The following is a 56,403-nucleotide window of genomic DNA, read 5'->3' on the forward strand; positions in this document are numbered from 1 at the left end:
CCACACCCAATCCTCGGGCGCACATTTGCGCCTGAACGGTACGGCTGCTGCTGGTGAACACGGTTCTGGCGCGGGGAAACATCTGCTGTAGCCAAAGCACGTCGGGGTAGTGAGCTTGCGCTGTGTTCATGAGGATCAACCCCAGGCCTTCTCCCTCTTCAGAGGGGGAGAAGGGCGAGTGCGCGGCGACGTACAGTCCGTAGCTGAGTGTCGTCAGTCGACGTTGAACGATGTCCGGTTCGGTGAACGGCACGATGCGAAAGGCGATATCCGCATCGCGGCGAGTCAGATCGAACAGGCGATGTCCGGGGATCACCTCCGGAACGATCAACGGGTACCGTCGTGACATTTCGTCGAGTACAGGGGCGAGCACATAGCAGGCGAACCAGTCTGCCGATGAAATTCGCAACAGTCCTTCAGGTTGATCGCTGTCGCCCGCCAGGTGCCGCTCAATGGAAAGAGCGCTTCGCTCCATTTCCTCGGCCAGCCCCAGAATTTTCTCACCGCTGTCCGTCAACACCAGACCTTGCCCGGTGCGGCGGAAAAAAACCTGCCCGCTGTGCTGCTCAAGGACGTGAAGCCGCCGTCCTACGGTGGGATGGCTAACGCCCAGTTGCTTCGCGGCAGCGCCCAGCGAGCCGGTGCGGACAATCGCCAGAAAGACGCGCAAGTCGTTCCAGTCCATGGGCTCACCCCCAACAAAAATGAACGGCGAAGATGCAGCAATGGCCGTCCCGTTGCAACCCCATGGCGGAACAGCGCGGACGGAAGATGCCGCATATGCCCATTGCTGGGAGCGAACACTTCTAGTCGGCTTTTGCCCCTGACTGAAGGCGCTGCATAACGGGTGGCAGCCTTACAAAAATGTACGAGGAATGTGCATCCCTGGCAGTGCCGCCGTCGCTCGTTGACTTCGACAATAGACCTCAACGACGGCAACAAACCCTGAGGCTTGCCGTTTGATCTGTCAGGCAGCGCACCTGAGTGAATATGAAGCCAGCCTGCGCTAGTCGTATCTTTCTGGAGTTGCCCAATGACATCCGAACTGGATCGCGGCCCTGCAGCCGAGTCGCGCCGATGGTTTGCTTTCGCTGTTCTTCTCGTCGGCGCCTTTCTTCCGCCGCTGGATTTTTTCATCGTCAATGTGGCGTTGCCGTCCATTCGCAGCGGCCTGGCGATTACATCGGCGCAGGTCGAATGGGTCATTTCAGGCTATGCCGCCAGTTACGCCGTCTTCCTGATCACGGGCGGTCGGCTGGGTGACCTGTTTGGCCGCCGCCGGGTGTTCTTCGCGGGCATGGCCGGCTTCGGCGTTGCCTCCTTGATGTGTGGCCTGGCCAACTCGCCGACGGTGTTGATCGGCGGACGAGTGTTGCAAGGTTTGAGCGCTGCGGCGATGGCACCGCAGGGACTGGCGTCCATCCACAGCCTGTTCCCGGAGCATGAACGTTCGCGTGCGTTAGCGGTGTATGGCGCAACGATCGGCTTCGCGGCGGTTGTCGCCCAGGCACTGGGGGGCTGGCTGATATCGATGAATGTCTGGGACCTGCAGTGGCGTGCAGTTTTCTTGATCAATCTGCCCATCATCACCGCTGTGTTTATGGGCGGAATACGGCTGCTTCCCGATACCCGGAGCCAAGTTCCGGTGCCGCTGGATCGCATTGGCGTACTGCTGTGTGCGCTGACGGTCGGGTTGCTGGTGGTACCGTTGATTGAAGGCCGGGAAGCCGGTTGGCCATGGTGGCTGTGTCTGTTGCTGCTCGGCTCGCCGATAGCCGCTGCTGTCTTTTGGCGCTACGAGATCGCGCTGGAGCGTCGGGGCGGCACGCCCTTGGTCAGTCCGCAACTCAGTCGAGCACGCGGCTTGGTGGCCGGACTGACGGGCGTACTGTTCTTCTACGTGGTATCGGCATTCTTCCTGACGTTTTCGATTTATCTACAGGACGCGCTGGGTGCAACGCCATTGGCCTCGGGGATGATGTTCATCCCGTTCGGCGTGGGCTTTCTGATCGGTCCTTTGACAACGCCCTTTGCCATCCGCTTGTTCGGCCGTTTTGTACCCGCCATGGGCATGATGCTCGAGGTACTGGGGTGTCTGGTCCTGAGCACGGCGGTCGCAGCGGCGCCGACAGGGCAGAGCCCTCAATTGGCGTTGGTGATCCTGGCGGTGGGCTTGCTCGGGTTTGGCCAGGGCTGGGCGCTGCCGACCCTTATTCGAACCGTGATAGATCGTGCGCCACCCGGCGGATCGGGAATGATCTCCGGCGTAGTCAATTCGGCCTTGCAGATCAGCGCCGCGCTTGGGGTGGCGGTGCTCGGTGGGGTGTTTTACGCACTGGCCGCTCCTGCGCAAAGTCCTTCCTCCCTTGCCACCGGATTCATTGCCACCCTGCTGGGCATCGCTGCTTGCCTGGTCGTTTCAGCGCTGCTGTCCGTTTATGCCTCGATGCCTCGTTCAACAAAAGCGGCTGCTCCTTTCGGCGTTTCGATCAGCCCCGAACCGTGACTGACGCCAGCGCCGCGCAGTTGCCAACTGCTCATCTCACCATAAATGCTTCACTTAGGAGTCAACACATGACGGGTAAATTTATCAATCAAGTAGCGGTCGTCACGGGCGGCTCGACTGGAATCGGCTTTGCGATTGCCCAGGCGCTGTTAGCCGAGGGGGCCAAACGCGTCTATATCACTGGACGCTCGGCGGCGACGTTGGACGCCGCGGTTAGCGCACTGGGCGAGAATGCCGTGGCAGTGGTGTCCGATGTCGCTCGGCAGACCGATCTGGATTCGCTCAAGGCATTGATCGAAGGCCGGGACGGTCAACTCGATGTGGTGTTTGCCAATGCCGGTATCTGCGAAAAAAATCCCGTGGGCGAAACGACTGAAGCCGCTTACTACACGATGTTCGATATTAACGTTAAGGGCGTATTTTTCACTGTGCAGACGCTGTTGCCGTTGATGAAGGATGGCTCGTCAATCGTGCTGACCGCTTCCATTTGCTCCAGCAACGGGATGGAAGGCCTGAGTCTTTACAATGCGTCGAAGGCTGCGGTGCGTTCATTTGCACGTACTTGGGCCAATGAACTCAAAGGCCGAAAAATACGCGCGAACGTGCTCAGCCCTGGCTTTACCCGGACGCCATTGATGGACAACGGACTGAAGATGGATGAGAGCCAGATCGAAGCCCTCAGAAATCACGTAGGGCAAATCGTGCCGCTGGGCTACATGGCCCAGCCGGAACAAATAGCGTCGTCCGCACTGTTCCTTGCCTGCGCTGACGCCAGTTATGTCAACGGCGTAGAACTGATGGTCGACGGTGGCCTCTCACAAATCTAAGCGATGTCCGGTTGTGTCACTCAGGCAGTGGGGAATAAAAGCGCAAAACGGATGGTCCCGGGCTTGGGCTGTTCGACACTCGCATGACCGCCATGCAATTGCATGATCGCCATGACGATGGCGAGGCCGAGGCCGTAGGAGTCGGAGCTTTGGTGGCGGGACGCATCGCCGCGGTAAAAACGGTCGAACAGTTTGCGCAGGGTTTCGTCGCTTAGCACGGGGCCCTGATTCTCCACTTCAATTCGGCATCCGCCGTCGACTGCAACGACGCGCAGCAGAATTTCACTGCCTTCGTCGGCGTAGCGAATCGCGTTGGCGACCAGATTGCTCAGTGCTCGGCGCAGCAGCAAAGGATCGGCGTGCACGGTGCCATCGCCCATAATCTTGATGGACATCTGCCGCTCTTCGGCCAGGCCTTCGAAATAACCCGCGATGCGCTGTGATTCGTCATGTAGCGACAGTGGTTGGCACTCGACCAGCGATTGCGCTTCGTCGGCGCGAGCGAGGAACAGGATGCTTTCGACGATCCGGGAAATACGCTCCAGTTCTTCAAGGTTCGAGGCGATAAGCGTCTGGTAGTCGTCCTCGCTACGGGGCTGGCGCAGGGCGACCTGGCAGTGCCCCATCAACGAACCCACCGGCGTGCGTATTTCGTGAGCCAGGTCGGCGGAGAACTGCGTCAGTCGCTGATAACCCTTGGCAAGGCGGTCGAGCATCGCGTTGTAGGCGTCACTCAGTTGTTGCAGTTCAACCGGTGTGTCGGCACTGTCCATCCGGCTGTCGAGTCGCTCAGGCGTTATGTTTGCGGCATGGGCGGCCATTTTGCGCAGCGGGCGCAGACCGCGTCGCAGCAGCACATAACCGAGCACCGCCGTGAGCAGAAAGGCCAGGGTCACGGCCAGGTAAATGCGTTCGCGAAACGCCGCGAGCATGGCCATTTCCTTGCCCATGATGTGCGCGGCAGTCAGGCGAACGTCGCGCCCGCCCGAGGTGGTTTGTACGGAAGCGGCGCGCAGCGGTACTCCAGAGTCGGTCACGCCGCTGCGCAGGTCGTTGACGCTCAGCTTCGCCTCTTGGCCGATCACAGGCAGATCGGGCAGCGTGACGTTCAGCGGATTGACCAGGATCACCGGCTGCTGGCCGGGCTCCTCGATGATAAAAATATCGTCTTCGCTGTCGAGCATGTTCTTGAAAATCTGCGGGCTGTCACGCAGCTTCTCGATGGCCAGTTCGTAATGCAGCAGTTTACGGAAGTGATCCAGACGGCCCATGACCGCGTGATCGCTGTAGATCAGTACCGAGGCTTTCATCGACTGGTACAGATAAAACCCGGCCCCGGCCACGGCGAGCATGGCCACCAGCGAGAACGCCAGGGTCGAGCGCAGGGTCAGGGATGGTTGGCGTCGGGTCCGCATGGCCTCACCTCGCACACATAGCCGATACCGCGAATGGTATGGATCAGTTTGATCGGGTAGGGCTGGTCGACCTTGCTGCGCAGGCGTTTGACGGCCACGTCCACGACGTTGGTATCGCTGTCGAAATTCATGTCCCAGACTTCCGAAGCAATTTGCGCCCGGGACAGGACATCGCCTTCACGACGCAGAAACAGATGCAGCAGGGCGAACTCCTTGTTGGTCAACACAATCACTTGTTGCTGGCGCGTGACGCGGCGACGCACCAGGTCCAGCTCCAGGTCGGCGATGTGGAAATGATCGGCTTCGCGCACCACGCCACGGCGCAGGATGGTGCGAATGCGCAACAGCAACTCGGTGAAGGAAAACGGTTTGACCAGATAGTCGTCGGCGCCCAGTTCCAAGCCGCGAATGCGGTCATGCAACTGGTCGCGAGCGGTGAGAAACAGCACCGGCACATCTTGCTTGGCGCGCAATAGCTCGATGATTTGAAATCCGTCGATGCCGGGCAACATCACATCCAGCACGATCAGGTCGTAGGACGTTTGCAGTGCCATGTGCAAGCCATCGGCGCCGTGCTGGGTCCAGTCGACGTTATAGCCGGACTCGCCAAGTCCCTTTTTCAGGTACTCGCCGGTTTTGGTGTCGTCTTCGATCAGCAGAATATGCATCGTCAGGGGGCGCTCGGATCTCTTTTATAACGGGATTCAATCACGGTATCGGTCTCTCAGGATTGCAGTGTAACCAGCTGAGAAGGTTGAGTCGGTTACATTTCTGTCATTCGTAAAGGCGTCGTTGCGAATGACAGAAATGTCATTCGGCGGTCATCGTGAGGTCCCGATCCGGGGGCGAGGATAGCGGCACTTAAACCCGTGAGGAATTGTCGCAATGAAGCTCAAGACTGCTCTGTCCACCACCTTCGGTTTGCTGATGCTCAGTGCCGCTGTCATGGCCACTGCGGCCGATATGCCGGTGATCAAGCCGCTGCGGGGCACCGTCGAAAGTGTCAGCAACAACACGCTGACCTTCACCACCCGCTCCGGCGCCCAGCAGACCATAGGCCTGACTGACAAGACCGGTATCAACCGGGTATCAAAGACGGATATCGATTCGATCAAAGCCGACAGCTTCGTTGGCTCTGCCGCCATTCCACAGGCCGACGGTTCGCTGAAGGCACTGGAAGTCACCGTATTCGAGTCCAGCCTCAAGGGCAGCGGCGAAGGTCACTATGGCTGGCAAAATGCGGATGGCAGCACAGGCACCATGACCAACGGCACCGTGGGCAAATTGTCCAAAGCCAATGGCCGTACGCTGACCGTCAATTACAAGGGAGGCGAGAAGCAACTCGTCGTGCCGGAAGATGTACCCATCGCCTACGTGGAACCAGGCAAAGCCAGTGAGTTGGTCAAAGGCGCGAAAATTGTCGTGTTCCCGGCCGAGGGCGGCACAACCGCACGCGGTATTGCCGTCGGTAAGGATGGATTCCAGCCACCGATGTAATCACCTGAACAGGTTGGAGCGACGCCGTCCGGCATCGCTCCAGCGCACGGATGGTTTCTGAGTGGGAAAAACATGAGTAAAGAATCAATCCATCCCTGGTCCGTCCGCCTCACCCATTGGCTCAACGCCATCGGCATGACCTGCATGTTCATGAGCGGTTGGGCGATTTACAACGCCTCTCCGTTGTTCGCCTTCAAGTTTCCGGTGGCGTTGACGGTGGGCGGATGGCTTGGCGGCTCACTGGCCTGGCACTTTGCGTTTATGTGGCTGCTGTTCATCAACGGCCTTGTCTATGTGTTGTACGGGTTGATCAGCCGCCATTTCAAACGTGATTGGTTGCCGATCAGCCTCCCAGCGCTAAAACATGATTTGACCGATGCACTGCGTTTTCGACTGGTGCACGAGCAGGGCGTTTACAACGCGGTTCAGCGCCTGATGTATTGGATGGTGCTGGCGGCAGGGGTACTGGTCGTCGTCTCGGGGCTGGCGATCTGGAAGCCCATCCAACTGCAAGAGCTGGTCGCGCTCCTGGGCGGCTACGACATTGCCCGGTACGTGCATTTCGCGGCGATGGCGGTGATTGGCGCGTTCGTGATTGTGCATCTGACCTTGGTGATGCTGGTGCCGAACACCTTGCTGCCCATGATCACGGGTGGCGTACGGCCCATTGAAAGCGGAAAAACCGACCATGATTGAGCCCAAAAAGCGCGCGATTCAGCGCATCGAGCTTGAGCCCGCACAGCGGCTTCAGCTGGAAAATATCCAGCGCCGGAACTTTCTCCGAGGGGGCTTGACCGTCGGTGCGATGGCGATGCTGAGCGGTTGTAACCTGCAGGACGGCGATCAGGTCGATAAGGTGCTGTGGGCGATGTCGCGATGGAACGACCGGGTTCAGGCCTGGCTGTTCAGCGGTCAGAAACTGGCGCCGACCTTCACCAAGGCGCAAATGACCACGCCATTTCCCTTCAATGCATTCTACGGTCAGGACGATATACCGGAGGTGGACCTGTCCGATTATTCGCTGGCCGTCTCCGGACGGGTACGGGACAAGGCGCCGTGGACGCTCGAAGGCTTGCGCAAACTGCCGCAGCGCACTGACATTACGCGTCTGATCTGTGTTGAAGGCTGGAGCGCCATCGGACAGTGGGGTGGCGTGCCGCTGAAAACCTTCCTGGAACACATTGGGGCCGACACCACGGCTAACTTTGTCGGTTTCAAGTGTGCTGACCGTTATTACTCCAGCCTGGACATGGCGACGGCATTGCATCCGCAAACGCTTCTGGCACTGGATTACGGCGAAGTCGCCTTGCCGCCGGAGTATGGCTATCCACTACGGGTTCGAGTACCGACCAAGCTAGGCTTCAAAAACCCCAAGCATATCGTTGAGATTTTCGTCAGTCATGATAATCCGGGCGGGTATTGGGAAGATCAGGGCTATAACTGGTTTAGCGGGATCTGATAAAGCAAACGTGTGAACACTGGAAAAGGTTACGGTCGATACCATCTGTCATGCCGGCAGACCAAGCGATTCCCGATACTGCGCTTCATCGACCTCGCTCAGCGCCCCATAGCCGTCGTAATGGTAGAACCGATGCTTGTCACGGGCATAACGGTCACTCAGAAATTCGAGGGTGGCCAGGTCGATCCGCTTGGCGCTCAACAGGCGTCGATGACAGAACAACTTGCGCGTGCCCAGTTGCAGGAAGTCGGGATGGGGCACGCGCACTTCATCAGGAACGAACGCCACGTCCAGCGGCTTACCTTGCGAGAAGATCAGCGCAGGACTGACGGCATAGGTGCCGAGCATGCGGGTATCCGACGGATGTAGCCGTTTCTTCGCCTCGCCGTAGTAATACACCGTGTCCTGGTCCTTGGCCCAGCCGTGCCCACAGGACTCGAAAGAGGCCGCTTGTGCCTTACGAATCGGTTCCGGAGGATGGTAAAAAATCCGGTGGCAGAAAACGGATTTGCCGTCTGTCAGGTACGGTGAGCCAAGTGAGCGGAATTGCTCCGCGGGTTCTTGGGAAAACCGTTCGGGCACTTCCGTTTGCGCGTTATGAAACGGGATCAGATACAAGCCCTGGGCATCGCCGCACAGATGCGTGTCCAGCAATTGGAAACTCGCAGCGTCCAGCCCGTTGATCACGCGTCCATGGAAATACACCTGGTCGCCGAGCTCAAAACCGAGACCGATGGCCTGTAGCGGCAGCGTTTCCATGTGCGTTTGCACGGCTTCAGGCCGTGCCTGCAAGCGGTGCCACCAATAACCCTCCAACTGCGGATGGGCTTCGAAGTAAGGCGCCCACGCCGCTTGCATGGCCGCATCGATGATGCCGCCAGAGCCCAGCGGGCCGTGCTTGTCACCTGCCAGCACGGGCGAGTAATCCTGGTCATTACGGCTGAGCCGGGTCACGACGAAGCTTTCCACGTCGACATCAAGGCGTTTCTGGCGCCTGTAGACGTGTTGGTGATCACGGTAATAATCGAACCCCAAGTGACGAAAACTCGGGCCATGGGCATCGCGCAGGCGGGTCCCGGCTGCGTAGACGTACTGGTCGTCCACGGCAAAATACTCATCCTCGTATTCGCTGGCGCTGACCACGCGACCGCATTCATCGAACGCCGGCTGCCAGCACTGGAGCAGGTGGAAATCGCCCACGTAGCGAATGGTTTTTCCGGTCAGGTAATAGGCGCGTTGCTTGTCCTTGGCGTAGCGTTCGTTAAGCACGGTGAAGGTCGCCAGGTCGGCATTGTCGATGCGGTAGAAGTACTCGTATGAAACGCTCGAGCCTTGCTGCGCTTGCACGATGATCGACTGCCCATCGGTACCCCAGCGTTGGGCGAGCATCTGGAAGTCGTCCGGGTTGGCGACCGGCAGCGGCGTGCCGTCCTTCTGGTGCAGGGGCTTGAAGCCTCTATAGACTTGATCGTCGATCACTCGATAGGACGGGTGGTTGCAATACCGCACCCGCGCCGTGGCGCTGGCGATAATGTGCCCCTGCAAAAAGAGATGCGCACCGTCGCAGAACAGGGCGGACGCTGAAGTCACCGAGGTTGGGGACGAGGCCCGCAGGGCCAGCCTGTCGGGTCGCGCCTCGTGGATTTGGGTGATCGCGTACTCGCCGAACCAATAGGCACCGGTTGCGTCACGCCAGTACTGGTGACCGAGGCTTTCCAGGCCTTTGTCGAACCGAAACGGCAGGGGCTGCAGCGCGTGGTAGCCGTGGCGCTCCCGGTAGGCCGGAAGCAGGTAGTAATCACGCAGGGCTTCGCGCAAGACCCAAGGGTTGCGTCGATGCCGCCAAACCGGCTGACCGGCCAGCAAGGGCGAGGGCGGATAGTGCCCAGCGCTGGCACATTGTGCCAACTCGCTGGGTCGTGTGCCTTGAGGGTTGAGCATGATGTACACATCAGGCACTTGCCCATCGCCCAGCAGCACGCCGTCCATGAATGCGAAGCCTTGATGCCATTCAAGGTTCAGCGGTTCCCAGTCAGCAATAGCAGTCTCTATGTCTGTCATGTCATTGCGATCTGCACGTTTCATGGTTGGCCAAAGACGACAAGTTTCACCTGAGTTCGACCCCTGGCGAGGCTGGCCCAAGAGTGTATACTTTGGCAAATTTTGTCAAAAAAACAGGCAAAGTCATGAGTACCATGAACATCTCCCTGCCGGACGCTCTCAAATCATTCATAGATGATCAGGTTAGCCAGAGAGGCTACAGCACCAGTAGCGAATATGTGCGGGAGCTGATTCGCAAGGATCAGGATCGGCAGCACCTGCGTGGCTTGATACTGGCCGGGGCGGAGTCTGCTCCCACTGCTCCTGTGAATGGCGACTACTTCGAATCCCTTCGGGCCAAGGTGCGCAAGGGGAGGGGATGAAGGCGAAACCCGTCATTGCGCGAGCTCTTGCCAGCCAGGATGTAGAGGACGCCATCAACTATTACCTAGGCGAGCAGGCAGAGCAGGCGGCACTCAATTTCATCGACGCCTTGGAAAACGCCTATATGCACATCAGCCGCCATCCGGCATCGGGTATGTCCAGGTACGCCCATGAGCTGGATGTCCCCGGATTACTCTGCTGGCCGCTGAAACGTTATCCCTATCTGGTGTTCTACGTGGAGTGCAACGAACACATTGACGTATGGCGAGTTCTACACGCCATGCGGGACATTCCTGAATGGATGTCATCATGAATCAAGCGAACCCGTTGGCCACAATGACGTAGCCCAATCTGCAAAGATTGGGCTTTTTTACGCCTGAAAATAGGGACCACCAAACCAAAGATCCCCGCAGCCACGCTCAAAAAATGAACTTGAACAGCGCAATCACCACGATCAGGCCAATCAGGAAGATGATACCTACGGTGCCGCCAAGGAATTTCAACATAAGAACGCTCTCAATCGGATGGGCTTAATCGTCTAGACCGCCACCGATAGCGCTCGTTTCGTCGAATATTGATTCGTGATGATCAATGGACCGCAAAGGACCTTGGCACTGGCACATGTTCGAATTTGGAAATGGTCTTGATCCAGTAGCGGCGGTAGTCCGTCTGGTCCGGTGCCAGCGGCTTGTGGCCGGACCATGGGTGTTTCTCCTTCAGGCTGGCGCGGTACGCTTCCCATTCTTTCTGCTCGGCCACTTCCCGGGCTTTGCTCCGGTCGTCGAACCAGCCCAGCACGTAAGCTTCGCCCTGGTCCGTGCCGTGCGCTATCAGCAAATAAATCTCTGTCATGACTGACCTACCGTTCTGTCCTGCGCCCCAGTGGCGGGGTCTTATCCTGGGTATCGGCCGTTATTGGCCGTTTTTGAGATTGATCGCAGAAAAACGCTGAGCCCAGAGGTGCGCCTGACGAAATTGATGGACCGTCGAGCGGTCGCTTGGGCTGGCGAGTGCTTCGACGGCGGTTTTGCGCAAATCGCTGTCTTCATCCACGATCCAGACGCCCGGTTCCTGGCCGCGCAGGGCCATTTCACCGAAGCGGGTGGAGATGACGGGCAGGCCCAGGGCACGGTATTCGTAGTATTTGATCGGGTCGACCGAGGCGGTCAGGCGATTGAGCTTGAATGGGATCAAACCCACCGAAAACCTTGCCATGGCCGCGATTGCACTGGCGTGGGAGCACTCGGGGAGCAACTCGATGTTGGCAGGCAATACGCACGGCGCGGGTGTGAAGACGGGGCCGATCAGCCGGATCCGGTTTCCGGGATTGGCCTTTGCCAGTGCTATGACCAGGTCCCAGTCGAACCAACGACCCAACGTGCCGACATAACCCAGCACCTGTTGCTTGGCTCCGAGGTCCAGGTTCTCGACCGACGCCAGTCCGTGCATATCACAGGCATTGAGGGCCAGCTCAACCTGGTCGGTCATGCCCAGTAGTTTGTCGCGAAGCGGGCTGGAGGACGCAAGCACTGTGTCCACCCGTCGAATGAGCCGTGCCTGGCGACGTTCCATGGACCCGCGTGACAGGCCCCGATAAAAGGCCGGGAAATCATCCATGGCATCGTAGATGGCAGGGCTTTGCGGGATCAGCGCCAGCAGTTGCAAGGCCAGCTCGGAAGGCTTTCCCACACAGATCATGCAGGGCCCTTGCGCGGAAAATGCCACGGCCTCTTTGAACAGGTTGCGCCACAGTCGCTTGAGCAGCACGGCCGAGCCTCGCAGGGGCTCGATGGGTAAGCTCCGGGGTTTGCAGACCCGGAGCCAGGGTGGAACGCTGACGCTTTGCCGATCGACAACAGGCGGCTTGGGCCTGAAGTCGGTCAGCGTCGGTAAGCGTGTCGGGTAGGGATCGATCCAGAAGACCGGCGCCCCGGTCTGCTGGTGATACCAGTTGACGAAGTGATGGGGGCGCTGGCTGAAGCTGGCCCATGGTACCGGGGACAGGTAGATCATGCGCATGACTGGAAGTACTGCCTGAGAGCGTCGACGATCCGCGCTGCGGCCTTGCCGTCGCCATAGGGGGAAGCCCCGCGCGCCATGCCCTGGTAAGCCTGTGGGTCGTCGAGCAGACGTTGTGCCTGTTCGACGATGGTGTCCCGGTTGGCGCCCACCAGCTTGACCACGCCGAGCTCGACGGCTTCCGGGCGTTCGGTTTCGTCCCGCAATACCAGCACGGGTTTGCCCAGGGCCGGGGCTTCTTCCTGCACGCCGCCGGAGTCACTGATGATCAGGTACGAGCGCTTCATTGCCGCGATAAACGGCGCGTAATCCAGCGGTGCGCAGAGCAGGATGTTCGGCGTCTGGCCGAGCAATCGGTGCGCGACATCCTTGACGTTTGGGTTGGGATGGACGGGGTAGAGGATCTGGATGCCTGGGTTGCGCTCGGCCAGGTCCTTGAGGGCCTGGCAGATATTCTGGAACGGTTCGCCGAAGTTTTCCCGCCGATGGCAGGTCGCCAACACCAGGCGTTTACTGGCGTCCAGTGGGATAGCCAAGGCTGAGTCCTGTGCCGCAGTCATCAGCAAGGCATCGATCACGGTATTACCGGTCAGGGTGATATCCCTGGCGGCGACACCTTCGCGCAGCAAGTTGTCCACGGCGTGCTGGGTCGGCGCGAAATGCCAGCGAGCCAGTTTGCCGGCGATCACCCGGTTGGCTTCCTCGGGGAACGGGTTGCACAGGTCTCCGGTACGCAGGCCCGCTTCGACATGGCCAAAGGGAATCCGCAGGTAGAAACACGCCAATGCAGCGCACATGACCGTGGTCGTATCGCCTTGAGCCAGTACGACGTCCGGTTTCTCGGCTTGCAGGACGCCGTCGAGTTCAAGCAGCAAGCGTGAGGTCAGCGCCGTCAATGACTGGTTGGGGCGCATGAGGTCCAGGTCCAGGTCGGCGGTGATTGCGAACCCCTCCAGCACCTGATCCAGCAGGCCTCGGTGCTGGGCGGTGGCGAGCACCCAGCAATCGATGTTCTTTTCGGCCTGGAGCGCCTTGATCACGGGGGCCATCTTGATGGCTTCCGGACGCGTACCAACGATGCAAAGTACCTTGCGAGTCATGCCTTTTGATTTCCTATCGTGGTGGCAAGCGAGCGTGATATCCGGTCCGCGTTGGCCATGAGGGTCAGCGTGTGGGATTTCTCGGTAAGACTGGGCAGGCAGGCACCGTCGACAATGTGCACGCCGCCAAGGCCCGCGACTTCGCCAAGGCCATCAGTCTGCCCGATCCTGGGCGTCGAGTGCATGGGCAGGGTGCCCGCATAATGGATATCCGCCCCCGGCCTGCCGACGGTGAAGCTCATGGGCATCAAGATCGCGCCCATTTTCCAATAGATCCGGCGCAACTTTGCCTCGGCGGCCTTCATGAGCCCCTGGAGCTCTGGATGCTCGTGGCCGTGGATGCTCAACGAACCGTCGGGGCGCAACACCGCCGTGTTGTGAGACAGGTGCCCGGGGAGGAAGAGATTCCCGACGACGCACGCGCTGAGCAGGTTTTTCAGCAGTTCGATGCTGTAGCGTTTGCTCAGGGGGATCCGGCTGACAAACTCGGTCATGGGCAAACCAGTGGTGCTGAACGTCGAACCGAACGCCGTGGCATCGGATGCCAGCGCTAGGGCAAACGATAACTGGCCCAGACCAAATGCCGGCGCCCTTGGGGTCCCGAGCATTTTCGGCAGCCACAGCAGGAAGGCAGCCGTCGGCGATGACAGCAGCGGTATCGGGGCCGAATGGTTCAGGCCCTTGAGGGCGAGCCGGGTCGAGGCCAGGGTGCCCGCCGCCAGCAACAGGCGGGTGCCGCGCCAGCGCCGGGCGGAGCGAGGGTCGATGATCGTCCATGAACCGTCCTGTTTCTGCAGCTCGTCCACCAGGAAGTCCTGGACGTGCTGGAATCCCGGGTATTGCTTGAGTTTTTGCAGTTCTTGCGATGCATTGTACAAGGCCTGGTTATGACAACCCCACAAGCAGTTTCCCGACAGGTCGCAGGCCTTGCGCTCGTCCAGGGCCTGGCTCAAGACGGCGACCCGGGAGCGGCCAAGGCGGAACCCCAGGTCGGGAAACGCCCCACGACGCCGGGCGTAGTGATCGAGCAGGCGTTGATGCAGGGCGTCCAGTGGCAGCGGCGGTTGCGCCCACTCATCGAGGCCGAAATAGCTTGAAAGATCGTCGTCGCCCCGGCCACTGATGCCGATCCGGCGGGCGACCGTTTCGTAGGACGCCTGCATCTCGGAATAGTCGATGGGCAGCCCGGCAAAGTCGCTGGCACCGAGCCTTGCCACGCCGCAACCCCAGGCATTGGACAGGCCTCCGGTTGCCAGCGAGCCGATGCCGATGAAATTGTCGGTCTCGATGCGATTGCCGGCGCTGAACCCTTCGAAGACATGGGCATGGGTCGGTGTCTTCAGTTTGGGCGAGACCGCGTCCGCTTGGTTCAAAGCGTGGAAGTTTTCGCCGATCATCCATTTCCACTGCTGCGCGTCGTGGGTCCTGGCGCTGAGGAATGGGCGGGTTGGCGGCTCCGATGAGCCGCTGCTGGCCTGGGCATCGACCATGAGGACTTTCAGGCCCGCCTTGACCAGCGGATAGGCCGCCGAAGTCCCGGCCGGGCCACTGCCGACAATGATCACATCGAATTCAGGTTTCACGGCGGGCTTCACTTCCAAGCAACAGCTGGCGGGCAAAGGAACGGCACGCCAGCGCCGCTAGCTGCCACACCGATGCTTTGACTGCGGTGAGTCCCAACGCAACCAACGTGGCGACAGGGCTGCGCGACTGGTGGACGCCGAGAAACACCTGGGCGCCCTGGGGACTGGCTTCGGCGATAGCGAGTGCAACCTGCAGGCGCCAGGCCAGCTCCTGGCCGTCGGGCTTGCGCAGGACGCTGGGGGTGTCCAGGAGCGTCAGGAGTATCGGCCAGCCCATCATCAAGCGTGAGTGAATGACGGGGCGGGTTTTTCCCGCACGCTCCAGTGCCCGGGCATAGCGACTGACCAGGCTGCTGTGCGGCGGGCTTTTGAGCAGGTAGTGCAAGAGTACTGCGGCTTCCTGGAGAAGGCCTCGACGTTGCCCATGGCCGGAGCGATGCATGCCGTGGGCAAGGGGACGCAGTTGGATGCCGAGTTTTTGCAGGGAACGCTCGCTGGCCATGGGCGGCAGGTGGATAAGGGAGAAAATCCGCTCCAGGCCCAGTTTCGTGCTCAAGGATCGCCCGAGCGACCAGCGCAATAACCTGAGCAAGGGCACTGGCAGGGGGATTGGCAGGCGAGTGGCACGGACCCGGTGCGTCGCGATCGACCTCAGGAAGTGGCCAAAGGCAATCGGCCGCACGGCGCCCAGGTTGAGGACCTCGGCATGCAGGTCGTCCCGTTCGGCAACGGCCAGTATCGAGGCCGCGAGGTCGTCGACATGGATGGGTTGCACGCAAGGCGCGGGCATGAGGATCGGAATGAACGGGCTTCGACGAACCAGCCCTGACAACAAACCGAAGAGGCCACGTTCGGGGCCGCCGTAGACTTGGCCGGGGCGGATCACGGTGCCTCCGGCGGCCAGCACGTGCTGTTCGATACGCCACTTGGTCCGGCCATAAATGCTCGGAGCCATGGCCTCGGCGGTTTGACTGGAAATGAAGATGAACCTGGCCGAGCCTTGTTGGGCGCACTGGATCAGCGCTTGGGCCGCGCTGACTTCGTCGTCCACGCCGGCGTCGGTACCCGTCGAGGTGTCGGCTGCCAGATGGATCAGCGCCTGAATGCCGGCCGGGCACGCGGGAGCCGGGCCCCGCAGGTCATAAGGCAGCCAGGCAGAGGAGGCCGGACCCGGCTGGCGCGTCGCGTAAATGACCTCATGTCCCCTTGCCGCCGCGAGGGTGGATACCCGTTGTCCGATGTAGCCTGTCGCGCCGGTGATCAATAGCTTCATCGTCATGTGCCTTCGGCACGGTCAGCGGGAACCGGCGGATGCGGAGTGGAATGAAACACGAACAGTTTGCTGATCCAGTAGGTCATGGCCACGCAGGCCACGTCGCAGACAAATTTCACCGGAGCAGGGCTGTCGACGATAGACAGCCCCGCGCTGAACAGCGCCGACGCGACCGGGATATTGATGGCGAGCAACGAGAAATAGCGCACCGCTTGAGCCTTGCTGCTGCCATGGCTCGACTGGAACGTGAAGTGGCGATGCAAAAAGAACGCGAACACACCGGCGACGCCTTTGCCGGCAATGTTGGCCAGCACGGGTTGTTCCTCGAATAGCGCGATCAACAGCAAAAAGACGCCCATGTCCAACGCATAGGCCACCAGTTGGATGGCGCCATACCGAATAAAGGTCAAGACGTCCTCCTGACGACCACGATGTGATGCAGGGCCAATACCCGCCTCAACGGCTGCAGCAGCTTTTCAACGACTTTGAGCACGGGGATCAACGCGTCAGGCAGTAACTGGCGAAAGTTCAAGCCGCCGGAAACCAGGTAACGCAGATAATTGCCGCAGATTTCCTGATGGACGATTTCCAGGCCTGGGTACTTGCTCTCGAACGCCTGTCTGTCGCGAACGAAGATGATGTAGCTCAGAGCCTGGTTGGCGCCGTTCATGGGGCCGCTCGACGGTGTTTCCCAGGATGGGAAGTGCATGTCGAAGCCTTCGGACTTGAACAGGCGTTTATAGAGAAAAGCGGCAAAGGGGCCGTGGAAGGGCTCGATCAAAATGGCCCCGCCGCCGATCTTGAGCGTTCTTTCCAGTTCCGTGAAAAACCGATCGGGGTGAGGGAAATGGTGAAAGCAGTTCTGGCCGTAAAAGGCCCTGACCGAGTGATCGTCCAGGCTCATTGCCTCGGCATCGAGGGCCATGTCCAGTTGTTCGGTGGGGACAATGTCCGTGGCCAGTACTTCCGGGTATGAATGGCGCATGGGCGCGATGCCCGCCCCCAACTCCACCTCAAGGCCTTCGACCTTGAAGTAACGGTCTGCCAGGCGATGAAACGCGTGGTGGAACTCCACGAAGACTTCCCGGAGCATTCGCTTGCGGTCAAGCACTTGGCCGTGAAGCTCGAGGCGTTCGCTGCCATCGACATCCAATGCCTTGAGCGACGGGTCCGATAAAAAATCTCTCAGCGCTTTAATGAGTTTTCTTCCCGCAATGACGTTGCTATAGCACGCCTGGATTGCCGTGGCCGGCTGGGCACCGAGGCGATGTCGTAACCGAGGAACGCCATGATCAGCTGCAAACCCATGAGCATGGGCAGTGCACTGAGCATCACCGTGCCGGCGGGTGTCGCGATGCCATTCTGCGCCGATTCATACCAGCGATAACTGCCGAAGAAGACGCCGAACAAGAACATGACAATCCCGATCGGCAGTTCGATCGAAGCCAGGGACATGTCGCGAAGATAATAGTTGTAGAGCACGCGCTTGGTGAAATTGCGCAGGTGCTTGAACAGGAATTCGCCAATGATCTTCGAGATCTTGAGGTGACTGACTTCGTCGCCGTAACGGGCCTCCATCGGAATATCCACCACCACGGCGCGTACGGTGTTCAGGCGGAACAGGATGTCGGTCTCGAAAAAGTAGCGCTGGCTGACCTTGTCCAGGGGTAACAACCTGGCGACGTCACGGTGAATCGCCGTGTAGCCGTTGGTGGGGTCGAACAGATCCCAGTAACCGGTCGACAGTTTGGCCATCAATGACAGTACCGCGTTGCCGAACAGGCGCAGCCGCGGCATCGATTGGACTTCTTCCAGGTCGAAAAACCGATTGCCCTTGGTGTAGTCCGCTTCTCTGGCCAGGATCGGTTCGATGAACAGCGGGATCAGGGTCGGGTCCATCTGGCCGTCCCCGTCGACTTTGACGATGATACTCGCACCGTCGGCGAGGGCTGCTCGGTAGCCGGTCATGACCGCGCCGCCCACGCCTTGGTTGACCTCATGGGGCAACACCTTGACCCGGGGGTCGTTACAGGAAGCCAGGACATGCCCGCCGGAACCGTCCGGGCAGGCGTCGTCGATGACGTAGATGCGCCAGACCTCCGGCCCTATGGCCTCGATGACCCCGACGATGTGCGCGGTGACCCGATAGCTGGGGATGACGACGGCGACGCGTTGTTCGTCCGTGAAAAGCGCTGTTTTTGAGTTCATCGATATCGCCCGCTATTGCCTGAATGAAAGTGACCTGAATTCCAGGGGGATGTCGGTGTGCCCGGACGCATAAATGATCACGGACGTGGCATTCGCGGGGGCAACGACGCTCATCTCATGGGTCTCCCATTGCGTGGTGCAGTCAAAGGTCTTGATGCTGGTGGTAATGAAGTCGCCTTGGTCGTCCATCCAATTGGCCTGGATTCTTCCGGCGGTGGCCGTCGTTGCGCAACGTGCGGACACGCTGTTGATGTACGTCAGCCCCGGCGTCACTTCGACCCGCTGTGTGGCCGGTGTCTTGACGTTGACGGTCAGGATCTGGCGCGACGCGTCATAGGTCGAGGGTGACGTCAGGCTCCAGCCCTCCAGGCTGGACAGCTGCGGGTCGCGCAGGTGTTCTTCGTGCGTGACATTGAGTTTGCGCAGGTCCAGGTCACCCAGTCTGGCATACGACGTGGACACCGTGAGCAGCCGTTCGAGTTGCACCTGGGGAAGGAACTTGAGGTCGATCACCAGCCAGTTCACCTGGCGCCGGCGCAAGCGCTGGGTAAGCTCCGAGGGCGAGGTCGCCGTGTCGAATTCGTTTTTCCACTTCAGGTTGTACCACGACGCATAAAGGGCATCGCCATGCAAACCCGCCATCAAGGGCGATGCAAAGACCGCCACGGGCTGGTTCCCGCTATTCAAGGCGTTGACGGTGTCGACCATGTTTCGGATGGGCAGGCGTTCCAACAGGTAGGCGTCCCGACCGGCCTGGCTCAACAGCGCAGAGGGTTTGATGTCGCCATAGTAAGTCGCAGCCTGGATGAAACGGGTATTGGTCAGGATCAACACGGCCCCGGCGACGATGGCGAGGCTGCGGGGGAAGAACCTGGGGTCGGAAAAGGGCAGGGCCAGGATCACTGAGAACAGCGCGAAGGAGGGGAACACATAACGCAGGTAGGCCGTTGAGTGGAACGTCATGAACATCGCGCCGGCGCCGACCAGGAGGATGCACAGGGCTTTTTTGTTGCCGCTCAACAGCACGGCGACGGCGGCCGTGGGCAGCAACAGCCATTGGAAGCCTGCCGCGCCGACGCGACCCTCGATGAACTGAGGCGACTTGAAGACCATTCGATAGAGGGTGTCCCAGGTCACCCCTGTGCCGAAAGCGGCTGGCGGTTCGAAATTGATGTTCGGCCACAGTGGCGAATGGAAAATGGCATTGAAAAACGGAAACACCGGATTACCGGTCAAGTACCCGGCAGAGACGTAAGGGGTGGCACCGGCCAGTATCAGCCCGGCACTGCCGAGCAGGAGCGTCTTGACGATGCCTGGGACAGCCCAGGCCTTGTACTGCACCAGCAGCATCACCAACAGCACCGGCAGGACGCTCAGGGTCACCGCCTTGGTCGCCATGGCGAAGCCCAGCAGGACGCCGGCCAGCAGCAGTTGCGACAGGCGCTCCGTAGGATCCGGCGTGGAACGTGAGACTTTCAGGATCGCCAGTGTCCCGGCCATCATGAAGGCGGTCCACGCCGACTCGATATGCAGGCTGCTGCTTTCAGCGAAGGCGAGGGGCGTCGACACAAAGATCAGGCTTGCCCAACGGGCACTCGTGGCAGAGCCTCCGGCCCAGAGGGTCATGTTGCGGATCTGCCACGCCAGCAGCAGGGTGAATGCGCTGTTGCTCAGGCGCGCCGCCGTTTCGCCGCCCAGCATGTAGACGATGCTATAGATCCAGTCGGCCAGCATGGGCATGACCGCCCACACATACGTGCTGGCATCGAACGACCATTGATGCCGCTGGGCCAGGTGTGACGGGACGAAGAGGTGCATGGCCAATGCGTCGTGCCCGACCTCTGGCATGAAGGCGACCAACACGTAAAGACAGGCGAAGCTGCAGATCAGAACGTCGAGCGCCGTTTGCAGCGGTGTTTGCGCTGATCGGGTGGCGTGGATGTGTCGCAGCAGTTCACGGCCTATCGACGTGACGTGTCTGTGACCCAATGCCAGCGGCAACAACAGCAGCGCGCCATACAGCCCGGGGTAGTTGATCGGCCAGTAGGCCGCCAGGCCTGTCAGCGTACCGAACGCACCGGCTCCCACCAGCAGGTGGACGCTCCAGTCGGCCGAGGCTGCTTGCCTGAGCACCCACCTGCCGAGCACGGTGGCAGACAGCGCGAACACCGCTACGACTATCACCGGCCAAATCTGCGCGCAGGCAATGGCCAGGCACGCCAGCAACCCCAGGCAAAGCACGATCGGTGGCTTGCGCGTGAAGACGGTGAGGGCGGCCAGGGCTGCCATCGACAGCAATATCGTCCGGGTGCCGCTGTTCATGGACGCCAGTTCAAGCGTCGAAAAACCGTATACGCCGACCACCGCACTCGCCAGTAAAACCAACAACACCACGGCGTACTTCAGGCTGAATCTGGGCAAAATATCGTCTCGGCTAAAGGGACAACGCTGTTCACTGGATGCTTGTTCGATTCATTGTGGCGAGGGGATTTATCCCCGCTTGGGCTGCGAAGCAGCCCCAAAAAGGCTGAATGCAACCAACCTGGCACGCTGCGGTGGCTGGATTCAGGGCTGCTTCGCAGCCCAGCGGGGATAAATCCCCTCGCCACAAATTCATCTACTGCGCATGCAAAGGGGCTGCTTATACGTCTCGGTACGTGTGCGGAACCCAGGCTCCCCACTTGCTCTCGTAGATCGCCCGGTTCTTTTCGAAAAGTGCCTGTTTTTTCCGGGCACCCAAGGTATTGAACGAGGCGGACAGGTGGTGGTGAACGAAGACGTCTTCGGCACAGGCTGCGCGCATGCCACGCCGCTGTACGCGGCGGCAGTAATCGTCATCCTCGAAGAACCCCAGGCCGTACTCTTCGCACAGGCCACCGATTTGCTCGTAGGTCGAGCGCGGGAACATCACGCAGAAAAACGCCAGGGTGTTGATTTCGAACCACTCGCCCATGCGGGCCCGGGTCATTTGCGCGGCTTCGGCGGGCATGTCTTCCAACCGCTCGTAGCGGGTGCCGACTTTGGCCTCATTGCCGATGTTGTTGGTGATCGGGCCGATGATGCCGATTTCCTTGTGGTCCTGCAGGTGGCGGATCAGGCCTTTGATCCAACCGGCGGTGACCACCGTATCGTTGTTCAGGATGACCAGATAGTCGCCACTGGCGGCGGCGAGCCCCAGGTTATTGCCGGCGGCGAAGCCCCTGTTGTCCGGGTTGAGGATGACGATCCGGTCGGGATGGCCGTCGGCCCAGGCGCTGAGGTAGGCCGGGGTCTGGTCGCTGGAGTGGTTGTCGACGACGATGATTTCAAGGTTCGGGTACTGGCTCTGGGTCAACAGGCTGTCGAGGCAGGCTTTGGTCAGTTCGAGGTTGTTATAGGTCAACACCACGACGCTGACCTTGGGCAGGGGCAACGTCGCGATGGCCTCGCGCAGGCTGGCGGCCCGGTGCTGCCAGGTCTGGCCCCGGGCGAACGATTGACGTGCCTTTGGCGCAGTGCTGGCCTCTGGCAACGCGTCCAGGACATCGCGTATGGCCGAGATGAACCCGATCGGCTCTTCAACCGCCCGGACCAGCTCGCCGAACTGGCTCAATTCCGGCAGTTTCACCGACACCACCGGTTTTCCCGCGCTCAGGTATTCATAGACCTTGACCGGGTTGGTGGCGAGGGTCAACGGCATGACCTTGAACGGAAGCAGGCAAACGTCCATGGCGTAGAGATAGTAGGGCAGGGCGGCATAGGGCACTTCGCCTTCCAGGACCACATTCGGGCAGGCCTTGAAGTATTTTTTCGCCTGGACGGTATCGCTGCCGATCAACAGGATCAGGTGCTGCGGGAACGACTGGGCGACGCGCTTGACCAGATCCAGATCGAACCATTCGGCAATGACGCCGTAGTAGCCGATGATCTGTCTGTTGGCAGGGTCCCGGTAGACCTTGTCGGGACGTTGGCTGAAGAAACCGAACTCGCAGGCGTTGCGGATCACCTCAACGTTGCGATTTTCCCGCTTGCCGTGCTGTTCGATCCAGTCGGAGGTCGCCACCAGCAGGTCGGCCCTGCGCATCAAGGCGATTTCAAGGTCGAGCAATTCCTGGGCAACGTTGCCGAAGCCTTCGTGATGATCCATGCAGTCATAGACCAGCGTGGCGTTGGGGACACGCCTTGCCAGCGGGAACCAGTAGGCGTGCTGGACGATGCAATCCACGGCACCGACGTTCGCCGATTGCAGGAGCATGGCCAGGCCTTGGCACAACTGGCCGATCGCGGCCGCTGACGGCGGGGCATGATAAATGGCCGGTGCGCCGCGTACCTTGAACCGGATCTGGAACAGCCGTTGGGAGCCTTCCAAAGGCTCTGCTTCGAAGCCGGGGGCATCATCGTCGATAAAGTGGTTCGAGACATAAAAGGTCGTTTGCCCGGCCCGGGCCAACTCCTTGGCCAGATTTTGTGGACGCTGGATACGGAAGTGCCAGTCAATCACGCCGAACATCAGGATCATGGGCTGCCCGTCACTCGACGGCACGGCAAGGTTCACGGGCGGTGGCAGAGGTTGCAGCGGGACGAGGCCAGCGGGTGCCGCTGATTCGCCTGGCGTTGCCTTGCCCGGTTTCAACCAGCTTCTAAGCCGACGCGCCAGTTTGCTTTTGCGGTGTGCGGAAAGTGGCAACCGGGCGTAGACCCAGCGCGATAACTGATACAGCCGCTTGCGTATCGAATAACGCAGCGGTGCGCGTTCAATGGCGTTGCCCCAGTCCGAAAGCTTGAACAGCTCAGTCTGTTTCGCCGCCAGTTGGGCGCGCAAATCCACCGCCCAATCGGAAAGCGCCACCGCCTCGCTTTCTTTTGTCTGGAGCAAGGCCTCGGTGTCTTTCAGGCGCTGCTCGGCCAGCCGCAGTTGCTCGCGCAGACGCCCGGCCTTGCCTTCTTGAAGAGACAGGCGAGTGCGAAGCGCTTGTGATCCCAGGTTCAGTTGTTTGATGAGCCGATCTCGATTTTCGATTTCCTTGACCAACTGCAAGGCCTCAATGGATTTGGATTGTGTCGAGCGGGTCAGTTGGTCAATGCAATCAACAAGACGGTTGATCTGGTCCATGCGGTTTTCGGGTCCTTTGGTCAATACGACAACGCACACTCGGTCTTTCAGGATCGATGTTGGCTTCAATCATCAGCCAGGCCCCCAGCCGTGCAATGAATCAGCATAGCGGTTGCTGGACGGGGTGCCACGCGACAAACGTCATATGACGTCGGCGAAGCCTTTGCGTGTCCTCTGGAACCAGGCGAAACCGGCGCAGGCAATCAGCACTGAAACTGCCGAATAAGCCGCCAGGTGCTCCCAGTGCGGCGGCCGGCCCCAGAACAGGACATCGCGAACCATTTCCACCGGCAGTGTCAGGGGATTTGCCTGCAAGGCGGCCTGATAACTTTGCGGAAGCGTCGAGAGCGGATAGAAAATCGGCGAGAGAAACAGCATCGCCGTGATGATGACGCCGATGAACTGGCCGATATCGCGCAGGTAGACGCTTATCGAGGCGAGAAACCAGGAGATGCCCAGCGTCAGCAACACCAATGGAAACAGCACCAATGGCAGCAGCAGGGCAGTGATCGGTGGGGTTCCGAACAGGGCGATATAGAACATCAGCCAGGCCAGGACGCTGACCGCCATGTGGAACAGCGCTGCGCCGAGCGACACCAGGGGCAGGGTTTCCAGTGGAAATACGATTTTCTTGACGTAGTTGGTATTGGCCAGCACCAGGCCCGGCGCACGGTTCACGCATTCGGAAAACAGGTTGAAGACCAGCAGGCCCGCGAACAGCACCAAGGCGAATTCGCTCTTGGATTCACCGCCGCCAGACCAGCGGGCCTTGAAAACGACACTGAACACGAATGTGTAGACCACCAGCATGAAAACCGGCGTGAAGAACGACCATAGAATACCGAGCATCGAGCCTTTGTAGCGACCGATGACTTCTCTGCGGATCAACACGTAGATCAGGATTCGATTGATCAGGACACTCTTGATCATGGCGACAGGGGACGTGCTGAACGACTGCATCGGTGCTTGATCCTCAAGGCAATAGCGGATGCTCCTCGAGTTGCATGCTCATGGAGTAGGCCCAGTGTAGATTGATTAGAAGTTTTTTATCCCATCTGTGCTTAACTCATCCGCAGCGCCCAACGAAGGACGGATTTCAGTGGCACCGCAATAATGGCCGTGATTCATGAAAGGGTTTTGTCGATGTCGTTTGAAGTGGCCATCCGCGCCGAAAACCTGAGCAAGTGTTATCAGATCTACGATGCGCCCAAAGACCGTCTATTGCAGATGCTGGTGCGCGGCAAGAAGCGTTTCTATCGCGAGTTCTGGGCCCTGGACGATGTTTGCCTGACCATCGCAAGGGGGGAGACCGTCGGTATCATCGGCCGTAATGGCAGTGGCAAATCCACCTTGTTGCAACTGATCTGCGGAACGTTGATGCCGACCCGCGGCAGTGTCCAGGGCCATGGCCGGATTGCGGCGTTGCTCGAGCTGGGGTCTGGTTTCAATCCGGAGTTCACCGGTCGGGAAAACGTCTATGTGAATGCGGCGGTGCTGGGCTTGAGCCGTGCGGAAATCGACGTTCGTTTCGATGACATCATCGCCTTCGCCAATATCGGCGACTTCATCGACCAGCCTACCAAGATTTATTCCAGCGGGATGCTGGTACGGCTGGCCTTCGCCGTTTCGGTCTGTGTCGAGCCTGAAATCCTGATCGTCGATGAGGCGCTTTCCGTCGGCGATGCCTCCTTTCAGTTCAAATGCCTGAATCGGCTGGAAGAACTGGCTGCCAAAGGCACCACGCTGCTGTTCGTCTCCCATGACATGAGCATGGTCAAGCGCTTTTGCCACCGGGTCATCTATCTGCGCGCAGGCCGGGTCGTGGCCAGCGGCTCGCCCGATGAAATGGCCGAGCTGCATTTGCTCGACATGCGTGACGAGCAGCGACGCTGGGCCAGTGGCGGGGTCACACCGGTGACGCGCAAGTCCTTCATGGGCGGGCAGGAGGGGATGGCCTTCGGGACCGAAGAGGGGCACATCAGCGCCGCCTGCTTCACCAACACCCAACAGCTTTCCTCCAGCTACCTGTATGGCGACGATATCGAGATTCGCGTCGAGGCGTTGCTGCATGAGTCGATCACTCAACCCAATATCAGCTTCACCATCCAGGAAGCCAGGCTGCTGGTGATCGGTGGAGGCAACTTCGCACTGCAACCCGGCCCGGTCGAAAATGGCTGGCGGCGCGCGGCGATCACGGTGCGCTTCCCGGCCCACCTCGCCGAGGGGCGCTACCATGTCACGCTCAAGCTGTTGCACGGCGCCACGGAAGACACTTCGCAGTTGATCGAGAAGCAGGTCGCGCCCCTGGCGTTCGACATGTTGCCGAACCACAAGGATTTTCTGGGCATGGTTGACCTGGGGTTGCAGAGGATCGATGCTCGACCGGTCAAGTCGCTTGCCAAGGCCAGCGGGACTCAAGGGGCGAAGGTCTTGACGGAACACCCGGTCGAGCGCACGTGGCAGGTCGCTATATTCGGCACCTTCGACGTAGAGAACTATGGCGATCTGCTGTTTCCGATCATCGCCGAGGCTGAACTGACCCGGCGCTTGGGGTCAGTCAATCTGCATCGGTTTTCCTATCACGGGAAAAGCCGACCCCAATGGCCCTACGCGGTGACGTCGCTGACAGAGCTGCCCCATGTCGCGGCGAGCCTGGATGGGGTCTTGATCGGCGGCGGTTTCCTGATCCGCTTCGATAAAGTGGTTGCCCACGGCTATGGTCCGACAACCGCCGATATCCATCACCCGACCGGTTATTGGCTGACGCCTGCGCTCATCGCGCAGCAGCACGCGGTCCCGGTCATGTGGAATGCCCCCGGGATGCATTGCAACGGTATTCCCGACTGGGCCAGGCCGTTATTGACGATGGCCCTTGAGCAAAGCCAGTACGTGCGCGTCCGTGATGCACTGTCGCGCGATACCCTCGTTGCGCTGACTCGACAGGCCGAGATCGAAGTGCTGCCCGATACCGCGTTTGGCTTGCCCCGCCTGATCGATGAACAGCAACCCTCGGCCGAGTTCATTCGCCTGCGCGAGCAGGCCGGGCTCACCGGCCCCTACATCGTGATTCACGCCATTCACGTGGTGGAGTCCTTTGTAAAACTGTTCGAAGACTACGCCGAAGCGTTCAAGGGCTATCAGTTCCTGGTGCTGCCGATTGGCCCTGTCCTGGGGGACGATCCGTCGGTCATTGCCGGGCGCTTGCCTGGGGCCGTCACCTTGTCGTCCTGGCCGGAACCGTTGCTCATGGCGGAAATTCTCAGCCAGGCCCAAGCGGTGATCGGCCATAGTTACCACCTGGCAATCACCGCCCTGGCGTTTGGCGTCCCGGTGTTCTGCTCGGCGGACCTGACCACGGGCAAATACACGGCGTTGGCTGGGTTCGACACACTCCACGCATTGCCGGACGTAACGACGGTCGATCCGCAATGGTTTCTCGCGCGGGTGGGCAAGACCCGCCCATCGCCCGCGGCGCGTGTGGCGGCGGATCAGTTGGTCGAGCATTGGGACCGGGTCGCGGCGATCATTCGCCAGGGCAAAACGTCGTCCCGGCCGGTCTTGGGCGCTTTTCTACAGCATCTGCCCAATCTGCTCGAAGCCGCAGCCCAGGGGCGCGACCCATTGCCGGCTGAATGTCCGGCAAGCCCCGTCGTGCCGGAGCCGGGTATCATCGAACCGGCACAGAACCTTGCAGCGCAGGAGCTTGCCCAGCAGCAACGGATTGTCCAGCTCAGCCAGCAACTGGCCCTCAGTGACGCCAGGATGCTTGAGTTGCAGAACTCCAATTCATTCCGAATGACCGCGCCACTGCGTTCCATTGCCCGTGGCATCAGAAACCTGACAGCGAACAAGAACAGACAATGCTAGATCTCTCTCGTCTCACGCCAGCGGCGCTAAAGGCCCATCCCTATACCTGGGCTGAAATCGGCAGTCTGTATTCGCCCGAGGATGCCGCCGCGTTGGCGGCGTCGTTTCCTCACGATCATTTCAAGACGGTGAGTGGTTACGGCGGTGAGAAAAATTATGACTATGAGGCGCGTGCCCTGGTGAGCATGGGCACCCATACGATCGCGTTCCCTGAAGAACTGAGCGAGGCATGGTTGAGGCTGGCGCAGGACCTCGGTTCGGCCGGCTATCGAGAGGCCATGTCGGAACTGACCGGGATCGACCTGCGCAGCGTGCCGATGGAGGTCAACGTCTTTCATTACGGCCCCGGTGCGAGCCTGGGGGCCCATCCGGACCTTCCGGATAAACTGGTCACCCATATCCTGTATTTCAATGAGTCCTGGGACCGCAACGACGGCGGTTGCCTGACCATCCTGCACCGCAACGATCCCAGCGCCGTGGCGGCCGAGATCGAGCCACTGGTGGGCAATTCGGCGGTCCTGGTGCGCTCGGATAACTCCTGGCACGCCGTCACCCCCGTGGTGAGCGGCTGCCAATCTTCCCGCCGCAGCCTGACGGCAACGTTCTATCGGCCCGGTTCCCTCAGCTCCATGTGGCCGCCAGGTGACAGCACGCCGCTGCATGGGTACCCACGTGCTTAAGCTCGACAGCGCCTTGATCGACCGCGACGCCGCCTTGGCCCAAAGAGACGCGGCTATCAACGAGCGCGATGTTGCCTTGGCGAAAGTCGACTTCCTGCAAAACACCCGTTCGTGGCGTTTCACCCGCCCCCTGCGCTCGCTGTTCCGATGGATGCGTTATGGGTTTGCCGCCGCCCAGGAACTCCCCGACACGGCCGCTGCAATCGTCTACCCGGCAGCACCGGAGCCGTTGCCGAACGTTGAGGTGGACGCTGATTTCGCCACGAAGGGACGCCTGGATATTCTCTGCTTCGCCAACATCGATTGGGCCGCACGCTTCCAGCGACCGCAGCAGTTGATGAGCCAGTTTGCGAGCAATGGTTATCGGGTGTTCTATATCGTCCCCGCCCGTGTGCCGGAACAGGGACGGCTCTATGGATTGACATCGGTGGCGCCCAACGTCTTTGAAGTGGTGCTGCAGCGCGAGGCGCAAGAGGCGTATTACGAAAAAATAGTGACGCCTGAAAATCATCAGGCTTTGCTGCGTGCCCTGGCTGCATTGGTCGCCGACATGCAGATCAGAACCGCCCTCTCGGTGGTGCATATCGCTTACTGGAGCCCAGTGGCACTCAGCCTGCGCACCCTGCATGGCTGGCGCATTCTCTATGACTGCATGGATGACTGGGATGGCTTTCCGAACATTGGCGAACAGCTGCTGAGCGAGGAAAAGACCCTGGTCGCCCAGGCGGACCTGGTAACCGTTTCCGCCGCGTTGCTTTACCAGAAGTGGTGCGCCCATAACCCACGCTGCGTGTTGGTGCGAAACGCGGTGGATTTCGCTTTTTTCCGGCAGCACTGTTTTACCAACGACGTGCTGAGCGGGCTTGCCGGCCCGGTGATCGGCTACTACGGCGCCCTGGCGCAATGGCTCGATTATCCCTTGCTGGCGGCGTTGGCGGACCGGCGGCCAACGTGGAACTTCATCCTGGTGGGGGACATTTTCGTCGAGGATCTGGCGGGCCTGGAGCACAAGCCCAATGTACGGTTGCTGGGCCACAAGCTGTACTCGCAGATGCCGCTTTACCTGGATCATTTCGATGCCTGCCTGATTCCCTTCAGGCTCTACAACGTGACGCATGCGGTCGATCCGGTGAAGTTCTACGAGTACATCAGCGCAGGCAAACCGGTGATCTCCACGCCCCTGGCGGAGATGAATATTTACAAGGACCTGTTGTACTTCGCCACCGGGGTCGATGAGTTCATCGAGCAGATCGAGCGTGCCTTGGCCGAGCGCGACCTGGCCCTGTACAAGCGACGTGTGGAGCTCGCCCGAGCGAACGACTGGAAGGATCGATTCGATAGCATGCAACTTGCTATCGTCGGGCTGTACGAGAAAGTCTCCATCGTGCTCGTGACGTACAACAACCTCAATCTGACGATTCAATGTGTCAACAGCGTTCTGCGTAATACCACTTGGCCCCATTACCAACTGATTGTTGTCGACAATGGCTCGGACGATGGTACGGGTGAATATCTTGAGCGCCTGCGGCAAGAGGTGCCGACCGCGAAGATCATTCGCAACCCCGACAACCGGGGTTTTGCCGCCGCGAACAACCAGGGCTTGCGAGAAGCCGACGGCGACGTGTTGCTGCTGCTCAACAACGACACGGTGGTGCCGGGCGGCTGGCTGGAGCCGCTGGTCAGGCATTTGAGAGACCCGAGTATCGGCCTGGTCGGGCCGGTCACGAATGCGGTAGGCAACGAAGCGAAAATCGCGGTTTCCTACACCGACATTCAACAGATGCAAGCGTTTGCAGACCGCTACACCGAAGCCCGCAAGGGGCAGGCGTTCGATATCTCGATGCTGGCGATGTTTTGTGTCGCCTTTCGTCGGAGCATCCTCGAAGAGGTGGGTTATCTGGATGAAGCCTTCGGTATCGGCATGTTCGAGGACGACGACTACAGCCGTCGGGTGCAGGCGGCCGGCTACCGGACGGTTTGCGCCGAAGACGCGTTTATCCATCATTATGGGCAGGCGTCGTTCAGGAAGCTCATCGCCAGTGGCGAATATCAGGCTCTCTGGGACAAAAACCAGGCGTACTTCGAAAGCAAATGGGGGGCGTGGCAGGCCCACGTTCATCGTGACGAGCCTGGCGGGGAGACGGGGGAGAAGGCTGGGTCGCGATAAGGCCATCACCTTGACGGTAACACCGCCATCGCGAGCAAGCTCGCTCCCACAGGGAGGATCGGCAGCCACAACATGCATGCATGCACGCCGCAGAACCCTGTGGGAGCGAGCTTGCTCGCGATGGCGTCGACACCGACACATCCAGCATCATCGCAACAATGCCAAAGCTGTTTCAGCGCCCAGGCAAATCTTCACCCCTCAGATGAAACGCCCGGGGAGCAAAACCAAGCCAGTCACTGGCGTGCGAATGGTCGAACACCAGGTCCTGGTTCATCCGACCCACCAGCGCGCTTGAAAGATGTCGGTAACGTGGCAGGCAGCGCAAAATCGAAACGCCCGCGCTGAGTGCCTTGGCGGGGAGAGGCAGCGTTCGCTCCGGGCGTCCCATGGCCTGGAATATGCGCCTGACCATCGTGTGATAAGGCAAGGCTTCTCCCCCCGAGAGGTTGTAGCCGCCACTGGGCAGGCCAGGTGTGCTCACGGCGGACAGGCATGCCTGGATCACGTCATCCCCATGCACTGGCTGACGCAACCCGGTACCGCCACCGATCAGCGGGAAAAATCCGAAGCGCTGAATGAAACGCGCGATTTGCGAAATGTTCTTGTCGCGGCCAAAGCCATAGATCAGGGTCGGCCGCAGGATCACCCACTCGATTTGTCGTTCGATCGCCCACTGCTCGAGTTGTTCTTCCGCACGTCTCAAGCGTTGCGCCACGTCCCGCTCCCGAGCGTCAGGCGATGCGTGCTTGGCGAAGCGGCTCGTGGAGGAGAGCACGACAACGCGTTTGACGTGAGTGCTGGCAAGGCGTTCCAGGTAGTCGGGCAGCACCCAGAGGGGGGCGAATGACAGGAACGTGTCCAGCGCCAATCCGTGCCAGTCGTCCGCCTTTCGCCAGGTCACACCGGGGCAGGGCACCTTGGGCAGGCTTCGAGTGAAGGCGCTTGTCAGGTGGCCGGCTTGTGCCAGCAATGGCAGGGTGCGCTCGCCCAGTAGGCTGGAGCCGCCCAATATTCCTATCCGCAATTGGGCGTTCTCATCGTAGGTTCCATGCATTCCTGAACCGGGTGGTGGCGTGGCGAAGGATCACCAGGCCGAATCGAAACCAGACCCCGATCACCACGCTGATCCACAGGACGGTAGGGTACTTGCGGCGAAAGAACTTGCGATAGAAACGCAGGAATCCCAGGTGTTTGTGCCATTCGACGAAATAGGGACGATGACGGCTGCAACCACCGAATACATGCATCACCCGGGCATCTGGTACGAACAGCACGCGCCAGCCGGCCTGATGGAAACGCATGCACCAGTCCAGGTCCTCGCAATGAAGGAAATAGTCTTCGTCCCATAACCCGACACTCTCGATCGCTTCGCGCTTGACCAGCATGCACGCCCCGGAGATGGCCTCAACGACAATGGGGGTACCGGGTAGCGGTTCCTTGTGCAATAAAAAGTCGGACAACAGCGATGGGAAAAGTCCCGAGAGCCGCGAAAGTCCGAAAGCCCGCATGAAGGCGCGCCTGGGCGTGGGGAATACCCTGCGTCCACCGGCTTGTTCACTGCCGTCCGGGTTGCACAGGAACCCTCCGACCATGCCGACGTCCGGCGCGCTGCGCAGTGCCAGCAACAAGCGGCCTATGGCATTGGGGTCAAGCTCGCTGTCCGGGTTCAGGAAAAACAGGTTGGGCGCCGCTGACAGGCGGGCACCTTGGTTGCACGCCACGGCGAAGCCGAGGTTGGCGGCATTGCGTACGATGTGAAGCGAGTCGCCGGCCGCGTGGGTTCGCTCCAGTAGCGTCAGGCTGTCATCGTGGGAGTCGTTATCCACCACGATCACTCGGGAAGCGCCGGCGGCAAACGCCGACCCTACACACGCCAGCAAAAGCTCGCCAGCGTTGTAATTGACGATGATCACATCACACTCGCCACGCAGAGATGATGTGGCCCATTCATCCATAGCGAGCAGTTCCACTGCTTCCAACTTCATCACTCCTTGTACAAACCTGGATACGTATGGGATCGCAACTACTCAGGTCTGTCTTCAAGATAGCAGGTTCGCTTCGACCAGTTCCGGCCATCAGCCATGACGACCGTGCGTAACAGGGGCGGCGAACCTGTGCAGAGAATCCGTTCGGATGGATCAGGCGCTCACGACGAGGCACTGGGGTGAATGCCAACGGCGCGCCAGGCGGCCTCGGCCAATTGCTGCCGGTAGTCTTCAGGGCTGCGTTTGACGCGGGCCGAGAGCCAGGCGCGGCAGTAGCTCTCCGCCGAACCGATGATCAGTGACGGGATCAGCTCGAAAGGCAGGTCCTGCAGATCCTGCTGGTGGGCCGGGTCGCTGAACCATTTCTTGAGCTCGGCGTTCCTGGCCAGATTTGCCTCGGCGAGCCGTTCGTTGAAGCCGCTGCGCGCGACCGCAAAGCGCGCCTGGTACTGGAACCGCGCCCAATCGGGTTGGCTGACCACCCAGTCGACGTAGCTGAACACCAGGGCATGCACCCACTCCTGGGTCGAGGTGACAGCGCCAAGGTAGCTGTCCCGCAGCCGCGCCTGATCGTTCAGGGCGGTCATGTACAACGCCGCGACCAAGCCTTCCTTGTTTTCGAAATGGTGATAAATGGCTCCCACGCTCATCTGGCTTTCGGTACGGATGATATCGATGGTGGTCGCTTCTATGCCCTGTTGGTTGAAGAGCGCCAGGGCACATCGAAGGATGTGCCGCTTGGACTCGGCACGACGCCCTGGGTAGCAGCGCTCGAGGAGATCGACAGGTTCCATTTTTCGGCCCAGGCAAAAAGTGGCCATGGTAATTGAAACGCAGGCTCGGCACGAGCGATTGACAGGGCGGTCATTTACAGAATAATGTTCTGTAACGGAGCGATATTCTTTTAAAGAATAATGTTCTGTTCATGACCCCAGCCCACCTGACCAGAGATACGCCATGAGCCAGACTCTCAGCATGTACCAAAGCGTTGGTCCGTCCGCTTTCAGCAATATGGCCTGCCAGATGGCACCCTACTTCAGCACCATCAACCCGGAAATTTCGCTGTTGGCACCCGGCCGCAGTGAGGTGAAGGTGCCGTTCCGCAAGGAAATCACCAATCACCTGGCGTCCGTTCATGCGATCGCGTTGTGTAACGCGGCAGAACTGGCGGGCGGCATGATGACCGAGGTGTCCATCCCCAGCGGGGCTCGTTGGATTCCCAAGGGCATGACCGTCGAATACCTGGCCAAGGCCAAGACGTCCATCCACGCTATTGCCGACGGCAGCGACATCGATTGGCAGACCTCGGGGGACAAGATTGTCCCGGTCGAGATCTTCGACGAGGGCGGCGTGAAAGTCTTCACGGCGCGTATCACCATGAATGTAAAAGTCGGCTAGGTCGCCTGGCTCATCCGTCGACCGTTTCCGCCAGAGGCGCCATCAGGCACTGGCGGAAATGGCTGATGCTCGAGGCAAGGCTAAAGATCAAGGACCAGATCGGAAGTGGGTTTGCTGCAGCACAGTAAGCGCAGGCCTTTGTCGATTTCCCGCTGCCTGATACCGCCGTTGTGATGCATGTCCACCGTGCCCTGGAGCAGGGCCGTCTTGCAGGTGCCACAAATACCCTGGCTGCAGGAGGAGGGCACGATCGCGCCGGCTTTCCTGGCGGCAGCCAGCACGGTCTGATTGGCCGGCATGCTGAACGTCTTGCCCGATCGCGACAGGGTCACGGTGAAGAGGTCCTGTTGATAGAGCGAAGCGGCCTGCTCGATCGACGGTTCTTCATTCAGTGCGGCGATGTCGAAGCTTTCCTGGTGGTAGTGGGCGAAATCGAACGCCGCTTCCCTGAGCAGCGACTTGACCGCTTCCATGTAACCCTGGGGACCGCAGGTGAAGATCTCTCGTTCCTTGTAGTCCGGCACGTGCTGGCTCAACAACGACAAGTCGAGCCGGCCTATCGGTTGCTGCCATTGAGCGGTGTCGCCGAGACCTTCGCAGACACTGATGACCCGCAACCCCGGCATGGCGGCCTGCATGCGCGTCAGTTCCCCGTGGAAGATGATGTCGGCGGGCGTGCGGGCGCTGTGCACGAACACGATGTCGAGGTTGCCGGCCATGTCGCAGGCGGCCCGGGTCATCGACATCAGCGGCGTTACGCCGGAACCGGCGGAGAGGTACAACCACTTGGTCGCCGGATGGCCGACCGGTGTGAAGCTGCCCGCCGGGCCGCAGGCCTTCAAGCTGTCGCCGGGCTTGAGGTGGTCATGCAGCCAGTTCGACACCGCGCCCCCGGGTACGCGCTTGACGGTAATGGAAAACGCAAACGGCCGGGTCGGGGCGGACGACAGGGTGTAGCAGCGGGCAATGGTCTGCCCGCCAATGACCGGAGAGATCGTGATGAATTGACCGGGCTCGAAGCTCAGGGCGCTGAAGTCCGCACAGCGAAAAATGAAGGTTTTGACGTCATGGGTTTCCTGGCGCACAGCGCAGCACTGCAGGGTTTTCTGTTCACCGCTGTGCCATTGCGCGCCGAACGTGCCCCAGGTGGCCGGGTCGGTAAAACGCTGGACCACGCTGGCATGTCCAGGGCGCGTCGGGTTTTCGTAAGTCGTCATGATCATTGCTCACACGCCATGGGCGGCCAGACGCGCCGCGTACCAGCGAGAGAACTGGTCGACATAGGTTTCGGTGAAGGCCGAGAACGGCCCGGGCGTGTAGGCAGGATCCTGGGTGCCGCTGTGGGTGATGCCGACGAGGCTGGCGTCCTGCAGGTTGGTCGCGACCCAGACTTCAGTCAGCTTATCCACTTGGTAATCGACGCCTTCGACGGCATCGGCATGGACCAGCCATTTGGTGCGCACCAGGGTCTTATCGGGCGCCAGCGGGATGATGTAGGAGACCACGGCATGGTCGCTCATGATGTGGGTCCACGAGTTGTGCGTCCAAAGATGCACGTCGCCCAAGTCGCGGCGCGTGAGCTCGCCAAACAGCCGGGTGCACGCCACGCGGGTGTCCAGGGTCTGGGATTCGCCGTTGCCGGCAATGGCCAGGCGCTGCGAGCGGAATTGGGTCACGGCGTCTTCGCCCAGGTGTTCGATGGCATCGCAGATATAACCTTCGCGCTCCCAGTTGGCCTTGGTCTCGGCATTGCGGCGGTGATACTCCGCCAGCGCCTGGAGTGAATCCTCCCCTAGCCCGTCGGTGCAGAAACCGAAATCTTCGGGCAGGAAAGAGGCGGTCAATTCCGGGTGGGTGGCGGCGCAGTGATAACACTCGCGATTGTTCTCGATCACCAGTTTCCAATTGCCGTTCTCGATGATTTCCGATTCATGGGCGATCTTGGAATGGGCGAGGTCATATTGGGCGAAACGCGGTGTCATGACCTGGTCAAGGTACAGGATGTCTTCGGGCGGTTCGTCGCCCAGGCAGACGAAGACATGGGTGCCGACCACCCGAGTGTGCACCGGAATCAGGCTTTTACAGGTCGGGTCGAAGTCCTGGCCCATGTGTGCCGCATGTTTCAGGCTACCGTCCAGGTCGTAGGTCCACTGGTGATAGGGGCAGACCAGCATGCCCACCGTTGACTTGCCGGCCTGTTTCAAGCGCGCCCCGCGGTGCCGGCAAACGTTGCGAAAGGCCTGCACATGCTCATCATCGTCGCGCACCAGGAGGATGGAGGATTTGCCGATGTCGAGGGTGGAGACATCCCCGGGTTCGGGGACGTCGCTGGTGACCCCCACCAGAATCCAATGCCGGGTGAAGAAGATATCGACATCGGTTTCAAAAATATCCTGGCGACCGAACAAACCGCCCGGCATACCATGGCCCGGCGTGCGGTCGGTCAGAAGTTCACGGTGGGTCTTCACGGTATTAATTGTCATGATGGGTCTCGCTCAGACGCAAAGTTGATCAGGCGGCGAGTACAGTTTGGAAAGGTGGGGTAAGACCGTCAACGCGCTTTATTTTCACGCTTGCATAACTTTGCGTTATGCGTAAAAGTGGTCTTTAACTTCTATTTAATCAATGGTTTAGATGGCTGTCATCGCGCAGCCAGTCGATCAGGGCCTGGGTGATGGGCTCAGGTTTCCGACCGCTCGGAATAACCAGGTAATAAGCGTCTTTTGGCTTGACCACGTAGGGCGTAATTCTGATCAGTTCACCACTGTTGAGCCGGTGCGCGATCAGCCGACTCCACCCCAGTGCAATGCCGTGGCCTTGAATAGCCGCCTCGATCGCATCGTTGTAGGAGCTGCAGCGAAAGGAATAGTTGAGCTTGGGGCGCATATCGCCCAGTTCCCGGCACCAACGGTTCCAGGTCATCCAGCCTTCCAGGGTGGAGTCCGAATCAATCAGCGCCGTGTCCAGGAAATCGGTAACGGATGAAGGGGCTGCGTTGGCGGCAAGCCAGGCCGGCGCGCAAACGGGAAAGACTTCTTCATCGAACAGGAAAACCGAACTGCCATCCTCCCATTTGCCATTGCCGAAACGGATGGCCAGGTCGACGTCATCCCGGTATGAACCGGGCGAGACCTGTTGCGTCAGCAAGCGCAACTTCAACTTCGGTTGCAGGGTGCGCAGTGCAATCAGCCGGGGGAGTATTCTCAAGTGAGAAAACGCTTCCGTACAGGCGATGGTGACCTCCTGCTCACCAATGCCCTCGGCAATTTTGTCGAAGACACTGGCCATGCGATGAATGGACTCCGCGACGACCAGATGCAGGACATAGCCTTCGTGCGTCAGCTTGATCGACCGATGAAGGCGGTGGAACAGCTTGGTCTGCAGGGTATCTTCCAACAACCGGATCTGCTTGCTGACGGCGGCCTGCGTCACGCCCAGCTCTTGGGCGGCCAGGGTGAAACTGGCCAGCCGCGCCACGGCTTCGAATTCCAGCAACGCCGTCATCGACGGTATCAACCGCCGATAGCCCTTGACCTTTTTATCGATATCGCTGGGTTGCATAGGTGTGTTCCAACGCTGTGCCTGGTGGCTCATGCCACCGACGATCGGATGAAGGGGATAACGAAGGCAGTCGTTCCGGCATTCTTTGGCCGGATGGCAAAGTTCTTTCAGCGGCGTTCAGCAAAAATCATAATGGCGGCTCGTTGTTGTTTTAGAGTCCTTGCCTTTTGGAGATACAACCCGGCGCGCCTCACGGACAGGTTGTTTCATGCCTGGCCCCGGCTTGTTTGATGGAAACGGTGGTTGGATCTCCATGATGCTGGACTTTAAGTTCTCGAGACGGCCGGGTCAATAAAATGTACTCATGTGTACATTAAGGGGTCGTCAGAGTACATTTCTATCTCGTATTTGAAGAAGGAGGCGCACGATGCCGCAGGTAGGGAAGGCCCGTAGCAAGGCCCAGGACGCAGGTTGGCGCGGCTCGCCGGAGGGTTGGCTGGAAGCGGCCTACGAGGCCCTGAAAGAGTCGGGCATCGATGCGGTCCGAGTCATGCCACTGGCCAAGCGCCTGGGGTTGTCGCGCACCAGCTTCTACTGGTTTTTCGAGGACCGTGAGCAACTGCTGGCTGCATTGCTGTCGCGTTGGCGGGAGACCAACACGGGGGGGCTGATCCGGCAAAGTGAAAGCTATGCCGAAAGCATTTCCGAGGCGATCCTGAATGTGTTCGAGTGCTGGCTCAACCCGCAATTGTTCGATTCGCAATTCGAGTTCGCCGTGCGCAGCTGGGCGCTTCAGTCCGCTGAGGTGGCCCAAGAGGTTGCTGTGGTGGACGAGCAGCGCATGAACGCCCTGGCGAACATGTTCAAGCGCTTTGGTTATGACAGCCAGGGAGCTGACACCCGGGCCCGAACGATTTATCTGACTCAGATCGGCTATATCACCATGAATACGAGTGAGCTGATTACCGTGCGCTTCCAGCGCATCCCGCATTACGTGAGCATCTTCACCGGCAAAGTCCCCAAGCAGCGGGAACTGGATCGTTTCTACGGGAAGTTCGGTTATGCCGAAAAAGAGCCCGGGGTCTTTGTGCCCCTGACCGACACGTTCGAAGGTCACGGCGATGATCAATGAGACCGTTGGCATCATTGGCGGCACCGGCTGGTTGGGCGGCGCGATTGCCAAGGCAGTCCTGGCGAGGGGGCTGGTGCCGACGGGCAACCTGATCATTTCCAATCGCTCGGGCAACCACCCGCTGGCTCAACAAGGTGCTTGCCTGGTCACGGACAACCAGGACCTGGTGGATCGCAGCGACGTGGTGATCATCGCCGTTCGCCCCGAGCATTTCGCCAGCCTGGGCATCAATGCGACGGGTAAGACGGTGATCTCCCTGATGGCCGGGATCACCGCGCAGGCGATTGCAGCGCAGACTTCCGCTTCATCGGTCGTGCGGGCGATGCCCAACGCGGCGGTGGAAATCGGGCAGTCCTTTACACCTTGGTATGGGTTGGGCGCGATAGCGCCGCCGCTGAAAAGCCTCGTGCAACAGCTGTTCGAATGCGTGGGCACTGCGGTTGAGGTCGAAAAAGAAGATTACATTGACTACCTCTCCGCGCTCTCGGGCACTGGCCCGGCCTTTCCGGCCTTGTTGATGACGGCGCTGGCCCGCCAGGCGATGCTGGCCGGCATACCTGGCGACATCGCTCAGTTGGCCGCGAAAAGTGTCGTGGTCAACAGCAGCCAGTTGCTGGTGAGTCGTGATGCCCGGCAGACGATCGACGCCTTGGTGGCCTACCGAGGTGTCACGGCCGCCGCCTTGCAGGTGATGAGCGGGGGGGATTTCGAAGAACAGGTGGGAAGGGCGTTGCAGGCGGGTGCTGCGGTTGCGCGCAAGGGGCTTGAGGCCTGATAGAAGTCCGGGGTTCGAAAACGGCGCCTTCCAGTCTTGGGAGAAGCGCCGTTTTTCCTTGAGCGAGCCCTATGGCGGCTCAAGTAGCGGGTTTAGCGTTACTTGCTTGGGTGGGCCGCCTGAAGTTTCTTGGCTTCATCCAAGTGGTGTTGCAGGTCCGGCAGCATCTTCTGGGCGAACGCCTTGAGTTCGGTGTTGCCAGCTTTCTTGTCGTCGGTAACGGTCTCGGCTTCTTTCTTGAACAGGGCGATGGTTTCCTCGTGGGCCTTGACCTGATTGTTGGCGAAGGCCGCATCAAAGGACTCATCGCGCACCTCGAGAATCTTCGCCTTGGCTTTCTTCATCAACGTGGTGTCGTCGGGCACTTCGATGTCATGTTTTTTCGCCAGCGCCTTCAGCTCTTCGTTGGCCTTGGTGTGGTCGGTGATCATCTTGTTAGCGAACGCCTTGACGTCCGCCGATTGGCTTTTTTCCAAGGCCAGTTTGCTGGTTTCGATTTCCGCGATGCCACCGGCCGCCGCTTCGTCGACGAAGTCATTGGAAGTCGCGGCCCAGGCCATGCCCATGCTGGTGCTCAGGGCGACTGCCAGGCCGAGTTGGCGCAGGATGAATTTGTCCATAAGTAAGTCTCCATACAGGTTGAACGAGCGATTCTTGTCGTCTCTGATCAATGGAGGGGTGTGCCCAGGCAAAGGTTTGATCGCCAAGCGATCCGGGACGACGAACGGTCACCGCTGGTCGGATTGGCGGTCGACAGAACCCCGTTCAAGAGGCCATCCTGATCATCGACGGGCGCTGCAAGGGCGTCTGCCACCGATCCATCAAAGGAGGTGTTCCATGCCGGTGTCCCACGATTTGTGCCAGGATCTCAATTACACAAAAGATCAAATCCAGCAAAAACGCAGCGAGAATCCAAGGCTCGACTCGTTACTTCAAAAATACGCCCAACTTGATGCCGAGGTGGTCGATGCCGAGAAGCCGTCCTCCGCCGCGCTGCCTGATGAAGTCTTGGAGACGCTCAAGAAGAAGCGATTGCTGATCAAGGACGAGATCGTGGATCACCTGCAGAGCGAGCCATAGAACCCGATCCTTCGTATCGCGAAGGGCTTTGTGGCCAGGATGGCTCCCGCTGGGTTACGACTGTAGGAGCTGCCGAGTGCAACGAGGCTGCGATCTTTCCACTGGCGATTGAGTCGCAAAAGAAAGGTCAAAAGATCGCCGGCTTCGCCAGCGCCTGAAAAGCGGGAGCAATCCCTGGCCATGTCAGGTCCTCACCCCGGGCACGTCTCGCCTGAGCAGCTGTCAGGTCAATGGATCCCAGCGCTGCGACCAGTCGCTGCCGGTCTTGACGATCTCTCGCAGCACGTCGAATGCCTGCTGCAACGCCGCTGAGTCCCGATCGCGGGAGTAGACCAGGTAGGTCGGGTAATTGAACTCCGGTGCCTTGGGCACCCGTTCCAGGATTCCACTGTCCAGGTAGCTCTGCACCACCCGCGTGCGGAAGTAACCGCTGCCGCCGTTTTCCAGGATGTATTGCAGGGCCAGGGGGCCGAGGTTGAAGGTCACGGCGGCCTTGGCTTTGTCTGGCAGCGCGGTGTCGTGTTGGCGCCGGAAGTCCGCGCTCCAGTCGATATACACGTAGGGTTCGGGGCGGGCGGCCAGGCGCACCAGGATGAGTTTTTCTTCCAGCAGTTGTTCTACCTGCAGGCGCGGCCAGTATTCGGGCTGATAGACCAGCGCCGCATCCAGCAGGCCCAGTTCCAACTGTTGCAGCAGCTTCTCGCCGTCGCGGATGTCCATGCGCAGGGCGTGACCGGGGATCTTCTGGCGCAGTGCTCCGGCCCAGGCGAGCATCAAGGGGTTGCACAGGCTGACCTCGCCTCCCAGGTGCAGGACGTTGCGATAGCCGTCGGGCAGCGGCAGGTCCCGGCGGGCCGCTTCCCAGGTTTGCACCAACTGGTTGGCGTAGACCACAAAGGCCTCGCCGTCGGCGGTCAAGCGCGCGCCGGCACGGTTGCGCACGAACAACGCGCAGCCGAGCTGGCTTTCGAGCTTCTGGACCCGGGCGGTGATCGCCGTCTGGGTCACGTGCAGCTTGTCGGCCGCCGCGGCGAGGCTGCCGTGGCGGACGATTTCCAGGAAAGTTCGGGCGAGGTCGATGTCCATGTTCAGGCCGATGCGGGGGAGGCGGGCATTGTAAGAGCTGCCAAGCCTCCCCCGATACCGGGAATTACTGGACGGCTTCGGCCTGTCTTGTCCGCGCCCAAGGTGCAACCAGGCGTTCGGGCGTACCGCAGGCCTTGTGCTTGAACACAAAACGACGGCACTTGTCGGCGAAGCCGTGGCGATCCTCCACCATGTCGCGGCGCATCTGTGCGAGTTCGTCATCGCGACACGCCTGGATCGCCGACAGGCTCCGTTCGGCCTTGCGCACCCGGATGCTTTCATAGGTTGGATCGAGCAGCGCGCGATTGGCTCGCTGCAGCAGCCACAGGCCGAACTCGTCGGGGCAGCGGGGGCCGATCTCCTGGACCATGCCGTAGCGCAACGCCTGCAAGGCGCTGATGGGCAGGCAGTCCTGGGTGAGTTTCCAAGCCATGTCCGGACCGACCGCGCGGGGCAGGCTGTAGGTCCAGTATTCAGAGCCGTACAGGCCCATGGTCGCGTAGTGCGGGTTGAGCACGATGTCACGGCGTGCCAGCACGATATCGGCGGCCAGGGCCAGCATCACACCGCCGGCTCCGGCGTTCCCCGTCAGGCCGCTGACCACCAGTTGCCGGGCACTGAACAACTCCAGGCAGACGTCGTCGATGGCTTGTATGTTGGCCCAGGCTTCCAGGCCCGGCTCGGCGGCGGCCTGGATCACGTTCAGGTGCACGCCGTTGGAAAAGCTGCCGCGCCCACCACGGATCAACAGCACCTGAGTGTCCCGGGACTTGGCCCAGCGCAATGCCGCCACCAGGCGCTGGCATTGCTCAGTGCTCATCGCCCCGTTATAGAACTCGAACGTCAGCTCCCCGACATGGCCACATTCGCGGTAACGGATGGGTTGATAGGGCTCGTCGCTGAACGGCTGCCAGGCCAGGGAGCTGTCGAGCACCGGGATGCCTTCGAGGCGGTTCGACAGTACATGGCGCGCCGGGCGCTTGAAGGTCTGTTCGTCCGGTTGCGGTTTGCGGCGCAGTGCGCCGATCCACAGGCTGGCATCCCCCGTCGCCACCAGCACCGCATCGTCACGCACGGCCAACAGCTCGCCGGGCCGGCCGTGGCGAAGGTCCGGATGGGCGTCGTACAGGTAAAACTGTTCGCCGGCCAGGCTTGCGAGCACACCGGGCTGACCGTCCGCGGCGTCGATGCAACGCTTGATGAAACCGCTGCTGTCATGCCAGCTGAAGCTGCGATCGTCCTGGGTCATGTTCGGTTGCAGGCGCCCGATCACATCATGGCGGGCATAGTCCAGTGGCACCGGGACGAAACCGCCCCGGTATTTTTCCACGACCTCGCGGATGCAACGAATGGCCGCGTCGCTGACCGGGCCGTTATACAGCTCCGATTTGCGCAGGCCTTTGGGCTGGTCGAATTCGCACGTGGCCCACACCGGTCCGGCATCCATTTCCTCCACCGCCTGCAATGCGGTGACACCCCAGCGTTCGGCTTGCCGGGTGATTGCCCAGTCCAGGGCACTGGCACCGCGATCGCCGACAATCCCCGGATGGATGATCACCACCGGGCGCCGTGGGTTGCGCCACAACTGCTCGGGTACGCGGTCCTTGAGAAACGGACAGATCACCAGGTCAGCGCCGCTTTCTTCGATTTGCCGGCAGACCGAGGCCGCATGGGTGAACAGCACCACGCTGGGACGATAACCGGCCTCGCGCAGGTCCAGCCAGGCGCGTTGGGTCAGGCCGTTGAATGCGCTGGACAGCAGAACGATCTTCAGTGGGGGCATAAGTCTCTCTTCCTTGAGATGCGCAGGCACAGACTCCCGATGAGCCGTCCCTGGCCTTGATGGAAGCGCTACGTTAGCGGTTGGAGGACGAGCGGGAACTGACAGGGGTCAAGATTGTGTGCGGTGGGAAATCAAGGAGGGGCAAAAACACGAATCCCGCCATGGGGGCGGGATTCGTTGGCAATCAAAAGGCTCGCGAGAGGTGCGAACTCAATCTCAGGCTGGGAACAGCTCGGACAGTTTCATGGCCAGCATCATGTCGCCTTCGGCGCGCAGCTTGCCGCCCATGAACGCTTGCATGCCGTCGGTGCTGCCGTCGACGATGCCTTGCAGGGTTTCGCCGTCCATCACCAGGGTCACCTGGGCGTCCGGGTTTTCACCTTCCTGCAGTTCGCAGGTGCTGTCCTTGACGATCAGCGAGAAATGCTTGGAGTCATCGATGCGGAAACCGAATACCAGGTCCAGGCCGGCAGCGGCGGCTGGGTTGAACTTGGCTTTCATGGCTTGTACGGCGTCGGCTACGGTGGTCATGGTTTCGATCCTTATTTGGGTGGTACAGCAAGGGTCTACAGTAATCCGGACTCAGCGAAAGGTGATGAGGTCCGGGGCCTTCAACAGCTGCAGGTGGGCATGGCTGTTGAAGGAAGCCAGGGCCACCTCGCGGCCCCTGAATTTCAGGTGGTTGAGCGAGGTGTTGACGATTTGCCAGTTCAGTTCGAAGGCCTGTCGGGCCGGAATCCGGGTGATCAGGTGGAGCAGGGCGGTGATGGTGCCGCCGGAGGTGAACACGGCGATCTTGTGGGTGTTGTCGGCTTGCTCCAGGATGCGCTGCAGGCCCGCCTGGACCCGCTCGACGAAACCCAGCCAGCTTTCGAGACCGGGCGGGTCATACTGGCCGCTCAGCCAGCGCTCGACGATCAGCACGAAGATACGCTGGAATTCGGCGCGGTTCTGCGCGGCGTTGCGCAGGATATGCAACGCCTCGGGTTCCCGGGGGAGCATGTCCGGCAACAGGGCGCGAATGACCGCGTCGGCATCGAACTCGTTGAACGCCGCGTCGATTTCCAATTCGGGGACCGGCATGCCGGCGGCGGACATCTGGCCCAGCGCACCGACGGCGGTATCCTGTTGGCGCCGCAGGTCACCCGAGAGGCAGCGGTCGAATACGACACCGAGCTGGGCGAGGTGGTCGCCGAGCACTTGCGCCTGGCGTACGCCATTGGGCGAGAGGACATCGTAGTCGTCCGCACCAAAGGAGGCCTGGCCATGTCGAATCAGATAGATACTGCCCACGTCCGCGTCATCCCGGTACGTTGAAGGTTTGGCGAGGTTATGGGGATGGCGGTGAGCTGTCAATGAAAAAACATACGCTTGTTTGAAATGCCCGTTGCAGCCTTGCCCTGACTGGCTCGCGTCAAGGTAACCATAGGTTTCTTGGCTGGTCGCGGCGCAGGCGCATGGGTATGCTGGGACTGTCACGCGCCTGCGTTCAATGGCGCATCGCATTTAAGGAGTTGCTGTGGAGTTTTTCATCGAGTACGCCGGTTTCCTGGCCAAGACCGTGACGCTGGTGATCGCCATCCTGGTGGTGCTGGCCAGTTTTGCTGCGCTGCGCAGCAAGGGGCGGCGCAAGTCGGCCGGCCAGTTGCAGGTGAGCAAACTCAACGATTTCTACAAGGGGTTGCGCGAGCGCCTGGAACAGACGTTGCTGGACAAGGATCAGCTCAAGGCCTTGCGCAAGGCCGAAGGCAAGGCAGAAAAGGCCGGGAAGAAAAACAAGGACAAGCCGGCGGCCAAGCCCCGGGTGTTCGTGCTGGACTTCGACGGTGACATCAAGGCCTCGGCCACCGAGAGCCTGCGTCATGAAATCACCGCATTGCTGACCCTGGCGACGCCGAAGGATGAAGTGGTGCTGCGCCTGGAAAGTGGCGGCGGCATGGTCCACAGCTATGGGCTGGCCTCGTCGCAACTGGCGCGGATCCGTCAGGCCGGCGTGCCGCTGACCGTCTGCATCGACAAGGTGGCGGCCAGCGGCGGCTACATGATGGCGTGCATCGGCGAGAAGATCATCAGCGCTCCCTTCGCGATCCTCGGCTCCATCGGCGTCGTCGCGCAATTGCCCAACGTGAACCGGCTGCTGAAGAAACATGACATCGATTTCGAAGTGTTGACGGCCGGCGAATACAAACGCACGTTGACGGTGTTTGGCGAAAATACCGAGAAGGGCCGGGAGAAATTCCAGGAAGACCTGGACATCACCCATGAACTGTTCAAGAACTTCGTGTCCAACTATCGCCCGCAACTGGCCATCGATGAAGTGGCGACGGGTGAGGTCTGGCTGGGTGTCGCGGCGCTGGGCAAGCAACTGGTGGACGAGTTGAAAACCAGTGACGAGTACCTGGCCGAACGGGCCAAGGGTGCCGAGCTGTACCACCTGCACTACGCCGAACGCAAAAGCCTGCAGGAACGCATTGGCATGGCAGCCAGTGGTTCGGTGGATCGGGTGCTGCTCAGTTGGTGGAGCCGCCTGACCCAGCAGCGGTTCTGGTAATTGCAGAGATAATGCCTACCCCCTGTGGGAGCCAGCTTGCTCGCGATAGCGACGGCACATCCAGCATGGATGCAAGCTGACCCAGCGCTATCGCGAGCAAGCTCGCTCCCACAGTGGTTCTGAGGCGGGCTGAAGCTTCGGTTCACAGTTATCCCTTTGTGGGAGTGAGGTGGATTCAAGACCCCGAAAACAAAAAAAGCCCTGAACCGGCACACCCGGATCAGGGCTTTTTCATGGGGCCGTTTCAGCGACGGCGGAACAGTGGCAGCGGCTCGTCAGTGGCAGCCTGGTAGGTCACCGAGAAGTCCTTGAGGCTTTCGAGGGCCTCATAGGGGTCTTTGTCGGCGCGCAAGGCAAAGGCGTCGAAACCGCAGCGGCGCATGTAGAACAACTGGTCGCGCAGTACGTCGCCAATCGCCCGCAATTCACCCTTGAAGCCATAACGGTCACGCAGCAGGCGGGCGTTGGAGTAGCTGCGCCCGTCGGTGAAGGCCGGGAAGTTCAGGGCGATGACCTGCAACTGGTTGGCATCTTCGCCAATTTCTTCTGCTTCCTCGTCGGCGTCCAGCCACACACCCAGGCCGCCGTCGCGAGCCTTGAGGGCGTGGGCATGATCGCGCCACAGGGCCAGTGGCACGATCAGGTCGTCGCAGTTGGAGATGCCATCGAGGGTCGCGTCCTTGGGCAACAGGTGCCAGGTTTCGTCGATGACCTCGTTGTTCTTAATGATTCGCTGCATAGACGCGTTCCTTGAAGAGGTCGATGCCAATACGCTGGTAAGTGTCGATGAAGCGCTCGTCTGGGGTACGTTGTTCAACGTAGACGTCGATCAGCTTCTCGATCACATCGGGCATGTCTTCCTGGGCAAAGGAGGGGCCGAGGATCTTGCCCAGGCTGGCGTCGCGGCTGCCGCTGCCGCCCAGGGACACCTGGTAGAACTCTTCGCCTTTCTTGTCCACGCCCAGGATGCCGATGTGGCCGACGTGGTGGTGACCACAGGCGTTCATGCAGCCGGAAATGTTCAGGTCCAGTTCGCCGATGTCGAACAGGTAGTCCAGGTCATCGAAACGACGCTGGATCGATTCGGCGATAGGAATCGACTTGGCGTTGGCCAGGGAGCAGAAGTCGCCGCCCGGGCAGCAGATGATGTCGGTCAGCAGGCCGATGTTCGGGGTGGCGAAACCTTGTTCGCGCAGCTCGCCCCACAGGGTGAACAACTGGCTCTGTTCAACGTCCGCCAGGATGATGTTCTGCTCGTGGGAGGTGCGCAGCTGGCCGAAGCTGTAGCGCTCGGCCAGGTCGGCCACGGCGTCCAGTTGCTTGTCGGTGATGTCGCCCGGTGCGACGCCGGTGGGTTTCAGGGACAGGGTCACCGCGACATAACCCGGCTTCTTGTGGGCCAGGGTGTTGCGGGTGCGCCAGCGGGCGAAGCCCGGGTGTTCCTTGTCGAGGGCTGCCAGCTCGGCGTCCTGATTGCTCAGGGCCTTGTAGTCCGGATCGACGAAATGCTTGGCCACACGGTGGACTTCGGCTTCGGTCAGGGTGGTCTGGCCGCCACGCAGGTGAGCCATCTCGGCTTCGACCTTCTCGGCGAACACTTCAGGTGTCAGGGCCTTGACCAGGATCTTGATCCGCGCCTTGTACTTGTTGTCACGACGACCGTAGCGGTTGTACACCCGCAGGATGGCGTCGAGGTAGCTCAGCAGGTCCTGCCACGGCAGGAACTCGTTGATGAACGCGCCGACCACTGGGGTACGCCCCAGGCCGCCGCCCACGAGCACACGGAAGCCCAGCTCGCCGGCTGCGTTGTAGACCGTCTCCAGGCCGATGTCGTGGACTTCGATGGCCGCACGGTCCGAACTCGAACCGTTGATGGCGATCTTGAACTTGCGCGGCAGGTAGGCGAATTCCGGGTGGAACGTCGTCCACTGGCGAACGATTTCGCACCACGGCCGCGGGTCGATCAACTCGTCGGCCGCGACACCGGCGAACTGGTCGGTGGTGACGTTGCGCAGGCAGTTGCCGCTGGTCTGGATCGCGTGCATCTGCACGGTGGCCAGCTCGGCCAGGATCTCCGGCACATCTTCCAGGGCAGGCCAGTTGTACTGGACGTTCTGCCGGGTACTGATGTGGGCATAGCCCTTGTCGTAGTCACGGGCAATTTGCGCCAGCTTGCGCACCTGGCGCGAAGTCAGCTGGCCATAAGGCACAGCCACGCGCAGCATCGGGGCGAAGCGCTGGATATACAGGCCATTCTGCAAGCGCAGAGGGCGGAATTCTTCTTCGCTCAGCTCGCCTGCCAGATAGCGTCGGGTCTGATCACGGAACTGCTTGACGCGGTCCTCGATGATTCGCTGATCGTACTCGTCATATACGTACATATAAGTCTCGGTCTCAGGCTTGGGCCGATCAGAAACAGCTGCATGTTGGCTCGCTGGAATCGGGTTCTGCCTCGGCAATTCTGCGCGCACGGCCGCGCACTCCTAAAGGAGCCGGTGCAAGATACCTGTTTTGAGTTATGCGCAAAAGTGATGTTTGAGTATATGTAAAGAACCAAATCGACTAATGAGATTGATTATTGCCTAACCCACATTTGTCGTACGGGCAATCATCGTCTTAACTGTGGTCGAGTCCCTATGCAATCACCTACAAAACCGACAAGAGGCGATGCAATGAGCAATCCGACCAAAGCAAGGAAAAGCGACAGTACCGTTGATGCCTGGGCTATTTTGTTCCTGATTATCCTGGTGGTGGGCACCGCAGTGTTCTGGGTCAGTCACCAGTAAACGGTTTATCCCTGGCGATGAAAAACCTGTGGGAGCGAGCTTGCTCGCGATAGCGGTGGTTCGGTCGGATTAGATGTCGACTGGTACACCGCCATCGCGAGCGAGCTCGCTCCCACAGGGACATGTGTTGTATCGGAGAGCGTTACAACCCCGCCAGGTGCACCACCAGCTTGACGATGCCGAACAGCGTCAAAGCGAAAATCACCGTGAACGTGATCCCCAGTATCACGAAGTGACTCGGCTTGCCGTGGGTGAAATCCCGGGCGCGGTTCTTGCCACTCTGTACGCCGAAAGCGGCGGCCAGCACGCTGTGCATCATCTGCAACAGGGTCGGCGGCTTGTTGTCGACTGGATCGTCCATAAATCCCTCGTCTGCCATGTGTGTGGGACAAGCATAGACAAAAAAAGATCGCAGGCTTCGCCAGCGCCTGCGGGAACACACAAAACCCCGTAGGCGCTGGCGAAGCCTGCGATCTTTTAAGGGCGCCTAGTTGTCGTAACCCAGGTTCGGCGCCAGCCAACGCTCCGTCACACTCAAGTCCTGGCCCTTGCGCGCGGTGTAGCTCTGGACCTGGTCCTTGTCGATCTTGCCCACGGCGAAGTATTGCGCCTGGGGATGGGCGAAATACCAGCCGCTGACCGCTGCCGCCGGGAACATGGCGTAGTGTTCGGTGAGGAACACGCCACTGCGGCCGGCTTTCAGTTCGCTGGCTTCGGGGTCGAGCAGGCGGAACAAGGTGGCCTTCTCGGTGTGATCCGGGCAGGCCGGGTAGCCGGGGGCAGGCCGGATGCCGGTGTACTGCTCCTTGATCAGCGCCTCGTTGTCCAGGCTCTCGTCCCGGGCATAACCCCAATACTCCTTGCGCACCTGCTGGTGCAGCCATTCGGCGCAGGCTTCGGCCAGGCGGTCGGCCAGGGCCTTGACCATGATCGAGTTGTAGTCGTCGCCGGCCTCCTGATAGGCCTTGGCGACTTCTTCGGCGCCGATGCCGGCGGTGGTGATGAAGCCACCGACGTAGTCGGTCACGCCGCTGTCCTTGGGCGCGACGAAGTCGGCCAGGGAAAAGTTCGGCTTGCCGTCGGTCTTGATGATCTGCTGGCGCAAGTGGTGCAGGCGCGCCAGTGGCTTGCCATCGTCGCCGTAGACTTCCAGATCGTCGTCATGCACCTGGTTGGCCGGCCAGAAGCCGAACACGGCGCGGGCGCTGATGAGTTTCTCGTCGATCAGCTTGCGCAGCATCGCCCGGGCATCGGCGTACAGCGCGGTGGCGGCTTCGCCGACCACTTCGTCGGTGAGGATGCGCGGGTATTTGCCGGCCAGGTCCCAGGAGATGAAGAACGGTGTCCAGTCGATGTATTCGGCCAGGACGTTCAGGTCGATGTTATCCAGCACCTTGGCGCCGGTGAAGGTCGGCTTGACCGGCTGGTAGCTGCTCCAGTCGAACTGTGGCTTCTTGGCCACGGCGGCGGGGTAGCTCAGGCGTTCGGTGCGGGCGCTGCGGTTGGCTGTGCGCTCGCGTACCTCGATGTAGTCCTGGCGGGTTTTCTCGACGAACGCCGGCTTGAGCTCCTTGGACAGCAACTGGGTCGCCACGCCCACGGCGCGGGAGGCGTCGGTGACGTAGATCACCGCGTCGTTGCTGTACTTGGGCTCGATCTTCACCGCCGTGTGGGCCTTGGAGGTGGTGGCGCCACCGATCATCAGCGGCAGATGGAAGTCCTGGCGCTGCATCTCCCGCGCCACATGCACCATCTCATCCAGGGACGGGGTGATCAGGCCGGACAGGCCAATGATGTCGCATTTCTGCTCCTTGGCCACCTGCAGGATCTTCTCCGCCGGCACCATCACGCCCAGGTCGACGATGTCATAACCGTTGCAACCGAGCACCACGCCGACAATGTTCTTGCCAATGTCATGGACGTCGCCCTTGACCGTGGCCATCAGGATCTTGCCCTTGGCCTCCGGCTTGTCGCCTTTTTCCGCCTCGATGAACGGAATCAGGTGGGCCACGGCCTGCTTCATCACACGGGCGGACTTGACCACTTGGGGCAGGAACATTTTGCCGGCACCAAACAGGTCGCCGACGATGTTCATGCCGGCCATCAGCGGGCCTTCAATGACCTCGATCGGACGGGCGAACGACAGTCGCGACTCTTCGGTGTCTTCGACAATGTGGGTGGTGATGCCCTTGACCAGCGCATGCTCCAGGCGCTTGTTCACTTCCCAGCCGCGCCATTCCTCGGTTTCCGCTTCCTTGACGCTGCCGTCGCCCTTGTACTTGTCGGCGATGGCGAGCAGGGCGTCGGTGCCTTCGGGGGTGCGGTTGAGGATCACGTCTTCCACGGCGTCACGCAGTTCCGCCGGGATCTGGTCGTAGATCTCCAGTTGGCCGGCGTTGACGATGCCCATGGTCAGGCCCGCGCGGATCGCATACAGCAGGAACACCGAGTGGATCGCCTCGCGCACCGGGTTGTTGCCACGGAACGAGAACGACACGTTGGACACGCCGCCGGAGGTCAGCGCGTACGGCAGTTCGTCGCGGATGTAGGCACAGGCGTTGATGAAGTCCACGGCATAGTTGTTGTGCTCTTCGATACCGGTGGCGACGGCGAAGATGTTCGGGTCGAAGATGATGTCTTCCGGCGGGAAGCCGACTTCATTGACCAGGATGTCGTAGGAGCGCTTGCAGATTTCCTTCTTGCGCGCCTCGGTGTCGGCCTGGCCGGCTTCGTCGAAGGCCATCACCACCACGGCGGCGCCGTAGCGCTTGCACAGCTTGGCGTGGTGGATGAACTGCTCGACGCCTTCCTTCATGCTGATGGAGTTGACGATGCCCTTGCCCTGGATGCACTTGAGGCCGGCTTCGATCACTTCCCACTTGGAGGAGTCGATCATGATCGGCACGCGGGAAATGTCCGGTTCGCCGGCAATCAGGTTGAGGAAGGTCACCATGGCCTTCTTCGAATCGAGCATGCCCTCGTCCATGTTGATGTCGATCACCTGGGCGCCGGCCTCGACCTGCTGCAGGGCCACTTCCAGCGCTTCGGTGTAGTTGTCCTCGCGGATCAACCGGGCGAACTTGGCGGAGCCGGTGATGTTGGTCCGCTCGCCGACGTTGACGAACAAGGAGCTGCGATCGATGGTGAACGGTTCCAGGCCCGACAGGCGGCAAGCCCGCGGGATCTCTGGAATCTGCCGCGGCGCGTAGCCGGCCACGGCCTTGGCGATGGCTTCGATGTGCGCCGGGGTGGTGCCGCAGCAACCGCCGACAATGTTCAGGAAGCCGCTCTGGGCAAACTCTTCGATGACCTTGGCCGTCTCGGCCGGCAGTTCGTCGTATTCGCCGAACTCGTTGGGCAGGCCGGCGTTGGGGTGGGCCGATACGTGGGTGCTGGCCTTGTTCGACAGCTCTTCCAGGTACGGGCGCAGTTCGCTGGCGCCGAGGGCGCAGTTCAGGCCCACGGAGATCGGCTTGGCGTGGGCCACCGAGTTCCAGAAAGCTTCGGTGGTCTGGCCGGAGAGGGTGCGGCCGGAGGCGTCGGTGATGGTGCCGGAGATCATGATCGGCAGTTCGACGCCCAGTTCTTCGTAGACCCCTTGCACGGCGAAGATCGCCGCCTTGGCGTTCAATGTGTCGAAGATGGTCTCGATCAGGATCAGGTCGGCGCCGCCTTCGATCAGGCCCTTGGTGGCTTCGGTGTAGTTCTCCACCAGTTCGTCGAAGGTCACGTTGCGGTAGCCGGGGTTGTTCACGTCCGGCGACAGCGAGCAGGTGCGGCTGGTCGGGCCGAGCACGCCGGCGACGAAGCGCGGCTTGTCCGGGGTCTCCAGGGTCTTGGCGTCGGCCACCTGGCGGGCCAGGCGCGCGCCTTCCAGGTTCAGCTCGTAGGCCAGGCCCTGCATGCCGTAGTCGGCCTGGGACACCTGGGTGGCGTTGAAGGTGTTGGTTTCCAGGATATCGGCGCCGGCATCCAGGTAGGCTTTTTCGATGGCTCCGATCACGTCGGGACGGCTGAGCACCAGCAAATCGTTGTTGCCCTTGACGTCGCTCGGCCAGTCGGCAAAACGCTTGCCGCGGTAGTCCTGTTCTTCCAGCTTGTAGCTCTGGATCATCGTGCCCATGCCGCCGTCGAGGATCAGGATGCGTTCCTTGAGGGCTTGCTGGAGAAGATAAAGGCGAGCGCTGCGATCGGACATAGGACTACCTGGAAAAAAGACCATTACGAAGGCCGGGATGATAGCAAACCTGCGCAGGATTTGATCATGAGGGGCTTTTGCATGAATATCGCTCATGTTTGCAAGGCGATGCTGGCCCGGTAGAATCGCCGGATTCTCCTTCAGGACCCGAGACATGCCGTACCGCGTCTTCTTCGGCAGTCTGTTGCTGCTGTTGTCTTTCATTGCAGTGGCCAGGGATCCCGCCCCAGCGCTGTCCTACACCCGCGATATCCAGCCGATCTTCACGGAAAAATGCGTGGCCTGTCATGCCTGCTACGACTCCGCCTGCCAATTGAACCTGGGCAGTGGCGAAGGCGTGGCCCGGGGCGCGAGCAAGCTCTCGGTGTATGACGGCGAGCGACGCCAGGCGGCCGAGCCGACGCGCTTGTTCTACGATGCCTCCGGCCAGCGCGCCTGGCAGCGCAAAGGCTTCTATTCGGTGCTCGATGCCCAAGGCAGCCAGGCGGCGTTGATGGCGCGGATGCTGGAACTGGGGCACCGTACGCCCTTGCAGCCCAACGCCAAATTGCCGGAAGACATCGTGCTTGGGCTCAACCGTGACAATACCTGCCCGGTGCCGGGGCAGTTCGACGAATACGCCGCTGCGCATCCCCGCGAAGGCATGCCGCTGGCGGTCACCGGCCTGACCGACCAGCAATACCAGACCCTGCAGCGCTGGTTGGCTGCTGGCGCCCCGATCGACCAGCAGGCCTTGGCCCCGAGCGCCGCCGAAGCCTTGCAAGTGGTGCAGTGGGAAAACCTGCTCAACGCCCCCGGCGCCCGGGAAAGCCTGGTGGGCCGCTGGTTGTTCGAACACTGGTTCCTGGCGCATATCTATTTCAAGGACGGCGAGCCGGGGCATTTCTTCCAATGGGTGCGTTCGCGTACGCCCACCGGCCAGCCCATTGACCTGATCAACACCCGCCGTCCGAACGACGATCCCGGCACCCGCGTCTATTATCGGCTCTGGCCGGTGCAAGGGGTGATCGTGCACAAGACCCACATCACCTACGGCTTGAGCGCGGCGAAGATGGCGCGGATCAAGAGCCTGTTCTACAGCGGCAAGTGGCAGGTCACCGCGTTGCCGGGCTACGGTCCGGAGCGCCGGGCCAACCCGTTTTCCACCTTCGAAGCGATCCCGGCCCAGGCCCGCTACCAATTCATGCTCGATAACGCCGAGTATTTCGTGCGGACGTTCATTCGCGGGCCGGTGTGCCGGGGCCAGATCGCCACGGACGTGATCCGCGACAATTTCTGGGCGCTGTTCCAGGCCCCCGAACACGACCTGTACATCACCGACCCGAACTACCGCGGCCAGGCCACACCGCTGCTGGCGATGCCGGGGCAGAACGACGACGTGGGCAGCGTCCTCGGCCTGTGGCTCGATTACCGTGACAAGCGCAACGAGTACGAGGCCTTGCGCCGCGACAACTATGCCGAGCTGCCGGCTCCGAGCTGGTCGACGCTGTGGGCCGGCAACGACAACGCGCTGTTGAGCATTTTCCGGCATTTCGACAGCGCGTCGGTCACCAAGGGGCTGATCGGGGAGGTGCCGCAGACGATGTGGCTGTTCGACTTCCCCTTGCTGGAGCGTACCTATTACCAGTTGGCGGTGAATTTCGACGTGTTCGGCAACGTCTCCCACCAGGCCCAGACCCGGCTGTATTTCGATTTGATCCGCAACGGTGCGGAGCAGAACTTCCTGCGCCTGATGCCGGCCGACTCCCGGGAAGGCTACCTCGACGACTGGTACCAGGCCGGTGGCAAATTCAAGATGTGGCTCGATTATGAGGCCATCGACAATGACAAGCCGACCGCCCTCAAGCTTGACGAACGCGACCCCAAGGGTGATTTCGCCCGGCAACTGCTGGCCCGTTATGGCGAGCTGAACGCGCACCCCGATCCGATCAACCGCTGCGACGGTGCCTACTGCTCACGCCCGAACATCGACCCGACGCTGCAAAACGCCGAGCAGGCCCTCAGTCGGCTGGTGTCGCGCCCAGCGGCGGGGCTCAAGGTGATCGACCAACTGCCGGAAGCGACCCTGTTGCGCATCGAAACCGCCAGCGGCCACCGTGAGGTCTACAGCCTGCTGCGCAACCGGGCCCACAGCAACGTGGCGTTCCTGCTGGGCGAGGAGACGCGCTACCAGCCGGGGCTGGACACGCTGACGGTCTACCCGGGCGTGCTCAGCAGCTATCCGAACTTCATGTTCAACATTCCGGCCGGGCAAGTGCCGGCATTCGTCGAGGCCATGGAACGTGCCCAGGATGAGCCGGCGTTCGAGCGGATTGTCGAGCGCTGGGGGATTCGCCGCAGTCACCCGCAGTTCTGGTATTACTTCCATGACCTGAGCCAGTACATCCAGGAAACGGAGCCGGTGGAAAGCGGTGTGCTGGACATGAATCGCTACCAGAACCTCTGATCAGCCTGTCCGGCGGCAAACCCCCTGCCGTCGGACGCTTTCCTGACAAAAATACTAGGACTTTGTCCGGCGCGATGATTGGCGTAAACTGCCGTCAAGCCTGCGAGGAGTTTCCATGACCGCCATTACCATTACCGATGCCGCCCACGATTACCTGGCCGACCTGCTGTCCAAGCAGAACACCCCGGGGATCGGGATCCGCATCTTCATCACCCAGCCCGGCACCCAGTACGCAGAGACGTGCATTGCCTACTGCAAGCCGGGAGAAGAAAAACCCGAAGACACCGCGTTGGGGCTCAAGAGCTTTACCGCGTACATCGATTCGTTCAGCGAAGCCTTCCTGGACGATGCGGTGGTCGATTACGCCACCGACCGCATGGGCGGCCAGCTGACCATCAAGGCACCGAACGCCAAGGTGCCGATGGTCAATGCCGACAGCCCGGTCAACGAGCGCATCAATTACTACCTGCAAACCGAAATCAACCCGGGGCTGGCCAGCCACGGCGGCCAGGTTTCGCTGATCGACGTGGTGGAAGACGGCATCGCCGTGCTCCAGTTCGGCGGCGGCTGCCAGGGCTGCGGCCAGGCTGACGTGACCTTGAAGGAAGGCATCGAGCGCACCTTGCTCGAGCGCATTCCAGAGCTCAAGGGCGTGCGCGACGTGACCGACCATACGCAGAAAGAAAACGCCTACTACTGATAGGTGTTCGCTGCGGATAGTCTGTGGCGAGGGAGCTTGCTCCCCTCGCCACACCCGTTTCAGTCGTCAGCCTGTACCCATCGCCCTGTGGGAGCGAGCTTGCTCGCGATAGCGGTGGGTCAGCCTGCGATGATGTTGAATGTGCCGTCGTTATCGCGAGCAAGCTCGCTCCCACAGGGGATCGGATTGCGTCAGGGCCGGTAGAGATGCGCATGTCCGGCGCGGTACAGCGTCGATTCGCTGAACACGTCATTGCCCAGCACACGCCCCACCAGGATCAGCGCCGTTCGGCGGAAACCCTTGGCCTGCACCTTCTTGGCAATATCTGCCAGCGTCCCCAGCACCCAATCCTGATCCGGCCACGTCGCCCGGTGGATCACCGCAATCGGGCAATCCGCGCCGTAGTGGGGCAGCAATTCGTCGACGATCTTTTCCAGGTGATTGACCCCCAGGTGAATCGCCATGGTCGCCCCGTGCTGTGCCAGCTTGCCCAGTTCTTCCCCAGCAGGCATCGGGGATTTATCGGCGTAACGGGTGAGGATCAGGCTCTGGGAGATGTCCGGCAAGGTCAGTTCGGCACCCAGCAGGGCGGCGCAGGCTGAGGTCGCGGTCACGCCCGGGATGATTTCGAAAGGGATGTCCAGTTCCCGCAGGCAACGAATCTGTTCGCCGATGGCGCCGTACAGGCTCGGGTCGCCGGAGTGTACCCGGGCCACGTCCTGGCCCTTGAGATGGGCGCCGCTGATCAATTCGATGATCTGTTCCAAGTGCAACTCAGCGCTGTTGATCACCTGTTCGGCACAATGGCCTTCGAGGACGGCGGTCGGCACCAGCGAGCCGGCGTAGATGATCACCGCGCACTGGC

47 protein-coding genes and 2 pseudogenes (2 of these 49 running past the window's edge) are annotated in these 56,403 nt (G+C 60.7%); 18 read left to right on the forward strand and 31 right to left on the reverse strand.

The genetic code is table 11. From position 1 onward, the window contains the following. Window positions 1–685, reverse strand: partial view of a LysR family transcriptional regulator gene (locus BLQ55_RS17345; protein WP_092198972.1) — the 5' portion only. 167 nt of this gene lie to the left of the window's left edge; the window shows 685 of its 852 coding nt (coding positions 1–685); the start codon lies at window positions 683–685; its stop codon lies beyond the left edge, outside the window. A 348-nt stretch (window positions 686–1,033) separates the two neighbouring features. On the opposite strand from BLQ55_RS17345, the gene BLQ55_RS17350 reads away from it, so the two are divergent. Together BLQ55_RS17350 and BLQ55_RS17355 are read left to right on the forward strand one after the other, a co-directional pair. Next, window positions 1,034–2,506, forward strand: a complete 1,473-nt coding sequence (locus BLQ55_RS17350; protein WP_092255396.1) for an MFS transporter — start codon at window positions 1,034–1,036, stop codon at window positions 2,504–2,506. A 68-nt stretch (window positions 2,507–2,574) separates the two neighbouring features. Further along, a complete protein-coding gene (locus tag BLQ55_RS17355) occupies window positions 2,575–3,333 on the forward strand; it encodes an SDR family NAD(P)-dependent oxidoreductase (RefSeq protein ID WP_092255399.1) in 759 nt (252 codons plus the stop codon). A 20-nt stretch (window positions 3,334–3,353) separates the two neighbouring features. Here the strand turns inward: BLQ55_RS17355 and BLQ55_RS17360 are convergent, their stop codons facing one another. Together BLQ55_RS17360 and BLQ55_RS17365 are read right to left on the reverse strand one after the other, a co-directional pair. Beyond that, window positions 3,354–4,748 carry a heavy metal sensor histidine kinase gene (locus BLQ55_RS17360; protein WP_092255401.1) on the reverse strand — a complete coding sequence of 465 codons (1,395 nt, stop codon included), beginning with the start codon at window positions 4,746–4,748 and terminating at the stop codon, window positions 3,354–3,356. Next, complete coding sequence (locus BLQ55_RS17365) at window positions 4,721–5,416, reverse strand: heavy metal response regulator transcription factor (protein WP_072405205.1); 696 nt, start codon at window positions 5,414–5,416, stop codon at window positions 4,721–4,723. Before BLQ55_RS17365 ends, BLQ55_RS17360 begins: the two co-directional genes overlap by 28 nt. A gap of 217 nt (window positions 5,417–5,633) precedes the next feature. Here BLQ55_RS17365 and BLQ55_RS17370 point away from each other — a divergent pair, with 217 nt between their 5' ends. The 3 genes from BLQ55_RS17370 (at window position 5,634) to BLQ55_RS17380 (ending at window position 7,704) form a co-directional block, all read left to right on the forward strand. Then, the gene (locus BLQ55_RS17370; RefSeq protein ID WP_092255404.1) at window positions 5,634–6,245 is read left to right on the forward strand and encodes a hypothetical protein; all 612 of its coding nucleotides are present in this window, start codon (window positions 5,634–5,636) and stop codon (window positions 6,243–6,245) included. A 72-nt stretch (window positions 6,246–6,317) separates the two neighbouring features. Beyond that, window positions 6,318–6,941 (forward strand): cytochrome b/b6 domain-containing protein, encoded by a 624-nt coding sequence (locus BLQ55_RS17375; protein WP_092255407.1) that lies wholly within the window; start codon window positions 6,318–6,320, stop codon window positions 6,939–6,941. After that, a complete protein-coding gene (locus BLQ55_RS17380) occupies window positions 6,934–7,704 on the forward strand; it encodes a molybdopterin-dependent oxidoreductase (protein ID WP_092255410.1) in 771 nt (256 codons plus the stop codon). The genes BLQ55_RS17375 and BLQ55_RS17380 overlap by 8 nt, the downstream gene beginning before the upstream one ends. 48 nt (window positions 7,705–7,752) lie before the next feature. Here the strand turns inward: BLQ55_RS17380 and BLQ55_RS17385 are convergent, their stop codons facing one another. Next, window positions 7,753–9,765 (reverse strand): DKNYY domain-containing protein, encoded by a 2,013-nt coding sequence (locus tag BLQ55_RS17385; protein ID WP_092255514.1) that lies wholly within the window; start codon window positions 9,763–9,765, stop codon window positions 7,753–7,755. Between the two features lie 125 nt (window positions 9,766–9,890). On the opposite strand from BLQ55_RS17385, the gene BLQ55_RS17390 reads away from it, so the two are divergent. Both BLQ55_RS17390 and BLQ55_RS17395 read left to right on the forward strand, forming a co-directional pair. Beyond that, window positions 9,891–10,127, forward strand: coding sequence for a type II toxin-antitoxin system ParD family antitoxin (locus BLQ55_RS17390; protein ID WP_072405200.1), 237 nt, complete (start codon window positions 9,891–9,893; stop codon window positions 10,125–10,127). Next, window positions 10,124–10,441, forward strand: a complete 318-nt coding sequence (locus tag BLQ55_RS17395; RefSeq protein WP_063320410.1) for a type II toxin-antitoxin system RelE/ParE family toxin — start codon at window positions 10,124–10,126, stop codon at window positions 10,439–10,441. The genes BLQ55_RS17390 and BLQ55_RS17395 overlap by 4 nt, the downstream gene beginning before the upstream one ends. A gap of 275 nt (window positions 10,442–10,716) precedes the next feature. On the opposite strand, the gene BLQ55_RS17400 is transcribed toward BLQ55_RS17395, so the two are convergent. The 11 genes from BLQ55_RS17400 to BLQ55_RS17450 form a co-directional block, all read right to left on the reverse strand. Beyond that, on the reverse strand, window positions 10,717–10,980 hold the full coding sequence (locus BLQ55_RS17400) for a hypothetical protein (protein WP_072339727.1): 264 nt from the start codon (window positions 10,978–10,980) through the stop codon (window positions 10,717–10,719). Window positions 10,981–11,040: 60 nt separating this feature from the next. Then, a complete protein-coding gene (locus tag BLQ55_RS17405; RefSeq protein WP_092255413.1) occupies window positions 11,041–12,147 on the reverse strand; it encodes a glycosyltransferase family protein in 1,107 nt (368 codons plus the stop codon). Then, a complete protein-coding gene (gene wecB / locus BLQ55_RS17410; protein ID WP_092255416.1) occupies window positions 12,138–13,247 on the reverse strand; it encodes a non-hydrolyzing UDP-N-acetylglucosamine 2-epimerase in 1,110 nt (369 codons plus the stop codon). The genes BLQ55_RS17405 and wecB overlap by 10 nt, the downstream gene beginning before the upstream one ends. After that, window positions 13,244–14,830 carry an FAD-dependent oxidoreductase gene (locus tag BLQ55_RS17415; RefSeq protein ID WP_092255419.1) on the reverse strand — a complete coding sequence of 529 codons (1,587 nt, stop codon included), beginning with the start codon at window positions 14,828–14,830 and terminating at the stop codon, window positions 13,244–13,246. Before BLQ55_RS17415 ends, wecB begins: the two co-directional genes overlap by 4 nt. Further along, window positions 14,820–16,103: an NAD-dependent epimerase/dehydratase family protein gene (locus BLQ55_RS17420; RefSeq protein WP_092255422.1), complete on the reverse strand. Its 1,284-nt coding sequence runs from the start codon at window positions 16,101–16,103 to the stop codon at window positions 14,820–14,822. Before BLQ55_RS17420 ends, BLQ55_RS17415 begins: the two co-directional genes overlap by 11 nt. Window positions 16,104–16,105: 2 nt before the next feature. Continuing rightward, entirely contained in the window at window positions 16,106–16,513 is a 408-nt protein-coding gene (locus tag BLQ55_RS17425; protein ID WP_092255425.1) for a GtrA family protein, read from the reverse strand. After that, window positions 16,510–17,178: a class I SAM-dependent methyltransferase gene (locus tag BLQ55_RS17430; RefSeq protein WP_256326596.1), complete on the reverse strand. Its 669-nt coding sequence runs from the start codon at window positions 17,176–17,178 to the stop codon at window positions 16,510–16,512. The genes BLQ55_RS17425 and BLQ55_RS17430 overlap by 4 nt, the downstream gene beginning before the upstream one ends. Before the next feature lie 110 nt (window positions 17,179–17,288). After that, window positions 17,289–18,311, reverse strand: coding sequence for a glycosyltransferase family 2 protein (locus BLQ55_RS17435; RefSeq protein WP_092255431.1), 1,023 nt, complete (start codon window positions 18,309–18,311; stop codon window positions 17,289–17,291). Between the two features lie 12 nt (window positions 18,312–18,323). Then, complete coding sequence (locus BLQ55_RS17440) at window positions 18,324–20,732, reverse strand: phospholipid carrier-dependent glycosyltransferase (RefSeq protein ID WP_256326597.1); 2,409 nt, start codon at window positions 20,730–20,732, stop codon at window positions 18,324–18,326. A gap of 220 nt (window positions 20,733–20,952) precedes the next feature. Beyond that, window positions 20,953–23,403 (reverse strand): glycosyltransferase, encoded by a 2,451-nt coding sequence (locus BLQ55_RS17445; RefSeq protein WP_092255438.1) that lies wholly within the window; start codon window positions 23,401–23,403, stop codon window positions 20,953–20,955. Between the two features lie 141 nt (window positions 23,404–23,544). Next, on the reverse strand, window positions 23,545–24,363 hold the full coding sequence (locus tag BLQ55_RS17450; protein ID WP_092198919.1) for an ABC transporter permease: 819 nt from the start codon (window positions 24,361–24,363) through the stop codon (window positions 23,545–23,547). A 183-nt stretch (window positions 24,364–24,546) separates the two neighbouring features. Here BLQ55_RS17450 and BLQ55_RS32550 point away from each other — a divergent pair. The 4 genes and pseudogenes from BLQ55_RS32550 to BLQ55_RS17465 form a co-directional block, all read left to right on the forward strand. Then, window positions 24,547–25,800: pseudogene (locus BLQ55_RS32550) on the forward strand (ABC transporter ATP-binding protein); the annotation flags it as partial. Between the two features lie 108 nt (window positions 25,801–25,908). Beyond that, window positions 25,909–27,270: pseudogene (locus BLQ55_RS32555) on the forward strand (polysaccharide pyruvyl transferase family protein); the annotation flags it as partial. After that, window positions 27,264–27,950: a 2OG-Fe(II) oxygenase gene (locus BLQ55_RS17460; RefSeq protein ID WP_170847567.1), complete on the forward strand. Its 687-nt coding sequence runs from the start codon at window positions 27,264–27,266 to the stop codon at window positions 27,948–27,950. The pseudogene BLQ55_RS32555 and the gene BLQ55_RS17460, both read left to right, overlap by 7 nt. Beyond that, window positions 27,943–30,117, forward strand: coding sequence for a glycosyltransferase (locus BLQ55_RS17465; protein WP_092255517.1), 2,175 nt, complete (start codon window positions 27,943–27,945; stop codon window positions 30,115–30,117). The genes BLQ55_RS17460 and BLQ55_RS17465 overlap by 8 nt, the downstream gene beginning before the upstream one ends. 172 nt (window positions 30,118–30,289) lie before the next feature. Here BLQ55_RS17465 and BLQ55_RS17470 read toward each other — a convergent pair whose 3' ends face one another. The 3 genes from BLQ55_RS17470 to BLQ55_RS17480 form a co-directional block, all read right to left on the reverse strand. Continuing rightward, window positions 30,290–31,171, reverse strand: coding sequence for an NAD-dependent epimerase/dehydratase family protein (locus tag BLQ55_RS17470; RefSeq protein WP_092255444.1), 882 nt, complete (start codon window positions 31,169–31,171; stop codon window positions 30,290–30,292). Then, window positions 31,152–32,102 (reverse strand): glycosyltransferase family 2 protein, encoded by a 951-nt coding sequence (locus tag BLQ55_RS17475; RefSeq protein ID WP_256326598.1) that lies wholly within the window; start codon window positions 32,100–32,102, stop codon window positions 31,152–31,154. Before BLQ55_RS17475 ends, BLQ55_RS17470 begins: the two co-directional genes overlap by 20 nt. A 161-nt stretch (window positions 32,103–32,263) precedes the next feature. Further along, window positions 32,264–32,896 (reverse strand): TetR/AcrR family transcriptional regulator, encoded by a 633-nt coding sequence (locus BLQ55_RS17480; RefSeq protein WP_092255520.1) that lies wholly within the window; start codon window positions 32,894–32,896, stop codon window positions 32,264–32,266. Window positions 32,897–33,059: 163 nt separating this feature from the next. On the opposite strand from BLQ55_RS17480, the gene BLQ55_RS17485 reads away from it, so the two are divergent. Beyond that, entirely contained in the window at window positions 33,060–33,500 is a 441-nt protein-coding gene (locus tag BLQ55_RS17485; RefSeq protein WP_092255446.1) for a hotdog fold domain-containing protein, read from the forward strand. A gap of 80 nt (window positions 33,501–33,580) precedes the next feature. On the opposite strand, the gene BLQ55_RS17490 is transcribed toward BLQ55_RS17485, so the two are convergent. The 3 genes from BLQ55_RS17490 to BLQ55_RS17500 all read right to left on the reverse strand — a co-directional run bounded on the left by BLQ55_RS17490 (window position 33,581) and on the right by BLQ55_RS17500 (window position 37,061). Continuing rightward, complete coding sequence (locus tag BLQ55_RS17490; RefSeq protein WP_092255522.1) at window positions 33,581–34,717, reverse strand: FAD-binding oxidoreductase; 1,137 nt, start codon at window positions 34,715–34,717, stop codon at window positions 33,581–33,583. Window positions 34,718–34,726: 9 nt separating this feature from the next. After that, window positions 34,727–35,983, reverse strand: a complete 1,257-nt coding sequence (locus BLQ55_RS17495; RefSeq protein WP_092255449.1) for an aromatic ring-hydroxylating oxygenase subunit alpha — start codon at window positions 35,981–35,983, stop codon at window positions 34,727–34,729. A 139-nt stretch (window positions 35,984–36,122) separates the two neighbouring features. Then, window positions 36,123–37,061 carry a LysR substrate-binding domain-containing protein gene (locus BLQ55_RS17500; protein WP_092198904.1) on the reverse strand — a complete coding sequence of 313 codons (939 nt, stop codon included), beginning with the start codon at window positions 37,059–37,061 and terminating at the stop codon, window positions 36,123–36,125. A 367-nt stretch (window positions 37,062–37,428) separates the two neighbouring features. Between BLQ55_RS17500 and BLQ55_RS17505 the strand changes: the two genes are divergently transcribed. Further along, window positions 37,429–38,133 (forward strand): TetR/AcrR family transcriptional regulator, encoded by a 705-nt coding sequence (locus BLQ55_RS17505; protein ID WP_092198901.1) that lies wholly within the window; start codon window positions 37,429–37,431, stop codon window positions 38,131–38,133. Then, window positions 38,123–38,908, forward strand: a complete 786-nt coding sequence (locus BLQ55_RS17510) for a pyrroline-5-carboxylate reductase family protein (RefSeq protein WP_092255452.1) — start codon at window positions 38,123–38,125, stop codon at window positions 38,906–38,908. Before BLQ55_RS17505 ends, BLQ55_RS17510 begins: the two co-directional genes overlap by 11 nt. Window positions 38,909–39,006: 98 nt before the next feature. Here the strand turns inward: BLQ55_RS17510 and BLQ55_RS17515 are convergent, their stop codons facing one another. Next, on the reverse strand, window positions 39,007–39,528 hold the full coding sequence (locus BLQ55_RS17515) for a DUF4142 domain-containing protein (RefSeq protein WP_092255455.1): 522 nt from the start codon (window positions 39,526–39,528) through the stop codon (window positions 39,007–39,009). 217 nt (window positions 39,529–39,745) lie between these two features. Here BLQ55_RS17515 and BLQ55_RS17520 point away from each other — a divergent pair, with 217 nt between their 5' ends. Further along, entirely contained in the window at window positions 39,746–39,988 is a 243-nt protein-coding gene (locus tag BLQ55_RS17520; protein ID WP_092255457.1) for an HP1242/YdcH family protein, read from the forward strand. A 222-nt stretch (window positions 39,989–40,210) separates the two neighbouring features. On the opposite strand, the gene BLQ55_RS17525 is transcribed toward BLQ55_RS17520, so the two are convergent. The 4 genes from BLQ55_RS17525 to BLQ55_RS17540 all read right to left on the reverse strand — a co-directional run bounded on the left by BLQ55_RS17525 (window position 40,211) and on the right by BLQ55_RS17540 (window position 44,150). Then, window positions 40,211–41,074 carry a LysR family transcriptional regulator gene (locus tag BLQ55_RS17525; protein ID WP_092255461.1) on the reverse strand — a complete coding sequence of 288 codons (864 nt, stop codon included), beginning with the start codon at window positions 41,072–41,074 and terminating at the stop codon, window positions 40,211–40,213. A 64-nt stretch (window positions 41,075–41,138) separates the two neighbouring features. Next, a complete protein-coding gene (locus tag BLQ55_RS17530) occupies window positions 41,139–42,857 on the reverse strand; it encodes a hydrogenase maturation protein (RefSeq protein WP_092255464.1) in 1,719 nt (572 codons plus the stop codon). A 216-nt stretch (window positions 42,858–43,073) separates the two neighbouring features. Next, complete coding sequence (locus BLQ55_RS17535; RefSeq protein ID WP_092198885.1) at window positions 43,074–43,388, reverse strand: SCP2 sterol-binding domain-containing protein; 315 nt, start codon at window positions 43,386–43,388, stop codon at window positions 43,074–43,076. 51 nt (window positions 43,389–43,439) lie between these two features. Next, a complete protein-coding gene (locus BLQ55_RS17540; protein ID WP_092255467.1) occupies window positions 43,440–44,150 on the reverse strand; it encodes a histidine phosphatase family protein in 711 nt (236 codons plus the stop codon). 226 nt (window positions 44,151–44,376) lie between these two features. On the opposite strand from BLQ55_RS17540, the gene sohB reads away from it, so the two are divergent. Further along, window positions 44,377–45,408, forward strand: coding sequence for a protease SohB (sohB, locus tag BLQ55_RS17545; protein WP_092198880.1), 1,032 nt, complete (start codon window positions 44,377–44,379; stop codon window positions 45,406–45,408). A gap of 244 nt (window positions 45,409–45,652) precedes the next feature. On the opposite strand, the gene BLQ55_RS17550 is transcribed toward sohB, so the two are convergent. The 4 genes from BLQ55_RS17550 to metH form a co-directional block, all read right to left on the reverse strand. Then, on the reverse strand, window positions 45,653–46,147 hold the full coding sequence (locus tag BLQ55_RS17550; RefSeq protein WP_058543993.1) for a DUF934 domain-containing protein: 495 nt from the start codon (window positions 46,145–46,147) through the stop codon (window positions 45,653–45,655). Then, window positions 46,131–47,789, reverse strand: a complete 1,659-nt coding sequence (locus BLQ55_RS17555; protein ID WP_092198875.1) for a nitrite/sulfite reductase — start codon at window positions 47,787–47,789, stop codon at window positions 46,131–46,133. The genes BLQ55_RS17550 and BLQ55_RS17555 overlap by 17 nt, the downstream gene beginning before the upstream one ends. A 547-nt stretch (window positions 47,790–48,336) precedes the next feature. Continuing rightward, on the reverse strand, window positions 48,337–48,555 hold the full coding sequence (locus tag BLQ55_RS17560) for a DUF2970 domain-containing protein (RefSeq protein WP_092255470.1): 219 nt from the start codon (window positions 48,553–48,555) through the stop codon (window positions 48,337–48,339). Between the two features lie 126 nt (window positions 48,556–48,681). Then, entirely contained in the window at window positions 48,682–52,392 is a 3,711-nt protein-coding gene (gene metH / locus BLQ55_RS17565; RefSeq protein ID WP_092198872.1) for a methionine synthase, read from the reverse strand. A gap of 154 nt (window positions 52,393–52,546) precedes the next feature. Here metH and BLQ55_RS17570 point away from each other — a divergent pair, with 154 nt between their 5' ends. Both BLQ55_RS17570 and nfuA read left to right on the forward strand, forming a co-directional pair. After that, window positions 52,547–54,838 (forward strand): fatty acid cis/trans isomerase, encoded by a 2,292-nt coding sequence (locus BLQ55_RS17570; protein WP_092255474.1) that lies wholly within the window; start codon window positions 52,547–52,549, stop codon window positions 54,836–54,838. Between the two features lie 115 nt (window positions 54,839–54,953). Then, complete coding sequence (gene nfuA, locus BLQ55_RS17575; protein WP_003182850.1) at window positions 54,954–55,538, forward strand: Fe-S biogenesis protein NfuA; 585 nt, start codon at window positions 54,954–54,956, stop codon at window positions 55,536–55,538. 191 nt (window positions 55,539–55,729) lie between these two features. On the opposite strand, the gene cobM is transcribed toward nfuA, so the two are convergent. After that, a protein-coding gene (gene cobM, locus BLQ55_RS17580) for a precorrin-4 C(11)-methyltransferase (RefSeq protein ID WP_092255477.1) crosses the window boundary here: on the reverse strand, window positions 55,730–56,403 show its 3' portion. Its footprint extends 73 nt past the window's final position; only the last 674 of its 747 coding nucleotides appear in the window; the start codon falls outside the window, past its right edge; it ends in the stop codon at window positions 55,730–55,732.

Origin of the sequence: Pseudomonas sp. NFACC13-1 (assembly GCF_900104425.1) — a bacterium.
Taxonomy (GTDB): Bacteria; Pseudomonadota; Gammaproteobacteria; order Pseudomonadales; family Pseudomonadaceae; genus Aquipseudomonas; species Aquipseudomonas fluorescens_AA.

What these genes read in the sequence shown, in the direction of transcription:
- BLQ55_RS17350 (WP_092255396.1), top strand. Translation starts at nt 1,034, where the DNA reads ATGACATCCGAACTGGATCGCGGCCCTGCAGCCGAGTCGCGCCGATGG.
- BLQ55_RS17355 (WP_092255399.1), top strand. Translation starts at nt 2,575, where the DNA reads ATGACGGGTAAATTTATCAATCAAGTAGCGGTCGTCACGGGCGGCTCG.
- BLQ55_RS17360 (WP_092255401.1), bottom strand. Translation starts at nt 4,748, where the DNA reads ATGCGGACCCGACGCCAACCATCCCTGACCCTGCGCTCGACCCTGGCG.
- BLQ55_RS17365 (WP_072405205.1), bottom strand. Translation starts at nt 5,416, where the DNA reads ATGCATATTCTGCTGATCGAAGACGACACCAAAACCGGCGAGTACCTG.
- BLQ55_RS17370 (WP_092255404.1), top strand. Translation starts at nt 5,634, where the DNA reads ATGAAGCTCAAGACTGCTCTGTCCACCACCTTCGGTTTGCTGATGCTC.
- BLQ55_RS17375 (WP_092255407.1), top strand. Translation starts at nt 6,318, where the DNA reads ATGAGTAAAGAATCAATCCATCCCTGGTCCGTCCGCCTCACCCATTGG.
- BLQ55_RS17380 (WP_092255410.1), top strand. Translation starts at nt 6,934, where the DNA reads ATGATTGAGCCCAAAAAGCGCGCGATTCAGCGCATCGAGCTTGAGCCC.
- BLQ55_RS17385 (WP_092255514.1), bottom strand. Translation starts at nt 9,765, where the DNA reads ATGACAGACATAGAGACTGCTATTGCTGACTGGGAACCGCTGAACCTT.
- BLQ55_RS17390 (WP_072405200.1), top strand. Translation starts at nt 9,891, where the DNA reads ATGAGTACCATGAACATCTCCCTGCCGGACGCTCTCAAATCATTCATA.
- BLQ55_RS17395 (WP_063320410.1), top strand. Translation starts at nt 10,124, where the DNA reads ATGAAGGCGAAACCCGTCATTGCGCGAGCTCTTGCCAGCCAGGATGTA.
- BLQ55_RS17400 (WP_072339727.1), bottom strand. Translation starts at nt 10,980, where the DNA reads ATGACAGAGATTTATTTGCTGATAGCGCACGGCACGGACCAGGGCGAA.
- BLQ55_RS17405 (WP_092255413.1), bottom strand. Translation starts at nt 12,147, where the DNA reads ATGCGCATGATCTACCTGTCCCCGGTACCATGGGCCAGCTTCAGCCAG.
- wecB (WP_092255416.1), bottom strand. Translation starts at nt 13,247, where the DNA reads ATGACTCGCAAGGTACTTTGCATCGTTGGTACGCGTCCGGAAGCCATC.
- BLQ55_RS17420 (WP_092255422.1), bottom strand. Translation starts at nt 16,103, where the DNA reads ATGAAGCTATTGATCACCGGCGCGACAGGCTACATCGGACAACGGGTA.
- BLQ55_RS17435 (WP_092255431.1), bottom strand. Translation starts at nt 18,311, where the DNA reads ATGAACTCAAAAACAGCGCTTTTCACGGACGAACAACGCGTCGCCGTC.
- BLQ55_RS17445 (WP_092255438.1), bottom strand. Translation starts at nt 23,403, where the DNA reads ATGGACCAGATCAACCGTCTTGTTGATTGCATTGACCAACTGACCCGC.
- BLQ55_RS17450 (WP_092198919.1), bottom strand. Translation starts at nt 24,363, where the DNA reads ATGCAGTCGTTCAGCACGTCCCCTGTCGCCATGATCAAGAGTGTCCTG.
- BLQ55_RS17460 (WP_170847567.1), top strand. Translation starts at nt 27,264, where the DNA reads ATGCTAGATCTCTCTCGTCTCACGCCAGCGGCGCTAAAGGCCCATCCC.
- BLQ55_RS17470 (WP_092255444.1), bottom strand. Translation starts at nt 31,171, where the DNA reads ATGCATGGAACCTACGATGAGAACGCCCAATTGCGGATAGGAATATTG.
- BLQ55_RS17475 (WP_256326598.1), bottom strand. Translation starts at nt 32,102, where the DNA reads ATGAAGTTGGAAGCAGTGGAACTGCTCGCTATGGATGAATGGGCCACA.
- BLQ55_RS17480 (WP_092255520.1), bottom strand. Translation starts at nt 32,896, where the DNA reads ATGGAACCTGTCGATCTCCTCGAGCGCTGCTACCCAGGGCGTCGTGCC.
- BLQ55_RS17485 (WP_092255446.1), top strand. Translation starts at nt 33,060, where the DNA reads ATGAGCCAGACTCTCAGCATGTACCAAAGCGTTGGTCCGTCCGCTTTC.
- BLQ55_RS17490 (WP_092255522.1), bottom strand. Translation starts at nt 34,717, where the DNA reads ATGACGACTTACGAAAACCCGACGCGCCCTGGACATGCCAGCGTGGTC.
- BLQ55_RS17495 (WP_092255449.1), bottom strand. Translation starts at nt 35,983, where the DNA reads ATGACAATTAATACCGTGAAGACCCACCGTGAACTTCTGACCGACCGC.
- BLQ55_RS17500 (WP_092198904.1), bottom strand. Translation starts at nt 37,061, where the DNA reads ATGCAACCCAGCGATATCGATAAAAAGGTCAAGGGCTATCGGCGGTTG.
- BLQ55_RS17505 (WP_092198901.1), top strand. Translation starts at nt 37,429, where the DNA reads ATGCCGCAGGTAGGGAAGGCCCGTAGCAAGGCCCAGGACGCAGGTTGG.
- BLQ55_RS17510 (WP_092255452.1), top strand. Translation starts at nt 38,123, where the DNA reads ATGATCAATGAGACCGTTGGCATCATTGGCGGCACCGGCTGGTTGGGC.
- BLQ55_RS17515 (WP_092255455.1), bottom strand. Translation starts at nt 39,528, where the DNA reads ATGGACAAATTCATCCTGCGCCAACTCGGCCTGGCAGTCGCCCTGAGC.
- BLQ55_RS17520 (WP_092255457.1), top strand. Translation starts at nt 39,746, where the DNA reads ATGCCGGTGTCCCACGATTTGTGCCAGGATCTCAATTACACAAAAGAT.
- BLQ55_RS17525 (WP_092255461.1), bottom strand. Translation starts at nt 41,074, where the DNA reads ATGGACATCGACCTCGCCCGAACTTTCCTGGAAATCGTCCGCCACGGC.
- BLQ55_RS17530 (WP_092255464.1), bottom strand. Translation starts at nt 42,857, where the DNA reads ATGCCCCCACTGAAGATCGTTCTGCTGTCCAGCGCATTCAACGGCCTG.
- BLQ55_RS17535 (WP_092198885.1), bottom strand. Translation starts at nt 43,388, where the DNA reads ATGACCACCGTAGCCGACGCCGTACAAGCCATGAAAGCCAAGTTCAAC.
- BLQ55_RS17550 (WP_058543993.1), bottom strand. Translation starts at nt 46,147, where the DNA reads ATGCAGCGAATCATTAAGAACAACGAGGTCATCGACGAAACCTGGCAC.
- BLQ55_RS17555 (WP_092198875.1), bottom strand. Translation starts at nt 47,789, where the DNA reads ATGTACGTATATGACGAGTACGATCAGCGAATCATCGAGGACCGCGTC.
- BLQ55_RS17560 (WP_092255470.1), bottom strand. Translation starts at nt 48,555, where the DNA reads ATGGACGATCCAGTCGACAACAAGCCGCCGACCCTGTTGCAGATGATG.
- metH (WP_092198872.1), bottom strand. Translation starts at nt 52,392, where the DNA reads ATGTCCGATCGCAGCGCTCGCCTTTATCTTCTCCAGCAAGCCCTCAAG.
- BLQ55_RS17570 (WP_092255474.1), top strand. Translation starts at nt 52,547, where the DNA reads ATGCCGTACCGCGTCTTCTTCGGCAGTCTGTTGCTGCTGTTGTCTTTC.
- nfuA (WP_003182850.1), top strand. Translation starts at nt 54,954, where the DNA reads ATGACCGCCATTACCATTACCGATGCCGCCCACGATTACCTGGCCGAC.